The sequence below is a fragment of the Burkholderia paludis genome, from assembly GCF_000732615.1.
Lineage (GTDB): Bacteria > Pseudomonadota > Gammaproteobacteria > Burkholderiales > Burkholderiaceae > Burkholderia > Burkholderia paludis.
The window spans coordinates 229,010-276,380 of the sequence record NZ_JPGL01000006.1 but is presented as its reverse complement, the minus strand read 5'-3'; the positions used below and the strand labels follow the sequence as shown (position 1 = coordinate 276,380).

Below are 47,371 nucleotides of genomic sequence, written 5' to 3'. Positions count from 1 at the left end.
CGTTCTTGGCGATCGTCAGGTTCACGTTGTCGACGGCCGTGCTGTCGCCGAATTTCTTCACGACGTTCTCGATGCGCACGAAGGCGTCGTTCGGTTGAAGCATGTCCGTCGCGATGCGACGCGTCGCGTCAGGTGTACTGAATGAATCCCGTTTCATGATGGTCCGTTTCAGGCAGGTAAGCGAATCTCGGGCGTCACGCGCAACCGGCCGGGCGGTCGCGCGATGCGGACGGCGCGGGACGCATGGCGCGACGAAACAGGCACGACGGGAAGCACGGCGGCCGGCGCGAACCGATCGCGGCCGGCAGCGGCGGCCGCGCCGGCTGTCATGAACATTTCATCGGTTTTCATCGGGCTTTCCGCACGTTTCCGTCGTCTCCAGTGCGAATTTTTAAACCCGTCAAAAACTTTTTGGATCGCGGATTTCCGTTCCGGACATTGAACGGGATCGATGTTTGGAAGGCGGGAGAACGGGGTACGACACGGTCGTACCCCGCGGCGCGGGCGCCCAGCGGCATGGATGCGCTCCGGGCGTCGCGAATGGCAGGGAAAACGCGCAGCCGGGGCGGCTGCAACGCGCGGCCGGTGCGCCGCGCGGATTACTTCATCGTGCGACCGGCGCCAGCCGGCGCCAACCGCGCCGGCCAACGCCGCGCCCGCATCAGAACGGCCTGGTCGGCAGATACTTGCCGTCGAGCGTGATCACCGCGCGCGAACCGCCTTCGGGATCGTCGACCTTCTTCACGTCGAGCCGGAAATTGATCGCGCTGATGATGCCGTCGCCGAACTTCTCGTGCACGAGCGCCTTCAGCGTCGTGCCGTACACCTGCAGCATCTCGTAGAAACGGTAGATGGTCGGATCGGTCGGCACGCGATCGTCGATGCTGCCGCGCAGCGGGATCGTCTGCAGCAGCAGCACCGCGTCGTCGTCGAGGCCGAGCTTGTCGGCGACGATGCGTGCCGCATCGGCGGGCAGCGCATGCTGGCCGAGCAGCGCGGCCGTCACGAACGCCTCGCTCAGGCCGGTGCCTTCGGTGAGTTGCGCGAACGACAGCTGCTTGCGCGCCTTCGCGAGCACGACGGTTTCGGCAAGCGCGTGGCGGGCGGTCTGACTGTGCTGGGACTGGATCATGGCAATTCCTCGTGGTGGGGTGGGAGCGATTCAGGCCGCGACGACGGGCGTCGCGGGCGTGGCGCGGACCTCGGGATGGCCCGCGAGCGATACGAACCGGCCGGCCGCGCCGTCGTAGGCGTCGATGCAGCCCGATTCGATGTCGTACACCCAGCCGTGCAGCGCGAGACGCCCCTCGTCGAGCGCGAGCCGCACGGCAGGGTGCGTCTTCAGGTTCGCCAGTTGCGCGACGACGTTCTCGCGCACCATCGAGTCGATCCGGTCGCGTTCGCTGCGATGCGCACGCGCCTCGTTCACGACGCGCGCCGAATCGGCGTAGCGCAGCCAGTGGCCGACGGCCGGCATGTGGTCCATGCACTGGCAGGTCGCGATCGCGGTCATCGCGCCGCAATCGGAATGCCCGCAGATCACGACGTCGGTCACGCGCAACGCGGCCACCGCGTATTCGACCGACGCCGATACGCCGCCCGGCTCGGGGCCGTACGACGGCACGATGTTGCCGGCGTTGCGGATCACGAACAGGTCGCCCGGCTCGCGCTGCGTGACAAGTTCGGGCACGAGCCGGCTGTCCGAGCACGAGATGAACAGCGCGCGCGGGTTCTGGCTGCGGGCGAGATCCCGGAACAGCGCTGCGCGTTCCGGGTAGGCGTCGCGCTGGAACTTCAGGAAGCCTTCGATGATGTCCTTCATCACGTGTTCTCCGGTGCGGGTGGAATCGATGAAGGGCAGGTTACGCCGGACTTCCCATAAGGTAAAAGACTGATTTATGATCGACCGGATAAGCACGACTTATGAGAACCGCGATGCTCCTGCGCCATATCCACTACTTCCTGGCGGTCGCCGAACACCGCAGCTTCACGCGCGCGGCCGCCGCGCTGCACGTTTCTCAGCCCGCGCTGTCGCAGCAGATCCGCCAGCTCGAGGAGACGCTCGGCGCGCAGCTGTTCGACCGCACCGGGCGCGTCACGCGGCTCACGGACGCCGGCGACGTGTATTTCCGCTATGCGCGGCAGGCGCTGCACGATCTCGCGGAAGGCCGGCGCGCGCTGCACGACGTGCAGGATCTCAGCCGCGGCTCGCTGCGGATCGCACTCACGCCGACCTTCACGAGCTATCTCGTCGGGCCGCTCGTCGAGGCGTTTCACGGCCGCTACCCGGGTGTGTCGCTGTCGGTGCAGGAGATGTCGCAGGAACGCATCGAGGCGCTGCTCGTCGACGACGCGCTCGATGTCGGCATCGCGTTCGACGAGGTGCAGACGGCGGATATCGACGCACGAACGCTGCTGGTCGAGACGCTCGCGCTCGTCGTGAACCGCCGGCATGCGCTGGCCGGAAAACGCAAGGCGGGCCTGCGCGCGCTGCACGACGCCCCGCTCGTGCTGCTGACCGCCGAATTCGCGACGCGCGTGCAGATCGATCGTTATTTCCGCGAGCACGGCGTGCAGCCGCGGGTGGCCATGGAAGCGAATTCGCTGGGGGCGGTCATCGAGATCGTGCGCCGCACGAACCTCGCGACGCTACTGCCCGCGACGATCGCGACCGGGCACGACGATCTCGTCGCCGTCGCACTCGATCCGGCCGTGCTGCGGCGCACGGCCGTGCTGCTGCAGCGCAAGGGGGCGTACCGGAGCGCGGCCGCGCGGGCGTTCGTCGAGCTGGCGCTTGCGCTGGGGAAGGAAAAAGGGAAGCCGGAAGGCGAATCGCGCCCGGCGCGCCGGCACGCGGCTGGCCGATGAACGCCTGCGCCGGATCGGGCCGGCGCGGCGGAACGCGTCAGTTGTAGCCGAGAATCGCGACCGCCGCGACGTCCGGCCGGTCGATCGTATTGCCCACGAGCGAAGTCGTCGGCTCCTGCAGCACGGCCTGATACGACGTCACGCGCGCCGCCTCCGGCACGCCCGCTTCGTCCGCCGCCGATACGTCGAACGCATCGGAACCGCCACGCAACGCTGCTTGCTTCCGCGAAAAAGTCATCTCCACTCCTGATCTCGACCGTGTTATCGATGTCCTAACCGACCTGCTTCAATGCAGCCGCATGCGCCGCTGCCGGCGCCGCGTCCTGCAAGGCCTCCGCGTGCGCGAGCTGCGCGCGCGTGCGCCGCGTGATGTGAATCACCGCGAACACCACCGGCGCGATCAGCAGGCCTTCCGCCAGCTCCGGATCGACCGGCAGGCTCATCACGTGCAGCGCCTTGAACGCCGCGGCCGCGAGCGACAGCACGTAGTACGAAATGGCCGCCACCGACAGCCCCTCGACCGCATGCTGCAGATGCAGCTGATTGCGCGCGGTGCGCTCCATGCCCGCCAGCAGGCGCGTGACGTCCTTTTCCTGCGCGAGATTCACGCGCGTGCGCAGCAGGTCGACCGCACGCGCGATCCGCGCGGCGATCTGCTCGTGACGCGCCCAGACGCTGCGGCAGGTTTCCATCGCCGGCGCGAAGCGCCGCTCCATGAATTCGGCGATCGTCGGCATCCCTTCGATACGCTCCTCGCGCAGCTCGTGAATGCGCGCCAGCACGAGCTTTTCGTACGCACGCGACGCGCTGAAGCGCGCCCCGGATTCCGACAGCGACTCGACCCGCACCGCGAGATGCGTGAGCTTGACGAGCAGCGCCGCGTCGTCGCCGCCGGCGCCGTTCGTGTCCATCCGCTGCATCAGCGCATGCAGCGCCGCGTGGATTTCGTCGAGCTCGCGGCTCATCCGGCGCGCGACCGGCAGCGCGAGCAGCGCCATCATCCGGTACGTCTCGATCTCGTACAGCCGTTGCAGCAGGCGCCCGCCCTGCTCCTCGCGGAAATCCTCGTCGACGACGAGAAACCGCATGAAGCCGTCGTCGCGCACATGCCAGTCGCAGAACACCTTGCCGCCGCCGAGCACGTTGCTGCCGACGAGCGCGGGCCCGTCGATCCAGCGGCGCAGGTCGCCGCAGACGAGCCGCGCGGCGTCGCCCGACAGCAGCTCCATCCGCACCGCGACGAAGCGGATGCCGGCGAGGCGCGCGAACCACGCGGCCGGAATGCCTTCGATCGCGAGGTCGTCGAAATAGCCGGTGTCGCGACGCGGCGCGACGAACGTGAAGGTCGAGAATTCGGTGTGGCGTTCCCACTTCAGGTACCAGCCGCACGGCGACTGCACCGCGTAATGCGTTGCGCCCTCGTGCGGCGCGGCGATGCCGGTGTCGCGGCACAGCGCGTGCAGCAGCGTTTCGTGGATGTCGGGCTGGCCGTCCGCGTAGATCGCGTAATGCGTGAGCGACACGGCTTCGGCGATCCGCAGGAACGGCCGCGCATGCAATTCCGCGGCCAGTACGGCGCGCAACGGATGGTCGATCATCGAAACACCACTTTCCCTGTTCCAGCCTGCGTGCCGGGCGACGTGCCGGCGTGATCGCACTATGGCAGACACACAGCAACAATAAAAACGCATAATGCTGATCGTTACGTTCAGTTTTCCTGATACCCATGAAGATGCTCGATCACGACGTGCTGGCCACCGTCGTCGCCGTCGCGGAAACCGGCAACATGACCCGCGCCGCCGAGGCCGTGAACCGCTCGCAGTCGGCCGTGAGCATGCAGATCAAGAGCCTGGAAGACGCGATCGGGCGGCCGCTGTTCGTGCGCAAGCCGCGCAGCATCGTGCTGACGCGCGAGGGCGAGGTGCTGCTGGGATTCGCCAGACGAATGCTGGCGCTGCGCGACGAGGCATGGGCGGCCGTGGTACGGCCGGAGGTGACCGGCAAGGTCGTGATCGGCGTGCCGGACGACTATGCGTCGTCGCTGCTGCCGTCGGTCCTGAAGAAATTCTCCGCGACCTACCCCAAGGTCGAGATCCAGGTGATCGGGCTGCCGAGCAGCGCGCTCGCGCCGCTGATCAAGGACGGCACCGTCGATCTCGTCTGCGGCACGCGCATCAAGGGGCTGTCCGGCGACTTCATCCGCCACGAGCCGATGGCGTGGGCCGCGATGACGAACGGCCCGCGCGTATGGGAAGAGCGGCCGCTGCCGATCGCCGTGTTCATGCCGGGCAGCGTCGCGCGCGAGAACGCGATTCGCAGCCTCGAACGGGCGAAGGTGCCGTACCGCACCTCCTATGAAAGCCCGAGCCTGCTCGGGCTGCTCAGCATGGTCGAGGCCGGCCTCGCGGTCGCGCCGCTCGCGCGCTGCGCGATTCCCGCGCAACTGTCGATGCTCGGCCGCACGCACGGCCTGCCCGACCTGCCGCCGCTCGAGCTGATCCTCGCGCGCAGCACCAAATCGAAGCGGCCGCCGTGCGACTTCCTCGCGGAACAGTTGATGACGGACCTGCAGCGCCAGACCGGGCAGACCGGCGACGCGTGATCAGCGCGGTGCGTCGAACCCGGCCGCGCCCAGCGCCGTGTTGACGTGCGCGGCCACCGCGTCGACGAGCGCCTCGAGCGTGTCGGCGTACACGTGCATGTGTTCCGGCGCGACGTGCTCGGTGCGTTGCCAGCCCCACTGCGCGCCCGACGCGACCGACAGCGTCGCGCCGTAGCGGTTGCCGTGGCAGCGGCCGAAGGTGCTCACGCGCCGTTCGGCCACATAGTCCTGCTCGGGCAGGCAGAGCCGGATGTCGACCGCGACCTGGTCGCGATCGTTGACGCGCGCGGCCGGGCTGACCGCCGGCGCGAACACCTTGCCGATCCGCAACGTCACGCAGGTTTCCCAGGCCTCGAGCGGCCCGCCGGCGGCGTCGACCCGCTCGGTGTCGACCGACCACTGATGCCCGTCGGGCACGGCGATCGCCTGGTGCAGCAGTACTTCGGCCACGCGCACCGTCGTCACGAGCTGACGCGCGAGCTGCTGGCCCGACGGCAGCGACGCCGTCCGGACGCGACGGCCGGCGGGCCGCGCGACATGCACTGCTTCGGTGAGGTACATGGACACTCCGTATTCAGGATCGGCGCCGCGCACGACGCGGCGCACGCATGGCCGCCGCCGGCAGGCGGACGGCGAACCGGCCTCGCACCGGACGCAAACCGGCCGCGCAAGCCGCGCACGGGCGGCGGCGCGGCTCCGCGTCAGCGGGCTGTCGGCCCGATGTGCAACCGGCGCGCGACCGGCCCGATCACCGCGTCGGCCTGCTGCGCGATCAGCATGTGCAGCGTGAAATCGAGGTCTTCCTGCGCGATGTCGAACTGCACGTGGACGACGTCGCGCACGGCGCGCGCGCTGACGACGTATACACCGAGCGGGGAATGCAGCAGCGCGGCGAGCCGGGCGTGCGCGCGTTCGCCGGAGTCGGCCGTCAGCGTGACGGGCAACGCCAGGCGCGGGCGCGGCGGCGGAAACGGAATGACGTTGGAGCGTACGCCGGCGCGCAACCGGCGGCCGGCGACATCGAAGGCGGGAACGGGACGAATGAAGGTCATGGAGCGGACGGAAGCCGTCACGGCTGTTCGACACAGCCCCAGCTTAGAAGAGACCGCATAAACGTCGTGCAAAAAAACGCAGCGGCGGTGCAAAAAACGGCTTGCCGCGCTTGCTGCCCGCGATGCGGCCCGGCCGCCGCGGGTTGCGACCGGCGGGCATGCCGCAACGCCGCAGCCGCCCGGCGCCCGGTTCCAGGCGTGCGCCGGCCTCCCGTAGCGGCGCGCGCTCCGCTACGCGAACGCCTCGAGCGACGCCCGCCGCCGTTCGTCGACCATCGATTCGATCAGCGACACCAGATCGTCGGTCAGCGGATCGCAGATGCCCGGCGAGCGATGCAGCTCGAGATCCGCCGCCGGCAGCGGCGGCAGCCCGTCCGTCTCGTCGAGCACGCGCCAGTTCTCGGGCAGCGTGCAGCGATCGATCATCGTCACGGCCGCGCCGTGGTTCACCGCGATCTTGATGCCGGTCGGGCTCTGGCTCGTATAGACGACGTGATACGGCCGTTCGGCCGTCGTGAGCGCCTGCAGCCCGCGCTGCCGGTAGCAGCACGTCTCGGGAAACAGCGCGAGCGGCACCGACGCATGCGGGCCGAGCGCGAATTCGCGATGCGCGGCCCATACGACGTCGTGACGGCCGAGCAGCCGCCCGCCCGCGTTCGGCCCGTGCCGCACGACGAGCGCGACGTCGAGCTCGCCGGCCTGCAGCCGTTCGAGCAACTCGAGCGACGTGCGGCAATGCACGTGCAGACGCGCGCCCGGCCGCATCGCATAGAACGATTTCAGCAGGTCGGGCAGCCACAGCTCCGCGTAGTCCTCGGGCAGGCCGAAGCGCACGACGCCACGGTCGCTGCTGGTCTGCTTCAGCGCGATGATCGCGTCGTTCTGCACCTGGATGATCCGCCGCGCGTGGATCAGGAAATTCTCGCCGTCGCGCGACAGTTCGAGCCGCCGGCTGTTGCGCATGAACAGGTGCGTGTCGAGCCGCTCCTCGAGCGTGCGGATCCGCAGGCTGATCGTCGACTGCGTGCGGTGCAGTTGCCGGGCCGCCGCGGTGAAGCCGCCGCTTTCGACGACCGCGACGAAGGCCCGGATCAGCTCCGGATCGAGCGAGGTCAGCTTCGACCAGTCGGGCTTCGAGAAACCGCCGGGCCGCGCCGCCTGCGGCGCCCCGCAGGAAGTCCCCGTGGAGGCGTGCTCCGCCCGGGGGGGCTGTCGCGAAGCGACAGGTTTCTCAATGGCAGCCATCGGAATTACTCGCTTTCGAAAATGGAAGGGAAGACGAAAGATAGGGTTCGGAGTACGCCGATTGTTGTCCAGATGCGCCCGGCCCTCCAACCCCTGCCCGGGTATGACAAACCCGGAGCCGGTGCAGGCAAGTTCACCCGCCGGTCCCGCCCCGCCCGTCGTCGCGACGGCGGCCGAGGCCCGCCCGGCGGGCGTTTGCGCGTCGCGCCAGGGTTTTCACGGAGACGACGAAAACTCATGGCCCGATCAGAAAACATCGATTCACCGGCCGCTCCGCGGCCCACCACAATCGCCTCACACCCAACCTCATCGACGAGACACCGCAATGACCGCATCCCAACCCAGGCAGCTCTACATCGGCGAAGGCTTCGAAGGCCCCGGCGTCAATCTCGCGCACATCAACGTGCTGGTCGGCCCGCGCAACGGCCCGGCGGGCCAGGCGTTCGCCACCGCGCTCGCGACGCCGTCGGCCGGCCACGCGCCGTTCGTCGTGATCGCGCAGCCGGGCGTGCCGACCAAGCCGCTTACGCTGTACGTGAACAAGGCCCAGATCGCGGGCGATTTCCACGGCAATGCCACGTGGGGCGCGTCGCAGGCCGGCATCGCGAAAGCCGTGGCCGAAGCGCTCGAGAACGGCACGCTGCCGCCGGAAGCGGAAAACGACTGGGTCGTCGTGTCCGCGAACTGGGTGAACCCGCAGACCGACGACCTCGACGCCGTGTTCGAGAACAACTACCGCGCGTGCCGCAACGCGATCGTCGCCGCGATGGAAGGGCTGCCGCATCGCGACGCGGTGTTCGCCGCCGCGCGCGACGTGTCGAACCCGTTCTACACGCCGAAAAAGAACTGACAGACAACACGCGGCCGGCCAGGCCGCACCAGGAGGAAGCATGGAATACGTCCGCCTCGGCCAGTCCGGCCTGAAGGTGTCCCGCCTGTGTCTCGGCACGATGAACATGGGCACCCCCGACTGGAAGCCGTGGATCTTCGACGAAGCGCGGAGCGAGCCGATCGTTCGCCGCGCGCTCGACGCCGGCGTCAACTTCATCGATCTTGCCGATTTCTATTCGACGGGCGTCGGCGAGGAAGTGGTCGGCCGCATCCTGAAGCGCAACGCGCGCCGCGAGGAACTCGTCGTGACGACCAAGGTCGGCTACGACATGGGCAGCTACCCGAACGCGGGCGGCCATTCGCGCAAGCACGTGCTCGACGGCATCGACGGCTCGCTGACGCGCCTCGGGATGGATTACGTCGACATCTTCATGCTGCATTTCTTCGACGTGAACACGCCTGTCGAGGAAACCATGAGCACGCTGCACGACATCGTGCGCGCTGGCAAGGCGCGCTATATCGGCGTCTCGACGATGTACACGTGGCAGTTCGCGAAGATCATGCAGGCATGCGAACGAAATGGCTGGGACAAGCCGATCAACATGCAGCTGCAGCTCAACCTCGCGTATCGCGAGGAAGAACGCGAGATGGTGCCGTACTGCATCGACCAGGGCGTCGGCGTGTCGGTGTTCAGCCCGCTCGCGCGCGGCCTGCTCACCTGCGAGCCGCAATCCACGCGCAACCAGACCGATTTCTTCACCGCGCAGATGTACGGCGACGCGTCGTCGCTCGCGATCGCCGCATCGGTCGCGAAGGTCGCGCAGCGGCGCGGCGTGCCGCCCGCGCAGATCGCGCAGGCCTGGGTGCTAAGCCGGCCCGGCATCGCCAGCATGCTGGTCGGCGCGGATTCCGTCGCGCAGTTCGACAGCGCGCTGGGCGCGCTCGAAACGCGGCTCACCGACGAGGAACTGCACGAGCTCGAACGCAACTACACGCCCTGCGACCTGATCAACGACTACACGGCGGGCAAGCGCATCGCGCGCGAGGCGCGCCCGGCGCAGGGCAGCTTCGCGGCGGACTGACGCACGGAAGGAACCACACACGATGAACGAATTTCTGAGAACCGGCCATTACATCGGCGGCGAGTGGCACGAGCCGCACGGCGCGAGCGATGCGACCTATCCAGTTTTGAACCCGGCCACCGGCGAGACGATCGCGAAGGTCGCGCAAGGCGGCGCCGACGACACGCAGCGCGCGATCGACGCGGCCGCGCACGCGTTTCCCGCATGGCGCGCGCTGACCGCGAAGGAGCGCGGCGCGCGCGTGAAGCGCTGGGGCGAGCTGATGCTCGAGCACCGCGACGCGCTCGCCGAGCTGCTGACGCGCGAACAGGGCAAGCCGCTCGCGGAAGCGCGCGGCGAAGTGGCCTACGCGGCCAGCTTTCTCGAGTGGTTCGCGGAAGAAGCGAAGCGCATGTACGGCGACGTGATCCCGAGCCCGAAGCCGAACGCGCAGATCGTCGTCACGCGCGAGCCGGTCGGCGTCGTCGCGGCGATCACGCCGTGGAATTTCCCGCTCGCGATGATCACGCGCAAGGCCGGCCCCGCGCTCGCCGCCGGCTGCACGATGGTGCTCAAGCCGTCCGAGGAAACGCCGTTGTCGGCGTTCGCGCTCGCGGTGCTGGCCGAGCGCGCGGGCGTGCCGGCCGGCGTGTTCAACGTGGTATCGGGCGACGCGGTCGCGATCGGCGAGACGCTGACGAGCTCGTCCGTCGTGCGCAAGCTGTCGTTCACGGGCTCGACGCGGGTCGGCAAGCTGCTCGCGAAGCAGTCGGCCGACACGCTGAAGAAGCTCTCGCTCGAACTCGGCGGCAATGCGCCGTTCATCGTGTTCGACGATGCCGATCTCGATGCGGCGGTCGAGGGCGCGATCGCGTCCAAGTTCCGCAACACGGGGCAGACCTGCGTGTGCGTGAACCGCTTCCTCGTGCAGGACGGCGTGTACGACGCGTTCACGCGCAAGCTCGCTGACGCCGTGCGCAAGCTGCGCGTCGGCAACGCGCTCGCGGGCGAGGTCGACCAGGGGCCGCTGATCAACGCAGCGGCGCTCGCCAAGGTCGAGCGGCACGTGGCCGATGCCGCCGCCAGGGGCGCGAGCGTGCTGACCGGCGGCAAGCGTCACGCGCTCGGCGGCACGTTCTACGAGCCGACCGTGCTGACCGGCATGACGGCCGGCATGCTGATCGCCGAGGAGGAAACCTTCGGCCCCGTCGCCGGCTGCTTCCGCTTCACGACCGAGGAAGAGGCCGTCGCCGCGGCCAACGACACGCCGTTCGGGTTGTCCGCGTACTTCTACACCCGCGACCTCGGTCGCGCATGGCGGGTGTCGGGTGCGCTGGAAAGCGGGATGGTCGGCGTCAACGACGGGATCATCTCGACCGAGGTCGCGCCGTTCGGCGGCGTCAAGCAATCGGGGCTCGGCCGCGAAGGCTCGAAGTACGGCCTCGACGAATACGTGGAACTCAAGTACACGCTGATGGCCGGCCTCGGCCGCTGACCTCTGACCGCCGGCCGCCGTGCGGCCGATCCGCGCCGCGCACCCCGCGGCGCCTCGCACGGCGGCGCGGCGGCGCCTTGCCTCCGCGCGCCGCCTGCGCCACGCACAACAATCCAGGAGGCAGCTTGACCCAAGCCAACGTTCAATCCGGCGCCGCCCGCGCGCTGCCGCCGTCGCGCGGCGCCGACACGCCGCACCGCCCCGTCGCGCTCGACGACGTACCGCTCAACCGCTTCCACGTGAAGATCGCCGGCCTCACGTTCGGCGCGCATTTCACCGAGGGCTACACGCTCGGCACGATCGGCTATGCGCTCGCCGCGCTCGGCAGGCAGATGCCGATCGATGCGTTCTGGATGGGGATGATCGGCAGTTCGGCGCTGATCGGCATCTTCTTCGGCAGCCTCGTGTTCGGCTGGCTGTCCGACCGGATGGGCCGGCAGAAGATCTTCCTGACGAGCTTCGTGATCATCACGGCCGCCGCGTTCGCGCAGTTCTTCGTCACGTCGCCGCTCGAACTGTGCATCCTGCGCGTGCTGATCGGCTTCGGGATGGGCGGCGACTTCACCGTCGGCCACGCGATCCTCGCCGAATTCTCGCCGCGCAAGCATCGCGGCGCGCTGCTCGGCTCGTTCAGCGTGATCTGGACCATCGGCTACGTCGCCGCGAACGTGCTCGGCCTCGCATACGGCGACGCCGCGCCCGATGCGTGGCGTTGGCTGCTCGCGTCGGCCGCGTTGCCCGCGCTGATCGTGCTGGTGCTGCGGATCGGCACGCCCGAATCGCCGCGCTGGCTGCTCGGCCGGGGCCGCGTGCAGGAAGCGCGCGCGATCGTCGCGAAGCATTTCGGGCCGCACGTGCTGCTCGACGGCGCCACCGAGCCGGCCGGGCACGCGGGCTTCGGCCGGCTGTTCCGGCCCGACCTGATCCGCCGCACGATCTTCAACTGCGCGTTCTTCGTGTGCCTCGTGATTCCGTATTTCGCGATCTACACGTTCCTGCCGACGATCCTGAAGACGATCGGCCTCGCCGAAGGCTTCGGCGCGGACCTGCTGCTGAACGGCTTCCTCGTGCTGGGCGCGCTGATCGGCATCTGGCTGACGATCCGGCTGTCGCGGCGCGGCTTCCTGATCGGCTCGTTCGCGGTGACCTGCGCGTCGCTCGTCGCGCTGGCGGTGCTGCCGTCGACGGCGGCCGTCGCGATGATCGTCGCCTTCGCGATCTTCACGCTGACGATGTCGGCGTTCAGCAACCTCGTCGGCGTGTTCCCGCCCGAATGCTTCCCGACCGAAGTGCGCGCCCGCGGCGTCGGCCTGGCGATCGCGTGCAGCCGGCTCGGCTCGGCGATCGGCACGTTCCTGCTGCCGGCCGGCATCGCGACGCTCGGCTTTCACGCGACGATGTTCGCGCTGGCCGGCGTGCTGCTGGCGGGGATGATCGTGTCGATCGCATGGGCGCCGGAAACGAAGCACCTGACGCTGGAGGAGGCGGCCGGGCATTGACGATGAAGGCGGGCGGCTCGCACGGCCCGGGCCGACAGCGATCGCGCCCACGCCGTTCCGTGTCACGATCGTTGACAGATACCGGCGCCGGGCGCGCGGCAGGACACACATGGACCGGGCCGATGCTCGCCACGGCGAAGTCAGCCGCGTCCCATCGCCACGCCCCTCGCCCTACCCCCGCCTCGCCGCCTGCTCCCGCAACCACGCGGCAAACGCGACCACGTGCCCGAGCGCGACGCTCTCCGGCTCGATATCGAGCCAGTAGCCGAACGGCCCGATCGGCTGCACCGGAGACAACCGCACGAGGCTGCCTTCGCCGATCTCCTCCTCGATCATGTTCAGGTCGACAACCGCGAGCCCCGCGCCCTTGCGCGCCGCGCGGATCGCCTGTTCGAGCGTCGAGAACTCGATGCCGTCGCCGATCCGCGCCACCGGCACGCCGGCCTGCTCGCACCAGTCGGCCCACAGCGACAGACGTTTGCCCTCGTGCAGCACATGCAGCGACGGCAAGCGGCCGAGCAGCACGTCGAGCGCATCGCCGCGATAACGCGGCGCGCCGACGAGCGCGTGCCGCTCCATCATCAGCAGCTCCGATTGCATCCCGGCCCGCGCCGCGCGCCCGAAGCGGATGTGGCAATGGCAATCGTCGGCCGGCTCCGTGCGGATCGACAGCTCGACTTCCGGCAGCGCCTCCGCGAGCGTGCCGAGCCGCGGCGAAAACCACTGCGTCGCGAACGTCGGCGGCAGCGATACCGTGAGGCGCCGCTTCGCGCCCGGCCTCTCGGCGGCGACTTCGCCGACGCCGCGCTCGATCGTGTCGAACGCCTGCCCGATGTACGGCAGCAATCGCCGGCCGGCGTCGGTCAGGCGCACGCCCGTATGGTCGCGCTCGAACAGGCGTGCGCCGAGCGCGTCCTCGAGCAGCCGGATCTGCCGGCTGACCGCGCCTTGCGTCACGCACAGCGAAACCGCCGCGCGGTTGAAGCTCAGGTGACGCGCGGTCTCCTCGAAAAATCGCAGTGCGATCAGCGATGGCAGGCGTCGCATGATGTGTGTCCCTTCCGTTCGTATCGTTCATTTCGTTGCCGGCCGGCGCCGCCGGCCACCGGCAGGCAGCCGGGTCGCAACCGGACGCGCCAAGCGCCGCGCCGCGACAACCCGTCGCGCCCGCGCGTCCGGTTGCAGGCATTCATCGTTCCCGCGCCCTCCGCCACCCGCCTACAATAAGCATCCCGCACCAAACACGACACCGCCCCGTGAGACGCAAGATGCCGGCGCTGAATGCGCTGAAAGCCTTCGAGATGGCCGGCCGCACCGGCAGCTTCACGCGCGCGGCCGAACTGCTCAACGTAACGCAGAGCGCGGTGAGCCGCCAGGTCCGCCAGCTCGAGGGCCAGCTCGGCGAAACCCTGCTCGAGCGCCGCCATCACCAGCTCGAACTGACGGCGGCCGGCCGCGTGCTGCTGCGCGCGCTGCAGCAATCGTTCGACAAGATCGAGCTGACCGTGCGCAGCCTGCAGGAAAAAACCCACCTGAACCGCCTGCGCGCGAACGTGCCGCCCACCTTCGCCGCGCGCTGGCTGATGCCGCGTCTCGGCCGGCTGCGCGACGCGCATCCGGAATTCGAGCTGAGCCTCACGACCCGCATCCACGACAGCCTCGGCGAATCGCGCGTGCTCGACTGCGCGATCCGGTTCGGCGACGGCGAATGGGACGGCTTCGACAATGCGCTGCTGATGCAGGAACAGCATATCGCCGTCTGCGCGCCCGCGCTGTATGCGCGGCTGCGACAGGACGGCGCGCCGATCGACCTGAACCGCTTCACGCTGCTGCACGTGCTCGCCACCGACGACCAGCGCTACCTGACCTGGCAGCACTGGCTGAAGGCCGCCGGCATCGCCGACGTCGACACGCGCGGCGGCTACGAGTTCGACCTGCTCGACCACGCGATCCGCGCGGCCATCGACGGCCTCGGCATCACGATCGCCGACCGCCACATGGTCGCCCGCGAGCTCGCGACCGGGCAACTGATGCAGGTGCTCAACGTGCACGTCGACGGCCACCAGTCGTACTGGTTCGTCACGCGCCCCGAGCAGACGAACCTGCCGCACATCGTGCAGTTCCGCGACTGGCTGCAGCAGGAAGTATGGCTCGCGAAACGCCACCTCGAACCGTCGTCGCCGCTGCCGCAAGTGCCGCTGGCCTAGCGCATCCGTCCCCGGCGGCCCCCGGCCGGCCGCCACGGGCGGCATCGCGGCGGTTGCCGCCCCCTTGCGCATGCGGCCCCGCCGGAAACCACGACCCGGCCGCCGCCCGTTCCGCTCCCGCTCCCGCTCCCGGCCCGTGCCAACGCAGCCTTACCCGACGGGCAACTCCCGCCGGTGCGTCGAGTAACGTGCATTTTTCTCATGCTCGACGCGAAAATAAGTCGTTTGCCGTGCGCTAAACGCATGAACAGAATGGCCTTTATCCCGTGCAGCGGTGTCGCCACCCGAAGCGATCCGCGCGCACCCAACGGAGGAGCCACTTCATGCGTACCGAACGCAACTACGTGAACGGCCGTTTCGTCGCCCCGGAAAGCGACGCGTTCATCGTCGTCCACAACCCCGCCACCGAAGCGCCGTTCGCGCGCGTGCCCGCCGCGACGCCGGCCGCCGCGCGCGCCGCCGTCGACGCCGCGGCCGCCGCGCAGAAGTCGTGGCGCACGCTGCCGAGCGCCGAGCGCGCCGCCTGCCTGCACCGCTTCGCCGACGCGCTGACCGCCCGCGCGCCGGACATCGGCGCGGCGCTCGCCCAGGAATCCGGCAAGAGCGTCGAGGACGCGTCGAACGAAGCCGTCTACGCGGGCCAGATCACGCGCTACCACGCCGAGTGGGCGCGCCGGATCGAGGGCGAGATCATCCCGAGCGACACGCCCGACGAGAACCTGTTCCTGCAGCGCGAGCCGATCGGCGTCGTCGCATGCCTGATCCCGTTCAACTACCCCGTCTACACGCTGCTGCGCAAGGTCGCGCCCGCGCTGATCGCGGGCAACACCGTGGTCGTGCGGCCGAGCAACCATACGCCGGTGTCCGCGTTCGAGATCGCGAAGGCCGCCGACGAGGCGGGCTTCCCGCCGGGCGTGGTCAACATCCTGACGATGGACCACGCGACGGCCGAGGCGCTGTGCACGCATCCGGCAGTCGGCATGATCACGCTGACGGGCAGCGTGAACGCGGGCCGCAAGGTGCTCGACTACTGCAAGGAAAACATCGCGAAGCCGTCGCTCGAACTCGGCGGCAAGACGCCCGCGATCATCGAGCCCGACGCCGATCTCGAACGCGCGGCCGCCGCCCTCGTCGCGTCGAAGACGACCCATTGCGGCCAGCTCTGCACGGCCATCGAGCGCGTGTACGTGCACGACAGCGTGCACGACCGCTTCGTCGCGCTGCTCAAGGAGAAGATGGCCGCCGTCCGCAGCGGCGACCGCGCGGCCGATCCGTCGAACATGGGCCCGCTCGTCAGCGCGTCGGCGCGCGCGCACATCCACGGGATGGTCGAGCGCGCGGTCGCGGCCGGCGCGACGCTCGAGACCGGCGGCGCGATCCCCGCCGGCCCCGGCTTCTTCTACCCGGCCACGTTGCTGACGCACTGCCGGCAGGACATGGAAATCGTGCAGGAGGAAACCTTCGGCCCGGTCCTGCCCGTGCTGCGCTACCGGACGATCGACGAGGCCGTCGGCTTCGCGAACGACCACCAGTTCGGCCTGTCGTCGGTGCTCTACACCGAGCACTACCGCACTGCGATGAAGGTCGCGAACGCGATCGAGGCGGGCGAGCTGTACGTGAACCGCACGCCGGCCGATCCGTACCAGGGCTTCCATGCCGGCTGGAAACGCTCGGGCCTCGGCGGCGACGACGGCAAGCACGGAATGCTCGAATTCACGCAGACGCGCCTCGTCGTCATGAAGTACTGACGCCGCGGCGCCGACGCGCCCGTTCCGGCGCGCGCCGACACCCGATCGCGCGCGCCGGCCCCGACCCGAACTCATCAAAACAAATCTGCAGACTTCCGCGTGAAGGAAGTCTGATGGAGGAAGACATCATGCCGACCCAACCGTCGACGCCCGCGGCGTCGCTCGCGTTGCAGGACACGACGCCCGACGCCGGCGTGTCGCAGCACACGCGTGCGCAGCGCTACCTGCAACTGCTGCTGCTCGTGATCGCCGCGGGCGCCATCTATCCGATGCTGTACCTGCGGCAGGTGTACCAGCCGACCATGCTGCAGTTCTTCCGCATCGACGACGTGCAGCTCGGCTACCTGTATTCGTCGCTCGGCACGATCTTCCTGATCAGCTACCTGCCGAGCGGCTGGCTCGCCGACCGCCTGTCGCCGCGCTGGCTGATCTGCTTCTCGCTGGTCGCGACGGGCGCGCTCGGGCTCGTCTATGCCACCGGGCCGTCGTTCGACATGCTCGTGCTGATCTTCGGCGGCTGGGGGCTGACCACCGGCCTCACGTTCTGGGCGGCCGTGATCAAGCGCGTGAACATGATCGCCGGGCCCGACGAGCAAGGCCGCTTCTTCGGGCTGCTCGACGGCGGCCGCGGGCTCGTCGAGGCGCTGCTCGCGACGATCGCGATCACGCTGTTCGCGTACGTCACGCAGGCGCACGGCGGCACCGACGCGGCCGGCTTCAGGCTGGTCGTGCATCTCTACGCATTCTTCTGCATCGCGCTCGGCGTGCTGCTGGCACTCGTGAAGGATCCGTCGCGCACCGGCGAACGCCCGGCGGCCACGCGGCGCGGCGCCGACGGCGACCGCCGGGGCAACGTGCTGACCGACCTGAAGACGCTCGCGACCATTCCCGAGCTGTGGCTCGTCGCGGCGATCGTGTTCTGCGGCTACCAGGTGTTCTGGGCGACCTACAGCTTCTCCGCGTACCTGCACGAAGGCAATTTCGGGCTGAGCGCGACGGCGGCCGGCTTCATCACGACGCTCAAGCTGTGGATGCGCCCGGTCGGCGGCATCGGCGGCGGGTTTCTCGGCGACCGCGTGTCGAAGGTGTCGGTGCTGTTCTGGGCGCTCGTGCTCGCCGCGCTGTCGCTCGTCGGGCTGATCGCCGCGCCGCCGCACAGCCCGCAGGCGATGCTCGTCGTGCTGGTGCTGTTCATCGGCATCCTCACCTACACGATCCGCGGCCTGTACTGGTCGCTGCTCGACGACTGCAAGGTGCCGACGCATTGCGCGGGCCTCGCGATCGGCCTGATCTCGGTGCTCGGCTATTCGCCCGACGTGTTCGTGCCGCTGATCAACGGCTACGTGACGCAGACCTGGCCGGGCGCGCACGGCTACCAGCTCTATTTCGGCTATATCGCGGCCATCGCGCTCTGCGGCGCGGGCGCCGCCGCCTTCCTCAAATACCGCCTCAACCGCCTCCAGGAGTCCGCATGAAGATCGTTTCGCTCGAAACCCATATCGTCGCCGTGCCGCCGCCGCATGTCGGCGGGATGTACTGGATCTTCGTGAAGCTGAAGACCGACGACGGCATCGAAGGCGTCGGCGAGATCTATTCGGCGACGTTCGGCCCGAAGGCGATGGCCCCGATCATCGACGACGTATTCGAACGCCATCTGCTGAACCGCGACCCGCATCACGTCGAGCGGCTGTTCCGCCAGGCGTATTCGAGCGGCTTCACGCAGCGGCCCGACCTGACGATGATGGGCGTCGTCAGCGGCCTCGAAATGGCCTGCTGGGACATCGTCGGCAAGGCCGCCGGCAAGCCCGTGTACGAGCTGCTCGGCGGCAAGATCCACGAGCGGCTGCGTTCGTACACCTACCTGTACCCGAAGAACGCGCGCGGCGAATACGACTACGACGATCCCGATCTCGCCGCCGAATGCGCGGCCGAGAACGTGAAGCTCGGCTTCACGGCCGTCAAGTTCGACCCGGCCGGCCCGTACACGGCCTACTCCGGCCACCAGCTGTCGCTCGAGGTGCTCGACCGCTGCGAGACGTTCTGCCGCAAGGTGCGCGAGGCGGTCGGCAACAAGGCCGACCTGCTGTTCGGCACGCACGGGCAGATGGTGCCGTCGTCGGCGATCCGGCTCGCGAAGCGGCTCGAGAAGTACGACCCGCTGTGGTTCGAGGAACCCGTGCCGCCGGGCCAGGAAGACGCCATGGCGCAGGTCGCACGGCACACGTCGATTCCGATCGCGGCCGGCGAGCGCCTGACGACCAAGTACGAATTCCACAAGCTGCTGCAGGCGGGCGGCGCGTCGATCCTGCAACTGAACGTCGCGCGCGTGGGCGGGCTGCTCGAGGCGAAGAAGATCGCGACGCTCGCCGAAGTGCACTACGCGCAAATCGCGCCGCACCTGTACAACGGGCCGGTGGGCGCGGCGGCGAGCATCCAGCTCGCCACCTGCACGCCGAACTTCCTGATCCAGGAAAGCATCATGACGTGGGGCGGCTTCCATGCGGAAGTCGTGAAGACGCCGATCCGCTGGGAGGACGGCTACATCGTCCCGTCGAACGAGCCCGGCCTCGGCATCGAGCTCGACATGGACGTCGTGAAGCGCCACACGCCGTACACCGGCGAGCGGCTGCACCTGCAGATGGGCGAACGCCCCGTCGACGTGAAGGACCTGGCCCCCGCGAAGGGCTGAGCGCGAAGGAAGCGACATGACTTACGACTACATCATCGTCGGCGCGGGTTCGGCCGGCTGCATCCTCGCGAACCGGCTGAGCGAATCGGGCCGGCACTCGGTGCTGCTGCTCGAAGCGGGCGAGCGCGACGCGTCGTTCTGGTTCAGGGTGCCGGTGGGCTTCACGAAGACCTACTACAACCGCCGCTACAACTGGATGTACTACAGCGAGCCCGAAGCGCAGCTCGGCGACCGTCAGTTGTACTGCCCGCGCGGCAAGGTGGTCGGCGGGTCGGGGTCGATCAACGCGATGGTCTACGTGCGCGGCCAGCGCAGCGACTACGACGACTGGGCGGCCGCCGGCAACCCGGGCTGGGGATACGACGACGTGCTGCCGTATTTCCGCAAGCTCGAGACGCATGCGGCCGGTGCGACCGACCCGCGACATCACGGCACGACGGGGCCGATCCACATCACGTCGATGAAGGCCGACGTGCATCCCATCGTCCATGAATTCCTGAAGGGCTGCGAGCAACTGAACCTGCCGCGCACCGACGATTTCAACGGCGCGCGGTTCGAAGGCGCGGGCATCTACGACCTGAACACGAAGAACGGCGAGCGCTGTTCGAGCAGCGTCGCGTATCTGCGGCCCGCGCTGGGGCGCGCCAACCTCACGCTGCGCCCGGGCGTGCTGGTGCGGCGCGTGACGTTCGACGGCACGCGCGCGACCGGTGTGGTCGTCGCGGGCGCGCACGGCGACGAAACGCTCGTCGCCGCGCGCGAGGTGATCCTCGCGGCCGGCGCGGTCGATACGCCGAAGCTGCTGCAACTGTCGGGCGTCGGCGATCCGGCGCTGCTCGCGCAGCGCCGCGTGCCGCTCGTGCATGCGCTGCCGGCCGTCGGCCGCAACCTGCAGGATCACCTGTGCGTGAGCTTCTACTTCAAGGCGAACCGGCCGACGCTGAACGACGAGATGGGTACGCTCGTCGGCAAGCTGAAGATCGGGCTGCGCTATCTGCTGACCCGGCGCGGGCCGCTCGCGATGAGCGTGAACCAGGCCGGCGGCTTCTTCCGCGGCACGGACGATGCGCAGGAGCCGAATATCCAGCTCTACTTCAACCCGCTGTCGTACCGGATTCCGAAAAGCGACCGCGCGAGCATCAAGCCCGAGCCATATTCGGGTTTCCTGATCGCGTTCAACCCGTGCCGGCCGACGAGCCGCGGCACGATCGAGATCGCGTCGGACCGCGCGGAGGATGCCGCGAAGATTCACGTCAACGCGCTCACCACGCAGAAGGATCTCGACGAGGCCGTGCAGGGCAGCAAGGTGATCCGTGCGCTGATGCGCGCGCCGGCGCTGAAGTCGATGACGGTCGAGGAAATCTCGCCGGGGCCGCAGGTCGACTCGGACGAGGCGATGCTGCAGTACTTCCGCGAGCAGTCGGGATCGATCTACCACCTGTGCGGCTCGTGCGCGATGGGGCCCGACGCGGCGACGTCGGTAGTCGACGCGTCGTTGCGCGTGCACGGTCTGCAGGCGCTGCGCATCGTCGATGCGTCGGTGTTCCCGAACATCACGTCGGGCAACATCAACGCGCCGACGATGATGGTCGCGGAGAAAGGCGCGGATCTGATCCTGGCGGATGCGATGCGGGCGCAGCAGGCCGGCGTGCCGTCGACGCAACGGGAGGCGGTCGCCCAGTGACGCGGCGCCGGCAGGATCGACGGCCGCCGCCGGGCCTCAGCCGTTCCCGGCGTCCACGATCTGCCGGCAAACCTTCACGATCAGGTCCCGCAGCCCGGCATGCACCGCGTCCCGGTCGAAGCGGGGATGCCACATGATCGAGATCGCCAGCCCGGGCGTGGCGACCGGCAGCTCGAACGTCACGACGTCTCGCCGGGCCTCGGCGGTGTGCTTCTCGGGCACCTGCACGATCCAGTCCGAACGCTGGGCCAGCTCGATGCCCGACTTGAAGTTCGGCACCACCGCGATGACGTTCCGCTCACGCCCCTGCTCGCCGAGCGCATCGTCGATCGGCCCGTGGAAACGCCCTTTGCGCGACACGCTGATGTGCGGCACGGACAGGTAGGCATCCAGCGTCATCCGGCGCCGCGCCAGCCGATGGCCTTTGCGCAGCACACCGACCATCCGGTCGTCGAACAGCTTGCGGATCATGATCTCCGGCCCCGTCTCGCCGATCACGCCGATTTCGATATCGACTTCGCCGCTGCGCAGGCGCGCCACCGTCTTCTCGTGCTTGGGCAGGAACCGCAGCCTGGCATGCGGCCATGCCTCGTGCGCCTGCGCAATGATGGGCACCGCGAACGAATCGATGAACCCGTCGTTGGCGCTGATGTTGAACACGCGTTGCGCGTCGATCGACCGGTGCTGCGCACCGAGCAGCAGTTCCACATCCTGAAGGATGCGGTCGAGCGGCGCCTTCAGCCGCCGCGCCGTTTCGGTCGCCACCATGCCCTTGCCCGCGCGCACCAGCACCTTGTCGCCGATCGCGTCCTGAACCCGGGCAAGGGTCCGGCTCATCGCGGACGGGCTCAAATCGAGGCTGTGCGCCGCACGCGACACGCTTTCCTCGTCGATCAGCGCCTTCAGCGCCAGCAGCAGGTTCAGGTCGATCCGGTTCAACGCCGCGCTCCTCGCAGATTTGCATCGGATGCATCATATATCTGACAAACCTGCACTGTACACACACCATCCCCGCTCCTACCATTCGTGCAACCGAACGGAGGAACACATGGAAACGATGCAGGTACACGACGCGCAATTGCGCGAATCGCTGATAAAGGACTGGCAGGAGCATACGAAGCAGCCGATGGCGGTCGCGACCCGCCTGCGGGAACGGCTGGCGCTCCCGATGGGCGCGCAGGATCTCGTCGAATTGGCGGCGCTCGTGGCGCACGTATTCGGCGAGCATCTCGGCGACTGGGAAGCGGGAATGGACGCGCTCGAACGGCTCGTGAACGCGCACGACGATGCACCGGCCGATGCGCGCCGGCGGATCGACCGCCAGCATGCGGTGCTCGAGAAATCGCGGGACGTGCATGCGCCGCTCGACCGGTTCGACGCCGACGATCGCCTCTACATCACGGCGCTCGCGCTCCCGGCGATCACGCTTCAACAATCCGCGGCGGAAGCGGAAGCGGCATTCGCCGAAGCGATGCAGCTGCTCGCGTCCAGCGACCGCCACGAGCACCGCCGGCTGTTCGGCGTGGTCACGGCCAATCTCGTCTGCGACCTGCTGGAGCGTTCGGCCCTGTCGGCTGCCAGGCGGCGCCTGCTGATCCTGCTCGCGGAGAAAAGCCACGCGCTCTGGCTGCAGGACGGCGACGAGACGGACCGGGAGAAGGCCGCGTTCCGGCTGACGCAGAGTTACCAGAAATGCAGGACGCCTGACAACTACGGCAGCGGGCGCTATCCGCGCTATCTGTCGATCGAGCCGTAACGGCAGGCGATACACGACCCGAAACGCAACTCGGCGCGGCGCGTTGCACCGCTCCGATCGGCGCGGACAGCGCGCAGCCCGTTGCAACCTGCCGTCCTTCCGGCTCGCGTCACACGTGCCCGCCATCCCCCCACGCACCGCCCGACGCCGGCACGGCGTCGAACACCCGCACGATGTGATCGATCATCGCGCTCATCCGCGCGGTATGCCGCAAATCCTTGTGCGTCACCATCCAGACTTCATAGGGACGCGCCGACGTGCGCGCCGGCCACACGCGCACGAGCCCGTCGCGCGCCGCGATCGGCACCGGGAGTTCGGCGAGCCCGAGCCCGGCGCGCGCCGCCGCGCGCAGCATGAGATTCGAATTCAGTCCCGACACGATCCGCCCGGCGCGAACCGGCTCGCCGACCACGGTGAGCGGGCCGCGCGCATTCAGGTGCGGCAGGAAGCACACGAGATCGTGGCCGTCGAAGCCGGTGCCCGGCACCGGTTCGCCATGCCGGTCCAGATAGTCCGCCGACGCGTACAACCCGGTCGGCCACGCAGCGAGCCGGCGCATGAGCAGATCGGGATTGTCGGGCTTGATCGTGCGGATCGCGATGTCCGCCTCGCGCTTGGCCAGGTTCTCCACCTGCGTCGACGTGTTGAGCAGCACGCGCACGTCCGGATGCTCGTCGTGCAGGTTGCGCATCGCGTGCATCACGAATTCGAGCCCGATCGTATCGGTCGTCGTCACGCGCACGTCGCCCGCCAGGCGCCGGTCGACGCCCTGGGTCTGCCGCATCAGATCGATCGCCGACTGTTCCATCTTCTCCACGTTGCGCAGCGCGACCTCGCCCACCGCGGTCGGCACGTAACCGGCCGACGTGCGCAGGAACAGCGTCGCGCCGAGCGCGCGCTCGAGTGCCGCGAGCCGCCTGCCGACCGTCGCCTGGTCGAGCCCGACCACCCGCGCGGCGCCGCGCAGGCTGCGTTCCCGGTGGATGGCGAGAAAAATCCGCGCGTCGTCCCAGTTCAAGCGCCTTCTCCTGATGTGATGCAAATTTGCATCTGTGGTCGTGAAAATCGCTGCGCGAATTCATCAAGGCCCAAGCCTATACTTTTTTCACCGACCACTCATCTGTCTTGTCGAGGCAAACATGTCCGATTCGCTCTCCCCCGTTCCCGCCGACATGGCGGCAGTCGAAATCACCCGCCCCGGCGGCCCCGACGTCCTGGCGACGGCACGTCGCCCCGTGCCGCGGCCGAAGGCCGACGAAGTGCTGATCCGGGTTCACGCCGCCGGCGTGAACGGCCCGGACGTGCTGCAACGCAAGGGGTTCTACAACCCGCCGCCGGGCGCATCCGACCTCCCGGGCCTGGAAATCGCGGGCGAAGTCGTCGCGACCGGCGAAGCCGTGCACGGCTTCGCGCCGGGCGACCGGGTCAGCGCGCTGGTGACGGGCGGCGGCTATGCGGAATACGCGGTCGCCCATCACCTCACGACGATGAAGCTGCCGCCCGGCCTCGACATGATCGAAGCCGCGGCGATGCCGGAAACGTTCCTGACGGTCTGGCTGAACCTGATCCAGCGCGGGCGGCTGCAGGCGGGCGAATCGGTGCTGATCCACGGCGGCGCGTCGGGCATCGGCACCACCGCGACGATGATCGCGAAGGCGATGGGCGCATCGACCGTCATCACGACAGTCGGCTCGGAAGCGCATCGCGCCGCGAGCCTGCGGCTCGGCGCGGATCACGCGGTGCATTACCGCGAGCAGGATTTCGTCGCCGAAGTCGAAACGATCACGGGCGGCAAGGGCGTGGACGTGATCCTCGACATCATCGCGGGCGACTACGTCGCGCGCAATTACCGGGCCGCGGCGATGAACGGGCGGATTCTGCAGGTGAGCGCGCTCAACGGGCCGGCGAAGGAGCTCGACGTTTGGCCCATGATGACCAAGCGCCTGACGCACATCGGTTCGACGCTGCGCTCGCGCACGCCGGAGGAAAAAGGCGCGCTCATCGCCGAACTCGAACGGCACCTGTGGCCGCACGTCGCGGCCGGTACGGTCAGGCCGCAGGTGTTCTGCACCTTCCCGCTCGACGACGCGCGCGACGCGCACGTGCTGATCGACTCGGGCGTGCACATCGGCAAGATCGTGCTGACGACGGCCGCGCACCGCGCGGCCTGACCGGATGCCGCGCGTCAGTTCACGCTCGAGCGCTTCTCCACGAACCGGCGCACGTAGTCGTCCGCCGGGCGCGACAGGATGTCGTCCGGCGTGCCGACCTGCACGAGCGTGCCGTCACGCAGGATCGCGATCCGGTCGCCAATGCGCAGCGCCTCGTCGAGATCGTGCGTGATGAACACGATCGTCTTCGCGAGCGTCGCCTGCAGTTCGAGCAGTTGATCCTGCATCTCGGTGCGGATCAGCGGATCGAGCGCGGAGAACGCCTCGTCCATCAGCAGCACGTCGGTATCGGCCGCCAGCGCGCGCGCGAGGCCGACACGCTGCCGCATCCCGCCCGACAGTTCGTCCGGGTAATGATCGCCATACCCGTCGAGCCCGACCTTCGTCAGCCAGTTGCGCGCGGCCTCGGCCGCGTCGTGCCGCTTCTCGCCGCGCGTGCGCAACGCGTACGCGGCGTTGTCGAGCACGGTCTGGTGCGGCAGCAGTCCGAAATTCTGGAACACCATGCTGACCTTGAAGCGGCGCAGCTCGCGCAGCCCGTGCGCATCGAGCTTGATCACATCGCTGCCGTCGATCACGATCTCGCCGGCCGTCGGCTCGATCAGCCGGTTGAAGTGCCGCACGAGCGTCGATTTCCCGGAGCCCGACAGCCCCATGATCACGAAGATCTCGCCCGACTCGATACTGAGGCTCACGTCGTTCAGCCCGACGTTGCAGCCCGTTTCGGCCAGCACCTCGGCCTTGCGCCTGCCCGAGCGCAGCAGGTCGAGCACGCGCGCATGCGCGGCCTGCGGCCCGAACAGCTTGTACACGTGTTTGACGTCGATGGTCGCCATGTTCGCCTCCGTTCCTATGCGCGCGACGATTGCGTCGCCTGATTCGAATCGACGCCCGCCGACTGCGCCTTGCGCGGCAGCCGGTACGGCACGCGCGACGCGCCCTTCTGGCGGCGCTGCTGCGCGAGCCGCCGGCGCGCCCGCCGTTCCTGGCCGAAGCCCTGGCTGATCCGGTCGATCACGATCGCGAGGATCACGATCGCGAGGCCGGCCTGCGTGCCCTTGCCGACGTCGAGCGTCTGGATGCCCGCGAGCACGTCCTCGCCGAGCCCGCGCGAGCCGATCATCGACGCGATCACGACCATCGACAGCGCCATCATCGTGGTCTGGTTGATGCCGGCCATGATGCTCGGCCGCGCGAGCGGCAACTGCACGTTGACGAGCAGTTGCCAGCGCGTCGTGCCGAACGCGCGCGCGGCCTCCGTCACGTCCGGATCGACCTGGCGGATGCCGAGATCGGTCAGGCGGATCAGCGGCGGCAGCGCATAGATGATCGTCGCGAGGATCGCGGGCACCTTGCCGAGCCCGAACAGCATCAGCACCGGGATCAGGTACACGAAGCTCGGCAGCGTCTGCATCACGTCGAGCACCGGCAGCAGCATCCGGCGCAGCCATGCGCTGCGCGACGCGAGAATGCCGGCGGGCACGCCGATCGCGACCGACAGCACGGTCGCCACGAGCATCAGCGCGAGCGTCTGCATCAGCTTGTCCCACAGGCCGAAGCAGCCGATCGCATAGAGCAGCAGCATGAAGAGCGCGCCGAGGCCGATGCGGCGCGTCGCATTCCACGCGATCGCGCCGACCGTGAGCAGCACGAGCCACGGCGGCGCCGCGCGCAGCGCGCCTTCGAGCGGCACGAGCAGGTAGCGCAACACGAGCACGCTGAAGTGATGGAAGCTGTCGCCGTATTGCGCGACGAAAGTCTCGAGCGCGCTGTTGACCCAGTCGGCGATCGACAGGTGCAGGAAGAAGCCGTTCATGTTGATTCTCCGTCGCGCCGTGCAGGCGCGTGACGGCGGCGGCGGGCGCGGGCCCGCCGCCGCGCGCAGGTTACGCGCCCTTCAGGCTGCCGGCGATCTTCTGCGCGACGTCGGCCGGCACCCACTGCTTCCACAGGTCCGGGCGGGTCTTCAGGAACTGCGTGGCCATCGCCGCGCCGTCGATCTTCTTCGTCGTCATCTCGAGGATCGTCTGGTTCAGGAACTCCATCGGGAAGCGCACCTTGCCGAACACGCCGACCAGATCGGGGTTCGCATCGGCGAACGGCTTCGACACGCCGACCGTCAGCCGCGACACCATGTAAGACGACGCGCACTGGTGCGTGCTGCTCTCGTCGCGCAGCGTCTTCCAGCATGCTTCGTTATAGGCCGGCATCTTCAGCGCCGTGAACTTGTATTTCGCCATCAGCGCGGCCGGGCCCCAGTAATAGAACACGATCGGCGCGCCGCGCTGGTACGCGGACGCGATCGCCGCGTCGAGCGCCGCCCCCGTGCCCGGGTGGAAATTCGTGTACGACTGGTCGAGCTTCAGCACCTTCAGCAGGCGCGTGTTCACGCGCTCGCAGTCCCAGCCGGTCGGGCAGTTCAGGAAGCGGCCCTTGTCCGGCTCCTCCTCGTCGGCGAACACCTGCTTGTACTTCGGCAGATCGTCGACCGACACGAGCCCGGCGGCGACCGGCTTGATGTTGCGCGCCGGATCGCCCTTCACCACGTAGTCGGGCACGAACCAGCCTTCCGTCGTGCCGCCCGGCAGCGTGTCGCCGATCAGCTTCACCGCGCCGGACGCGACGGCCTTCGCGGTGATCTCGCTGCGGCCCGTCCATTGCTCGGCCCAGATCTGCAGGTCGTTGCGCGCGAGCGCCGTTTCGGTGGCGGCCGTGCTGCCCGGCACGACGTCCGTCTTGCAGCCGTAGCCCTTCTCCATGATCTGCCGCAGCACTTCGGTCGCGAACGAGCCGCTCTCCCACGTGATGCCCGCGAAATGGACCGTCTTGCCGTCGGCGCACGCGCCGCCGGCCGCATGCGCCGCGGGCGCGGACAGGATCGCCGCGGCGGCGAGAAGGACCGTTTTCAGTCGTCGAATCTGCATGGTGGGTCGTCTCCAAATCGAATCTGTAGTTTGTGCGTCGCGGCATGCGCGGCGGCCGGCGAATCGTGAGCGCATCCTCGTCCGGTCAGCCTGCATGTTTGAGCCGCCAATTTATTTAGGGAAACGAGTAATTCCGATCATTGCAATCGGCAGCGCCAATCGATCTCCGCACGCCTCGTCAGCCCCGCCGGACGGGCTTCCCGGCCGATTTCCCGGGCCCGCGCGGGAGACCGCGCGCGCGGCGTCGCACCCCCGCGCGGCGCGGGCCCGGCCCGCCGCGGCCCCCGGGCGCCGCGCAAGGCGTTTCGCCTGTCGAAACCGCGCGTCGCCCCCCATTGGCGAACCCGATTCCATCCATCGAAATTACTCGCTTTCGATTCCTTTTCGGCTTGGGAAGAATGCGGGGTGTCATCGGAGGAGACACGACCCGACCCGGCCTGTCGCCGCGCCGCCGCGCACCGCGCGTTTCCGGCGCCGCACGCGCTGCGCCGGATCGCCCCGGATGACGGAGCGCGCCTCGCCGGACGCGCTCACGACAACCGATACAAGAAGCTGGATATCCCGGAGATCTCTCAATGAAAAAGACCCTGACGGCGCTGGCCGTAACGACCGCCTTCGCGTCCCCCGCATTCGCGCAAAGCAGCGTCACGCTGTACGGCGTGATCGACGAAGGCCTGAACTACACGAACAACGTCGGCACCGGCCACGTCTACGAGATGGCGAGCGGCTACGCGCAGGGCAGCCGCTGGGGCCTGAAGGGCAGCGAAGATCTCGGCGGCGGCATGAAGGCGATCTTCCAGCTCGAAAACGGCTTCGACGTGAACACCGGCCGGCTCAACCAGGGCGGCCGCATGTTCGGCCGCCAGGCGTACGTCGGCCTGAGCCAGACGCAGTACGGCACGCTGACGTTCGGCCGCCAGTACGACTCCGTCGTCGACTATCTCGCGCCGACCACGGCCAACGGCAACTGGGGCGGCTACCTGCTCGCGCACCCGTTCGACAACGACAACACCGACAACTCGTTCCGCCTCGACAACACCGTGAAGTACGCAAGCCCGAACTTCGGCGGCTTCCAGTTCGGCGGCGCGTACAGCTTCAGCAACAGCACGAACTTCTCCGACAACCGCGCGTACAGCTTCGGCGCGCAGTACCAGAACAACGGCCTGCTGGTCGGCGCCGCGTACCTGCAGGCGAACCATCCGGGCGACGGCTCGGCCGGCGCGATCACCGCGAACGACGCGAGCTACATCGCCGAGCGCATGCGCGTGTTCGGCGCGGGCATCAACTACACGTTCGGTCCCGCGACGCTCGGCTTCGTGTACACCAACTCGAACTACACGAACCCCACCGGCAACGGCTACCTCGGCACGCCGGGCGCGATCATCGCGCCGGGGGCGACGGTCAGCGCGATCAAGTACCAGAACTTCGAAATCAACGGCGCCTACCAGATCACGCCGGCGTTCATGGTCGGCGCGCAGTACGTGCTGTCGCTCGAGAAGTACGACGCATCGACCGGCGACGCGAAGCCGAAGATCCACTCGGCCGGGCTGATGGCCGACTACAACCTGTCGAAGCGCACCGACGTGTACGTGCAGGCCGCGTACCAGCACATCGCCGGCGACAAGACGAACTCGATCCTCGACAACGCGTTCATCCCCGGCACCGACGCACCATCGTCGACGTCGAACCAGGTGGCCGTGCGCATCGCGCTGCGCCACAAGTTCTGACGCGCCCCGGTTCTCCGTTCTTCACGCGGCACCCGCGCCGGTCGGCCCGAGGTGTCTTCGCCCGCCCGCAGGCCCTCGCCTGCCGGCGGGTTTTTTCATGGGCGCCGCGGCGCGTGACCGGCCGCCGCCGCCGAAACGGGCCAATGGGCATGCAACGGCCCCGTCAACCGTGACAGGACAACGGACCACGATCCGTCGATACACTGTGGGCCTGCGCGACGGCCGCCCTCCCCATCTTTCCCGATGCCGGCCGTCGCCTTCATTACGCACGGCCTGCCGCCTTCCGCCCGCACCGTGCGCCTGCCACAGATCCCCAAGGAGTGTCACTTGAAGCACTGGCGCCGCGCGCTGTTCACCTTCGCCGCCGGCCTTCTGGCCGCCGCGACTTCCCATGCCCGCCCGCTCTGCACCGTCGTCGCCGACGCCGCCACCGGCCAGGTGCTCGTGCAGCAAGGCGATTGCGCGACCCGCGTGACGCCGGCGTCGACGTTCAAGGTTGCCCTCAGCCTGATGGGCTTCGATGCGGGCATCCTGAAGGACGAGCACACGCCGACACTCGACTTCCACGACGGCTACCCCGACTGGGGCGGCGCGCCGTGGCGCGAGCCGACCGATCCGGCGCGCTGGATGAAGCTGTCGGTTTTCTGGTATTCGCAGCAGGTCGCGCAGGCGCTCGGGCAGGCGCGCTTCCAGCAGTACACCAACGCGTTCGGCTATGGCAACGCGGACGCGACCAGCCCGCAGGGCGAACTGAACGGCGTGATGGGCGCATGGGTCAATTCGTCGCTGCGCATCTCGCCGCTCGAACAGATCGGCTTCATGCGCAAGATCGCGAACCGGACGCTGCCCGTCAGCGCGCACGCGTACGACATGACCGAGCGCATCACGCTGATCGACGCGCAGCCCGGCGGCTGGATCGTGCACGGCAAGACGGGCACCGGGTCGCCGGGGCCCAGGTACGATGCGTCGCACGCATACGGCTGGTTCGTCGGCTGGGCGGCCAAAGGGCCGCGCACGCTCGTGTTCGCGTACCTGATGCAGGACGACCAGCGGCAGACGCCGAACGCCGGCCTGCGCGCACGCGATACGTTCCTGGCGGCGCTGCCGGCCCTCGCCGAACCGGTCGGGAGGCCGCAATGAGCGCCGGCCCGCGCAACGCGCGGATCGACCTGCTGCGCGGCGTGTCGATCCTGCTGGTCCTGCTGCATCACTTCGACATCCCGTATTCGCTGAGCAACGCGTCGCTCACGCGTGCGTTGGGCTGGGACGCGGTGGATGCGGTCGTGCGCAACGGCAACTACGGCGTGACGATGTTCTTCGTGATCTCCGGCTACCTGATCACGTCGAACGCGCGGCGCCGCTGGGGCAACCTCGGCGCGGTCGACGTGCGCGCGTTCTACGTGTCGCGCGTCGCGCGCATCGTCCCGTGCCTGCTGCTGCTGCTCGCGCTCGTCAACGGCCTCGCGGCGGCCGGCGTGCCGATCTTCCAGAACCACGCGCCGCAGGGCATCGCCGTGTCGTTCTGGCTCGTGAACCTCGCATCGCTGACGTTCTGGATGAACGTGCTGATCGGCGCCTACGGCTGGGTCAACTACGCGCTCGGCGTGCTGTGGTCGCTGTCGGTGGAAGAGGTGTTCTACCTGTCGTTTCCGCTGCTGTGCATCGCGCTGCGCCGCGAGGCGCGGCTCGTCGCGTTCTGGGTGGTCATCGCCGCGATCGGGCCCGTGTACCGCTTCACGCACGCCGGCGACGAAGGCGGGTTCCTGTACGCGTACTTCGCGTCCTTCGACGGCATCGCGATCGGCTGCTGCACCGCGTTGCTGGCCGAGCGCGTGAACGGACGCCTGCTGGCCGCGCCGTTCGTGCAGTGGCCCGTCGCGGCGGCGATGGCCGCGCTGTATCTGGCCTGGCCGATCGCGGAAAGCCACGTCGCCGGCGTCACCGCGATGGCGCTCGGCACGGCCGTGCTGCTGATCGGCGCGCACGTCGACGGCGAGCGCGCGCACGGCCGCCTGCTCGCGCCGCTGCGCCGGGCCGGCAAGCTGAGCTACGAGCTGTACCTGTTCCACCTGATCGTGCTCGGCGGGCTGCGCACGTTCTGGCCGCCGTCGACCACGCACGGCGACGTCAAGCTGCCGTTGCTGATCGCTTACCTGGTGTTGTCGGTGGCGCTGAGCGCGGCGATCGCGCGCGGCTATGCCAACCCGCTCGACCGCTTCGTCAAGCGGATCGCGTCGCGGCCCGCGGCGCGCGTGCCGGACGGCGCGCGCTTCTAGCGCGGCGTCGGCGATCGCGGCCGGGCGCGGTGCGAAGCCGACGAGAAAAAACCGGCCAGGGCCCGGCCGTATCGCGTGACGATACGGGCCGGCCCGACCGCAAACCCCGCGTACGCGTCGTTGCTCAGTCCAGATAGTCCGCGTATTCCTTGCGCGTATAGCCGGCGAGCGCCTGCCACGGCAACGTCTCCCGCCGCGCGGCCGCCGCCGGCGTCAACGTCAGCTTGCGCACGACGCTGCCGTCGGCGCTCCGGTACTCGACCGACAGCGGCGCCTGCCACTTCTCGCTCCACAGGATCCGGTTCACGCCGCGCGCGCCGGGCGTGTCGACCGCCTGCTCGTACCAGCGCGTGCCGGGCGCGTCACCGCGCTTCGCGACCGCGAGCCGCTTCAGTTGCGACGGCGGCGTCACGTAATACGCGTTGTCCCACGAGCCGTCGAAGCCCGTGGTTTCGTACTCGGCCGGCGGCACGCTGACCACCGTGCGGTTCGCCGCATCCACATACTCGATGCGCGCCGCCTTGCCGTCGTAAGTCACGTGCCGCGCGGCCGCCTGGAAATTGAAGTGCTTGTGGCCGGCGTGACCGGCGCGGGCGGCGGCCGGCTGCACGCCGGCGCGCGGCGCGTGGTCATGATCGTGCTCGTCGTCGTGACCGCCCGCCGCCGCGACCGGCAGCACGCGCTCGACCCACACATGCCCGTCGCGCCGCACCATCCGTTCGCGATACGTCGTGGTGCGCGTCACGCCGTCGGCCGTCACCGTGCGGCTCTCGTGCAGCAGCACGGCGTCGAGATCCGCCGAGGCGAACGCGGAGGCCGCGGCCAGCCCGCACGCGAGCGCGCAGAGGAAGTGGCGTTTCATCGCAGGTTCCCGTTCATCGTGGCGTCGCCGCGCTCAGAAACCGAACGCCGAGCGCACGAGCCCGAACACCTTCGTGTTGTCGATCGTCCCCTTGAACGCCTTCGCATCCGCCCCGTCGGCGAACAGCATCACGTCGCCGCCGCCGTGCGTCTCCGAGCCCGCGCTGCCCATCCGCACGCCGACTTCCTGCAGATACGCCTCGTGCGTCGCGGTGGCCGAATCGACCGACGTGCGCACGTTCGGCCGGTTCGCGCCGTTGCCGAACACCAGCGTCGTGTAGGTATTGCCGTCGGCATCCTTGCTCGGCTGGCCGTCGCGATAGTTGCGGCTGATGTCGAGAATCGGATTGCCGCGCTTCGAATAGCCGTTGATCGTCATCGTGTGGTCGTGGTCGGCCGTCACGACGATCAGCGTGTTCGACAGATCGACCTTCGACAGCGCGACGCGGATCGCTTCGTCGAACGCCACCGTGTCCTCGAGCGCGCGCTTCGCGTTGGTGCCGTGCAGCGCATGGTCGATCCGGCCGCCTTCGACCATCAGGAAGTAGCCGTTCGAATTCTTCGACAGCACGTCGATCGCCTTCGACGTCATCTCCGCCAGGCTCGGCTGCGACGGCCCTTCGCCCTTGCCCGCCACGCGGTCCAGCTCGTACTCGAGATGGCTCGTCGAGCTGAACAGCCCGATCAGCTTGCCGTTGCCGGCCTGCGCGAGCTGGTCCTTCGTGGCCACCACCGTGTAGCCCTTCGCCTTCATCTCCGCGAGCAGGTTGCGCCCGTCGGCCCGGCCACGCTTGTTGGTTGCCGGATCGAACGGCGTCCAGTGGTTGCGTCCGCCGCCCATCAGCACGTCGACGCCGTCGCCGAGCGCCGCGTTGTAGCCGGCCCCGCCCGGCGCCGCCTGCGCGGCGATGTCGTACTGCGCGTCGCGATGGCAGATGTGCGAATAGGTCGCGGCCGGCGTCGCGTGCGTGAGCTCGGTCGTCGTGATCGCGCCCACCGCCTTGCCGCGCGCCTTCGCCAGCTCCAGCAGCGTCGCGGCCGGCTGGCCGTTGCCGGGCGCGCAGTTGTTGACGGTCTTGTTGCCGTTGGCGTCGCTGCCCGGCGCCACGGCGCGCGTGTCGGACGACATCGACAGCACTTCGTTGTTCATCTTCACGCCGGTCATGTACGCGGCCATCGACGGCGCGCTGTCGGTCGTCTGCGCGTCGTTCGAGAAGGTCTTGACGCGCGCGGTGCGCGCCAGCTTCTCCATCGTCAGCTGCCCGGACTCGCCGGCCTTGTAGATCCGGCTCGCCGTCACGGTCGTCGGCCCCATGCCGTCGCCGAGAAAGAAAATCACGTTCTTCGCCTGGCCGGCGGCCTGCGCCGGGCCGCCCGCGAAACCCGCGACGGCCAGCGCCGCCGCGATGCACTTGATGATCGACATCCTGTATTCCCCTGTACCCGTATGGTCGGCGCTCAAAGCTGCACCGCGTTGCGCACCAGCTCGAAGACCTTGCTGTTCTCGATCACGCCGTGGAACGCATCCGCGCCGCGGCCGATCGCACCGAGGAACACATCGGTGCCGCCGTGCGTCTCGTTGCCCTTGTCCATCCGCACGACCGCCTCCTGGCGATAGTCGTCGGCGCCCGCCACCGCGTCGGTGAGCGCGGTGCCCGCGCGGCTGCCCTGCACGCGGTTCTCGCCGTTGCCGAAGCCGATGATCGTGTACGGCGAGCCGTCCGCATCCTTCGCCACCGCGCCCGTCTGGTAGCTGCGCAACACGCCCAGCACGCCGGGCTTGCCCGCTTCGGTCTTGCCGGTGCGCGCCGCATAGCCGTTCAGCACCAGCGTGTGGTCGTGGTCGGCCGTGACGACGATCAGCGTGTTCTTCAGGTCGGGATCGGTCTTGCGCACCTTGTCGATCGTCGCCTTGATCGCGTTGTCGAACGCGACCGTATCCTGCAGCGCGCGCTTCGCGTTGGTGTCGTGCAGCGCGTGGTCGATCCGGCCGCCTTCGACCATCAGGAAATAGCCGTTCGGGTTCTTCTGCAGCACGTCGAGCGCGCGCGTCGCCATGTCGGTGAGGCTCGGCTCCTTCGTCGCGCCGCGATCGAGGTCGTAGCTCATGTGGCTCGACGAGAACAGGCCGACCAGCTTGCCGCTCTTCGTCGCATCGGCCGCCAGCAGGTCGTCGCGGTTCTGCGCGAACGCGTAACCCTTCGCCTTCAGCTCGTTGACCAGGTTGCGCCCGTCGGTGCGCTTGCCGCCGCCGTCCTTCGGCACGAAGAACTGCGTGCCGCCGCCCAGCACGACGTCGACGCCGTCGCCCAGCGCGCCGTTGTAGCCCGCGCCGCCCGGCACGAGCTGCGCGGCGATGTCGTTCTCGGCGTCGCGATGGCAGACGTGCGCGTAGGTCGCGGCCGGCGTCGCATGGGTGACGCGCGTGGTCGTCACGACGCCCGTCGCCCACCCCTTCGCCTTCGCGATCTCCAGCAGCGTCGTCGCCGATTTGCCGTTGTTCGCGCCGCAGTTGCCGGTGAGGCCGGCGGTCGGCTCGATCGCCTTCGTGTCGGGCGACATCGAGATCACTTCGTTGTTGGTCTTGACGCCGGTCATGTACGCCGACATCGACGGCGCGCTGTCCGTCACCTGCGCGTCGTTGGAATACGTCTTCACGAACGCCGATTCCGGCAGCGTGTCGATCGTGAGCGCGCCGTCTTCCCCGACCGCATAGATGCGCGCGGCCGTCAGCGTCGTGATCCCCATGCCGTCGCCGAGGAAGAAGATCACGTTGCGCGCCGCGGCCTGCACGGGCGGCTGTGCGGGCGACGTGCTGGTCGGGCCGTCGTCGCTGCCGCATCCGGCCAGCGCAAAGGCGCCGGCACACAGCAGCGCCGCCAGTTTGATTCGATTCATGTTGCCGGTTCTCCCCGCCGTTGATGCTTTCGAAATGAAAGGCGATGGTAGGAACCGGATGTGACGCCGATATGAATGGAAACTGGAAGGAAGTGTATTTATTTTGAAAGGATGCGGTGCGCGGCCGCGCTTCCCGCGCGTCCGGCTTCGTCATCGCCCCCCGCGCGGTTGCGCCGCCGGCTTCGGCACGCCGTTTCCCCGGCGGCGCAGGGCCGCGACACGAGGCCCGTGCATGCGCCTGTCGGCCATATCGGCCCGCGACGGAAAGCGCGGCAACCGGATCGATTCCGGAAAACGCGGGCCCGGAGCGACGTAAAAACGCCCCGGTCACGCAACGGGCGCGCCCGTGCCGCGCGCCCGTCGCCGTGCCCGTTCAGCGGTCGATGCGCTGCTGGAAGTGCGCCGGATAACGCTCGCCGACGATCCGAATCTGCCGCAGCGCCGTCTCGATCGCGGCCAGGTCGTCGGCGGTCAGCGCGACGGCGGCCGCCCCCACGTTTTCATCGAGCCGGTGCAGCTTCGTCGTGCCCGGAATCGGCACGATCCACGGCTTGCGGGCCAGCAGCCAGGCCAGCGCGATCTGCGCGCGCGTCGCACCCTTGTCGGCGGCGATGCGGCCCAGCAGATCGACGAGGCCCGCGTTGGCCTTGCGGTTTTCCTCCGAGAAACGCGGCACGACGTTGCGGAAGTCGTTCGCGGCGAACGTCGTGCTCGCGTCGATCGCGCCGGTCAGGAAGCCCTTTCCGAGCGGGCTGAACGGCACGAAGCCGATGCCGAGCTCCTCGAGCGTCGGCAGGATTCGTTCCTCCGGCTCGCGCCACCACAGCGAGTACTCACTCTGCAGCGCGGCCACCGGCTGCACCGCGTGCGCGCGGCGAATCGTCTGCTCGCCGGCTTCCGACAGCCCGAAGTGCGCGACCTTGCCCTCGCGGATCAGGTCCTTGACGGTGCCCGCCACGTCCTCGATCGGCACGTCCGGATCGACGCGATGCTGGTAGAACAGGTCGATGCGATCGATCTTCAGCCGCTTCAGCGCCGCCTCGGCCACATCGCGGATATGCGACGGCCGGCTGTCGACGCCCGTCATCGGCTCGGCATTCTTGAAGCCGAACTTGGTCGCGATCACGACCTGGTCGCGAAACGGCGCCAGCGCTTCGCCGACCAGTTCCTCGTTGACGAACGGGCCGTACGCTTCCGCCGTATCGAAGAACGTCACGCCGCGCTCGAACGCGGCGCGGATCAGCGCGATGCCGCTCGCCTTGTCGGTCGCGGGGCCGTAGCCGTAACTCAATCCCATGCAGCCGAGCCCGATCGCCGAGACTTCGAGGCCGCTGTTTCCAAGCTTGCGTGTTTGCATGAATCTCTCCTGCTGAAGGTGAAAACGATCGACGGAACGCCGATGACCCAGTGTAGGTTGATGTATACCGCTCAACAATCGGCGTACCATTTCATGCGTTATTGAGGAATTTTCACGAATGCAGCGCACCGACATCGGCGAACTGACGAGCTTCATCACGATCGCGGAGCAGCGCAGCTTCAGCGGCGCGGCGCGCATCCTGGGCGTCTCGCCGTCGGCGCTGAGCCATGCGATCCGCCATCTCGAGGCACGGCTCGGCGTGCGCCTGTTCAACCGCACGACGCGCTCGGTCGCGCTGACGGCGGCCGGCGAACAGTTGCTGGTGCGCGTGCGGCCCGCGGTGGCCGATCTCGAGGACGCGCTGAACGACGCCGCGAGCGCTCGCAACCGCCCGTCCGGCCAGATCCGGATCAACGCATCGGAAGCCGCGTCGCGTCCGCTGATCCGGCACGTGTTGCCGGCCTTCGTCGCCCGCTACCCGGACATTCACATCGAATTCGTCGTCGATTCGCGGCTGATCGACATCGTCGAACACGGCTTCGACGCCGGCATCCGCGTGCACGAGGACGTGCCGCGCGACATGATCGCCGTGCGCTTCGGCGGCCCGATGCGCTTCGTCGCGATCGCATCGCCCGGCTATCTGTCGCGGCACGCGCCGCCGGACAGCCCGCAGGACCTCGCCCGTCACGCGTGCATCCGCTACCGCTTCGAGAGCGGCGCGCTCTATCGCTGGGACCTGATGCGCGACGGCAGGCGCGTGAGCGTCGACGTCGACGGGCCGCTGACGCTCGGCAACCAGACGCTGATGATCGACGCGGCGCTGGCCGGCATCGGGATCGCGTGGGTCACGGAATCGCGCGTGGCCGAGCATCTGGCGTCGGGGCGACTGGTGCAGGTGCTGCCCGGGTGGAGCCAGACGTTCGACAGCCTGTGCCTCTACTATCCGGCGAACCGGCATCCGCCGGCGGCGCTGCGGCTGTTCGTCGAGGCCGTGCGCGAGTGGGCGGCCACCGGGTGCGACGCGACGCCGGCCTGAACGCACGCGCAAGCGCACCGGAACCTCATCGCGGCCGATGCCGTGCCGTGCGGCGCACGCCTGCGCCATGTCCTTGGGGTGTTCGATTCGTCATGCGACGCCGAATGCACCCCGGCGCGGGCGTCGATGCGGTACGCCACGGGCGCTGCCCGCAGCAGCGCCGCGCGGCGGGTCTCACCGCAGGTTGGTTCGCGCCAGTTCGACGATCTCGTCGCCGCGCCCGCTGAGGATCGCGCGCAGCATGAACAGGCTGAACCCCTTCGCATGCGCGAGCTCGATCTTCGGCGGCATCGCAAGCTCGTACTTCGACGTGACGACGTCGACCACCGCCGGCCCGTCATGCGCGAACGCGGTGCGCAACGCTTCCTCGACGTTCTCCGAATGCTCGACGCGCACGCTGAAGATGCCCGCGCCCTTCGCGATCGCCGCGAAGTCGGTCGGGCTCAGGTCGACGTTGGTGTCGAGATAGCCGGCCGCCTTCAGTTCCATCGACACGAAGCCGAGCAGGCTGTTGTTGTACACGACGATCTTGACCGGCAGCTTGAGCTGGCGCGCGCTCAGCAGATCGCCGAGCAGCATCGACAGCCCGCCGTCGCCCGACAGCGACACCACCTGCCGCCCCGGGTGCGCGCCCTGCGCGCCGAGCGCCTGCGGCATCGCGTTCGCCATCGAGCCGTGGTTGAACGAGCCGTGCAGTTGCCGCTTGCCGTTCATCGTCAGATAGCGCGCGGCCCACAGCGTCGGCGTACCGACGTCGGCCGTGAAGATCGCGTCCTCGGCCGCGACTGTGTCGACGATCTTCGTCAGGTATTGCGGATGAATCGCGCGGCCCGGCGGCTCGGCCACCGCGAGATCGTCGAGGCCCTTGCGCGCGGCCGCGTAATGCTTCAGCGCATTCTCGAGGAAACGCCGCTGCGTCTTGCGCGTGAGACGCGGCAGCAGCGCCGCGAGCGTTTCCTTCACGGTGCCGACGAGGCCGAGCGCGAGCGGCGCGCGATGCCCGAGCTGCGAGCCCTTCCAGTCGATCTGCGCGATCTTCGCGTTCGCCGGATAGAACGGCCGGTACGGGAAATCGGTGCCGAGCATCAGCAGCGTGTCGCACGAGTCCATCGCGTGATAGCCCGAGCTGAAGCCGATCAGCCCGGTCATCCCGACGTCGAACGGGTTGTCCCATTCGACGAACTGCTTGCCGCGCAGCGCATGCACGACCGGCGCGCCGAGCGTGTCGGCCAGCGCGACCACCTCGTCGTGCGCGCCCTGCGTGCCGCTGCCGCACAGCAGCGTGATCGCGTCCGAGCCGTTCAGCAGCGCCGCGAGCCGGTCGAGATCGGCCTCCGCCGGCACGATCGACGGCGGCGACGCCGCGCTCCATGCCGGGGCTTCGTCGGGGCCGTCGCCGAGCGCGATGTCGCCCGGCAGCACGATCACCGCGACGCCGCGTTCGTCGATCGCGGTGCGCATCGCGCGCGCGAGCACGCGCGGGAACTGCGACGCGTTGGTCACGAGTTCCGCGAAATGGCTGCACTCGCGGAACACTTCCTGCGGATGGGTTTCCTGGAAGTAGCCGAGGCCGATCTCGGTCGACGGGATGTGCGCGGCGATCGCGAGCACCGGCTGGTGATTGCGGTGACAGTCGTACAGCCCGTTGATCAGGTGCAGGTTGCCGGGGCCGCAACTGCCCGCGCACACCGCGAGCCGCCCGGTCGACGCGGCATCGGCGCCGGCCGCGAACGCGGCGCTTTCCTCGTGCCGCGTGTGCATCCAGCGAATCGAGCCGATCTGGCTCAGGCTGAACGACAGGCCGTTCAGGCTGTCGCCCGTCACGCCCCAGATGCGCTCGACGCCCGCTGCCGCGAGTGTCTTCGCCAGGTATTCCGCCATCGACTGTCTTGCCATGATGCCCTCGCTGTGGATGGATCGAGACACACAGGAACCGGTCGTGCGTGCGCAACCGGCACCGACCGGCCGAGCATACGCCATCGACCCGCGCGGCGGCGCGACGGCGCAGGCCGACCGACTGCCGTATGAGGCGCCGGCGCGCGATTGGTTCGATCCGGCGCGACGGGCGCGGCGGGTGTCATGGTTCCGTCAACGTCGTGTCGGCGAACGGACAGGCGGACGGTGCGCGCTCAGCTCCAGTCGGACGCGGCTTCGTCCGGATCGACGAGCGTGAGCCCCGCCGCCGGCAGCGGCAGCGCGGTCTTGTAGCGCACCTGTTTCAGCGCGAAGCTCGAACGGATGTTCGACACGCCGGGAATCGTCGTCAGGCGCTCGATGATGAAGCGCTCGAGCGTGCGCATGTCGGGCATCACGACCCGCAGCAGGTAGTCGGCGTCGCCCGACATCAAATAGCACTCCATCACCTCGGGCCGCTGCGAGATCGCCTCCTCGAAGCGCTGCAGCGCGTCCTCGGCCTGCTTTTCGAGGCTCACCTGGATGAACACGTTGATCCGCAGCCCGAGCGGCTCGGGATCGAGCAGCGTGACCTGCTGCCGGATCAGCCCGAGCTTCTCGAGCGCGCGCACGCGGTTGAAGCACGGCGTCGTCGACAGGTTCACCGCGCGCGCCAGTTCCGCGTTCGTGATCCGTGCGTTCTGCTGAAGCTGGTTCAGGATGCCGATGTCGATGCGGTCGAGCCGCTTCGCGGGGGCGTTCATGGTTCGAATATTCCCTGTCTCGTGTCGATTCCGGAATATTTACACTATCCGCCGGCAAATTCCCAATAAAATCAGACGCATATTCTGGCGACTGGCGCGTAGCATGAGTCCCATTGATGCGTGCCGCCGCCGGCGCGCGGGAGACTGGGATGACGGATCTGTCGAACGGTATCGAACACGCGCAGCGCGCGGCCCTCGCGCGCGTCGACGCAGACCCGGAAGAAACCGCCGAATGGCTCGACGCGCTCGACGCGGTGGTCGCGCATGTCGGCCGCGACCGCGCGCAGTACCTGTTCGACCGGCTTGCCGAGCACGCGCGCGCCAGCGGCCTCGCGTCGCCGCGCACGCCCGTCACGCGCTACCTGAACACGATTCCGCTGGCCGAGCAGCCACCCTACCCGGGCGACCTCGACCTGGAGGAACGGCTGTCGGCCGCGCTGCGCTGGAACGCGCTCGCGATGGTCGTGCGCGCCAACCGCGCGTACGGCGAACTCGGCGGCCACATCGCGAGCTACGCGTCGGCGTCCGACCTGTTCGAAACCGGCTTCAACCACTTCTTCCGCGCGGCATCGCCCGCAAACGGCGGCGCCGGCGGCGATCTCGTGTATTTCCAGCCGCACTCGTCGCCGGGCGTCTATGCGCGCGCGTATCTCGAAGGCTTCCTCACCGAGGATCACCTGAAGCACTACCGCCGCGAGATCGCCGGCCCGGGCCTGTGCTCGTATCCGCATCCGTGGCTGATGCCCGACTTCTGGCAGTTCCCGACCGGCTCGATGGGCATCGGCCCGATCAACGCGATCTACCAGGCGCGCTTCATGCGCTACCTGCAGCATCGCGGCCTCGCGAACACCGCGGGCCGCACCGTGTGGGGCTTCTTCGGCGACGGCGAGATGGACGAGCCCGAATCGCTCGGCGCACTGTCGCTCGCCGCCCGCGAGGGGCTCGACAACCTCGTGTTCGTGATCAACTGCAACCTGCAGCGGCTCGACGGCCCGGTGCGCGGCAACGGCCGCGTGATCGACGAACTCGAAGCGCAGTTCGCGGGCGCCGGCTGGAACGTGATCAAGGTGCTGTGGGGGTCCGACTGGGATCCGCTGTTCGCGCGCGATCATGCGGGCGCGCTTGCGCGCGCGTTCGCCGATACCGTCGACGGACAGTTCCAGACCTTCTCCGCGAACGACGGCGCGTACAACCGCGCGCGCTTCTTCAGCCAGGACCCGGCGCTCGAGGCGCTCGCCGCGCAGCTCACCGACGCGGAAATCGACCGCCTGCGCCGCGGCGGCCACGACGCGCGCAAGCTGCACGCCGCGTATGCACACGCGCTCGCGCATCGCGGCCAGCCGACCGTGATCCTCGCGAAGACGATGAAGGGATACGGGATGGGCGCGGCCGGCCAGGGCCGGATGACGACCCATCAGCAGAAGAAGCTCGACATCGACGACCTGAAGGCGTTCCGCGACCGCTTCCGGTTGCCGCTGTCGGACAGCGACGTCGAGCAGCTCACGTTTTACAAGCCAGCGGAAGACAGCCCGGAAATGCGTTACCTGCATGCCCGCCGGGCTGCCCTGGGAGGCTATCTGCCCAGAAGGCGGATGGCGGCATCGAAGGGGCTCACCGTCCCTTCGATGCCGGCCTGGGGTGCGTTCGCGCTCGACGCGGCCGGCCGCGAGATGTCGACGACGATGGCGCTCGTGCGCATGCTCGCCGCGCTGATCAAGGATCGCGACCTCGGCCCGCGCGTCGTGCCGATCGTCGCCGACGAAGCGCGCACGTTCGGCATGGCGAGCCTGTTCCGGCAGGTCGGCATCTACTCGCCGCTCGGCCAGCGCTACGAGCCGGAAGACCTCGGCTCGATGCTCTACTACCGCGAGGACACGCGCGGCCAGATCCTCGAGGAAGGCATTTCGGAGGCGGGCGCGATCTCGTCGTGGATCGCCGCCGCGACGTCGTACAGCGTGCACGACCTGCCGATGTTGCCGTTCTACATCTACTACTCGATGTTCGGCTTCCAGCGCATCGGCGACCTGATCTGGGCCGCCGCCGACCAGCGCTCGCGCGGCTTCCTCGTCGGCGCGACGTCGGGGCGCACGACGCTCGGCGGCGAAGGGTTGCAGCACCAGGACGGCAGCAGCCACCTCGCCGCCTCGACGATTCCGAACTGCCGCGCGTACGATCCCGCGTTCGCGTACGAAGTCGCGACGATCGTCGACGCGGGGATGCGCGAGATGGTCGAGCAGCAGCGCGACGTGTTCTATTACGTGACGGTGACGAACGAGAACTACGCACAGCCTTCGATGCCCGGCGGCGATGCGCAAGCATGGCGCGAAGGAATCCTGAAGGGGATGTATCCGCTGGCGGCGGAATCGCCTGCGACCGCGCAGGTGCAGTTGCTCGGCGCGGGCGCGATCCTCGGCGAAGTCGTCGCCGCGCAGCGCATGCTGAAGGAAGACTGGGGGATCGATGCGGCCGTGTGGAGCGTCACGAGCTTCACCGAACTGCAGCGCGACGGCATGGAAGCCGAACGTCGCGCGCGGCTCGACGACGACGACACGCACGCGATGCCGTATGTCACCGCCACGCTCGCCGCGACGCGCGGGCCCGTGATCGCCGCGACCGACTACGTGCGCGCGGTGCCCGAACTGATCCGCGCGTACGTGCCGCGCCGCTACGTGACGCTGGGCACCGACGGGTTCGGGCGCAGCGACACGCGCGACGCGCTGCGCGCGTTCTTCGAAGTCGACCGCGCGAGCATCGTGCTCGCCGCGTTGAAGGCGCTGGCGGATGACGGAGAACTCGATGCGGCTATCGTGCACGACGCGCGAGCGCGTCTCGGCAAGTCCGCACAGCGATGCGTCGCACCATGGCAGCGCTGAACGGGCGGCGCGACCGCGCAGCAGCAACCGACCGTTCGCCGTTCGAGGTCATGCAACCGGTCAGCCAAAGAGGCGCGGATCCAGCGCGAACGCTTCTTTGCCGATCACTTTCACGCTCGAGGCAAAATCCGCATGCATCGGGTTCAGCAGCAAGTTGAAGTCGGTCGGGCAGACGACTGACGGCACGCGCATCGCCAACGACTCGCCTGCCTCGAGCCAGGCCTGCCCGATCCGGGCGGTCGACTCCGGATCCTGCGACAGTACCGCCCAATCGTCCGGCAGGTCCGGCTGGTACGCGTTGTCATGGACGGTGTCGGGCACTTCCAGCGTCACTAAAAAAAATCCGCTGGCGGGCAGCAAGCCGGACATATGGACCAGTGCCTCGAGCAACGAAGTCGACGCGTGGCAGCAGGTGTACAGCACACGCATGCCGCGAGGATTCCAGCGGCCACCTGCGATCGCCGCTCCGTTGCCACTCAGGTCGTCGGCCAGGTAATGCCCCTTTCTTTCTTTCGCGAGACGATACAGCCTCACGCGACGACCCCGAACTGAGCACGGTTCAGGATGTCGCGCACCCGGTCGTAGCCGGGCTGTACGTCGAGCACGTCGACTGGCTTCAAACCGTCGAGCTCCGCGTTCGCGCGGCTCATCCACATCGCTGCGCGCTCGCTGTCCTCGAACAGATCGGTGGCGAGATTCAGCACAAAGAGCACGCGTGCAACGCGATCGGACTCGCCTTGCGACAGCCGGTCGTGTTTGGCGATTTTTCGCAGAATGGTCGAGCTGGGAAGGCTCAGCGCGCTCAAGAGGGACTGAACCGGCACGCCGAGCAACTCGCGCGCGACGCGCTCGATGATGACTGCATCGAAACCCTCGGCAATCGCACGCCGCTGCGACATTGGCGCCATCCGGCGAAAGGTGTCGAAATCGTCCCTGCCGGCGCCCAAGCCGTTCGAGCTGCCCGCCGGCTCCGCGACGCGGGATGCGGCAGCCCGCTTCGCAGGCTGACGGGACGCAGGTGTGGTTGCTGCCATTGCGACTCCCGAATGGGTTAATTGAAACTCCCATTTTATACATCCAAACGGGAATTTTCAATCTGCCAAACGGCATAGGCCAGACGGCATAGTCGCGACCAACGGGACCAACGGCGCGCCACACTACACCGGCAGCGCGTGCGTCGACAGAATCTCCTTGAGCACCATGAACGAGCGCACCTGCCGCACGCCCGGCAGGTACAGCAGTTGCTCCGCATGCAGCCGGTTGAAGCTCTCGTTGTCGCGCGTGCGCACCAGCATGAAGTAGTCGAACTCGCCGGTCACGACATGGCATTCGACGCATCCCGACACCTTCTGCGCGGCCTTCTCGAACGCGGCGAACGCTTCCGGCGTCGAGCGGTCGAGCACGAAGCCGATCACGACGAGCATGCCGGCCCCGAGCGGCTTCGGGTCGAGCAGCGCGACGATCCCGCGAATCATCCCCGTCTCCTTGAGCCGCTCGACGCGCCGCAGGCACGCCGGCGCGCTCAGCTTCACCTTCGCGGCGAGGCGCACGTTCGAGATCGACGCGTCCTGCTGAAGCTGCCTGAGGATCGCGCGATCGATGCGGTCGAGCACGGGCGCCGCATCGGCCGGCGCGGCCGGATTTCCACTTAATTTCATTGCGTCATCCTCCAGTCTGGCGAACCGGAATTGCCTGCATGGTTTCCGATTCGTCTTCAACGTAGGCCGACGATATTCATTTCGCAAGCTCATTTCGTGCGTGCTTGTCTATCATTTTTGCATCGGGACGCCGCTTGCCGGCATGTCCCGAACAGGCCGCTTCCCGTGCCCCCCGCCCTTCCGGAGACCAGACCCGATGAACCTGCAACGTTTCCCCCGTTATCCGCTGACCTTCGGCCCGACCCCGATCCAGCCGCTCAAGCGCCTGAGCGCGCATCTCGGCGGCAAGGTCGAGCTGTATGCGAAACGCGAGGACTGCAACAGCGGCCTCGCGTTCGGCGGCAACAAGACCCGCAAGCTCGAATACCTGATCCCCGACGCGCTCGCGCAGGGCGCGGACACGCTCGTGTCGATCGGCGGCGTCCAGTCGAACCAGACGCGCCAGGTCGCGGCCGTCGCCGCGCATCTCGGGATGAAGTGCGTGCTCGTGCAGGAACACTGGGTCAACTACGACGATCCCGTGTACGACCGCGTCGGCAACATCCAGCTGTCGCGGATGATGGGCGCGGACGTGCGGCTCGTGGCGGACGGCTTCGACATCGGCATACGCCGCAGTTGGGAAGACGCGATGGAAAGCGTGCGGCAGGCGGGCGGCAAGCCGTATCCGGTGCCGGCCGGCTGCTCCGAGCATCCGCTCGGCGGGCTCGGCTTCGTCGGCTTCGCCGAAGAAGTGCGCGCGCAGGAAGCGCAGCTCGGTTTCACGTTCGACTACATCGTCGTGTGCTCGGTGACGGGCAGCACGCAGGCGGGGATGGTCGTCGGCTTCGCGGCCGACGGGCGCGCGGATCGCGTGATCGGCATCGACGCGTCGGCGACGCCGGAAAAGACGCACGCGCAGATCACGCGCATCGCTCGGCACACGGCTGAAATCGTCGAACTCGGGCGCCGCATCGACGAACAGGACGTCGTGCTCGACACGCGCTATGCGGGCCCGGAATACGGACTGCCGAACGACGGCACGCTCGAAGCGATCCGACTGTGCGCGCGGCTCGAAGGCGTGCTGACCGATCCCGTCTATGAAGGGAAATCGATGCACGGCATGATCGACAAGGTACGGCGCGGCGAATTCGAACCCGGCTCGAAGGTGCTGTATGCGCATCTGGGCGGGGTGCCCGCGTTGAGCGCATACAGCGCCATCTTCCAGGAAGGCTGACGCACGTCGACGCACCGCGCGTCGTGTGCCCGCACACGATGCGCGGCCCGCGTACGCGCATTCGCCGACATCGATCGACACATTCGCCGCGCGCCACCTGCCGCGTCCCCTCAAGCTCGCTCGACGGTGCCGGGACGTGCCCCGCTGTCAGCGTTGCCGCCCGCCACCGGGCTCATCCCCGCTACACGCCACACCTGCCGCCCGGATGCGAATGCGCGCCGGCGCGCGCCAACTGCCGATCGCGATCGGGACACGTCGAAACCAACCATTCGTACGTGTATTAATCCCTGCCCGGCCGATTTAATACGCGTCCCATTTATCTCTTCCCCCCGGTTCCCGAAAATTGATCCCGGTCGAGTGGATCTCGACGTCGCTGGTTGCCACGTCCGCATTTGACAGTTGCTAACGGACCCCGTCGCAGCGACATCCACGTCCGACCGATCAGGCAGGCAGCGTCTCAGCGCCACGCCCGCACGCCAGCGAAACGGACACAGCGGCGATGCGCCAGCCTTCTTCCGGCGCACGCGCCGCTCCGTGCGCGCCGCATCGGACACAACGTCCAACAACACGGAACCAAAGGGATCCATGCATACGACACTCGCGGAACGGCGAATCGAAGCGCCGTCTGCAGCCCGCGGGCTGCTCGCACGTCTCGCAGACGTTGCGTTCATCGCATTCGGCGCCGCACTGGCCGCCTGGATGTTCCCCGGCAACGGCTCGCACCGGTCCGTCGAAATGGCCGCCGTGGCAAGCGCGGCGGCATTCGCGATGATCCTGTTTCCGGCGTTCGGCCTCTATCGCGCACCGTACGGCCGCACGACGCGCCGCATCGCGATCGTTGCGTCGGGCACGTGGCTGCTCGCACAGGCCTGCTCCGTCATCCTGATAGTCTCGCTGCACGGCGCGCTGCTCGTCCCCGTGTCCTGCTTCGCACTCTGGACCGCGACGAGCGGCGTCGCACTCGTCGCGTCGCGGCTCTTCGT

General features: G+C 68.5%; 42 protein-coding genes and 1 pseudogene (1 of these 43 only partly in view). 20 read left to right on the top strand and 23 right to left on the bottom strand.

Annotated features, from left to right (window positions below):
• From GQ56_RS43830 to GQ56_RS0103895, 3 genes and pseudogenes are all read right to left on the bottom strand, one after another.
• Window positions 1-157 (bottom strand): annotated as a pseudogene (locus GQ56_RS43830) (polyamine ABC transporter ATP-binding protein); the annotation flags it as partial.
• A 504-nt stretch (window positions 158-661) separates the two neighbouring features.
• Window positions 662-1,132 (bottom strand): cyanase, encoded by a 471-nt coding sequence (gene cynS, locus GQ56_RS0103900; RefSeq protein WP_031397403.1) that lies wholly within the window; start codon window positions 1,130-1,132, stop codon window positions 662-664.
• Window positions 1,133-1,162: 30 nt separating this feature from the next.
• Window positions 1,163-1,822 (bottom strand): carbonic anhydrase, encoded by a 660-nt coding sequence (locus GQ56_RS0103895; RefSeq protein WP_031397402.1) that lies wholly within the window; start codon window positions 1,820-1,822, stop codon window positions 1,163-1,165.
• A 113-nt stretch (window positions 1,823-1,935) separates the two neighbouring features.
• Between GQ56_RS0103895 and cynR the strand changes: the two genes are divergently transcribed.
• Window positions 1,936-2,868, top strand: a complete 933-nt coding sequence (gene cynR / locus GQ56_RS0103890; protein ID WP_031397401.1) for a transcriptional regulator CynR — start codon at window positions 1,936-1,938, stop codon at window positions 2,866-2,868.
• Between the two features lie 37 nt (window positions 2,869-2,905).
• Here cynR and GQ56_RS0103885 read toward each other — a convergent pair whose 3' ends face one another.
• Both GQ56_RS0103885 and GQ56_RS0103880 read right to left on the bottom strand, forming a co-directional pair.
• Window positions 2,906-3,106, bottom strand: a complete 201-nt coding sequence (locus GQ56_RS0103885) for a hypothetical protein (RefSeq protein WP_031397400.1) — start codon at window positions 3,104-3,106, stop codon at window positions 2,906-2,908.
• A 34-nt stretch (window positions 3,107-3,140) separates the two neighbouring features.
• A complete protein-coding gene (locus GQ56_RS0103880) occupies window positions 3,141-4,466 on the bottom strand; it encodes a DUF3422 family protein (protein WP_031397399.1) in 1,326 nt (441 codons plus the stop codon).
• A gap of 128 nt (window positions 4,467-4,594) precedes the next feature.
• Between GQ56_RS0103880 and GQ56_RS0103875 the strand changes: the two genes are divergently transcribed.
• Entirely contained in the window at window positions 4,595-5,470 is an 876-nt protein-coding gene (locus tag GQ56_RS0103875) for a LysR family transcriptional regulator (RefSeq protein ID WP_031397398.1), read from the top strand.
• Here the strand turns inward: GQ56_RS0103875 and GQ56_RS0103870 are convergent, their stop codons facing one another.
• From GQ56_RS0103870 to GQ56_RS0103860, 3 genes are all read right to left on the bottom strand, one after another.
• Complete coding sequence (locus tag GQ56_RS0103870) at window positions 5,471-6,031, bottom strand: hypothetical protein (RefSeq protein ID WP_031397397.1); 561 nt, start codon at window positions 6,029-6,031, stop codon at window positions 5,471-5,473.
• A gap of 140 nt (window positions 6,032-6,171) precedes the next feature.
• Window positions 6,172-6,522: a hypothetical protein gene (locus GQ56_RS0103865; protein ID WP_031397396.1), complete on the bottom strand. Its 351-nt coding sequence runs from the start codon at window positions 6,520-6,522 to the stop codon at window positions 6,172-6,174.
• A gap of 231 nt (window positions 6,523-6,753) precedes the next feature.
• Window positions 6,754-7,767, bottom strand: a complete 1,014-nt coding sequence (locus GQ56_RS0103860; RefSeq protein ID WP_235212617.1) for a LysR family transcriptional regulator — start codon at window positions 7,765-7,767, stop codon at window positions 6,754-6,756.
• A gap of 325 nt (window positions 7,768-8,092) precedes the next feature.
• On the opposite strand from GQ56_RS0103860, the gene fae reads away from it, so the two are divergent.
• The 4 genes from fae (at window position 8,093) to GQ56_RS0103840 (ending at window position 12,653) form a co-directional block, all read left to right on the top strand.
• Window positions 8,093-8,617 (top strand): formaldehyde-activating enzyme, encoded by a 525-nt coding sequence (fae, locus tag GQ56_RS0103855; RefSeq protein ID WP_031397394.1) that lies wholly within the window; start codon window positions 8,093-8,095, stop codon window positions 8,615-8,617.
• Window positions 8,618-8,657: 40 nt separating this feature from the next.
• Complete coding sequence (locus tag GQ56_RS0103850) at window positions 8,658-9,680, top strand: aldo/keto reductase (RefSeq protein ID WP_031397393.1); 1,023 nt, start codon at window positions 8,658-8,660, stop codon at window positions 9,678-9,680.
• 22 nt (window positions 9,681-9,702) lie between these two features.
• Window positions 9,703-11,154, top strand: a complete 1,452-nt coding sequence (locus tag GQ56_RS0103845; protein WP_031397392.1) for an NAD-dependent succinate-semialdehyde dehydrogenase — start codon at window positions 9,703-9,705, stop codon at window positions 11,152-11,154.
• Window positions 11,155-11,279: 125 nt separating this feature from the next.
• The gene (locus GQ56_RS0103840; RefSeq protein ID WP_031397391.1) at window positions 11,280-12,653 is read left to right on the top strand and encodes an MFS transporter; all 1,374 of its coding nucleotides are present in this window, start codon (window positions 11,280-11,282) and stop codon (window positions 12,651-12,653) included.
• 171 nt (window positions 12,654-12,824) lie between these two features.
• On the opposite strand, the gene GQ56_RS0103835 is transcribed toward GQ56_RS0103840, so the two are convergent.
• Window positions 12,825-13,700: a LysR family transcriptional regulator gene (locus GQ56_RS0103835; RefSeq protein ID WP_031397390.1), complete on the bottom strand. Its 876-nt coding sequence runs from the start codon at window positions 13,698-13,700 to the stop codon at window positions 12,825-12,827.
• 221 nt (window positions 13,701-13,921) lie between these two features.
• Between GQ56_RS0103835 and GQ56_RS0103830 the strand changes: the two genes are divergently transcribed.
• The 5 genes from GQ56_RS0103830 (at window position 13,922) to GQ56_RS0103810 (ending at window position 20,981) form a co-directional block, all read left to right on the top strand.
• Window positions 13,922-14,860, top strand: a complete 939-nt coding sequence (locus GQ56_RS0103830; RefSeq protein ID WP_011356424.1) for a LysR substrate-binding domain-containing protein — start codon at window positions 13,922-13,924, stop codon at window positions 14,858-14,860.
• A gap of 323 nt (window positions 14,861-15,183) precedes the next feature.
• The gene (gene aldA / locus GQ56_RS0103825) at window positions 15,184-16,608 is read left to right on the top strand and encodes an aldehyde dehydrogenase (RefSeq protein ID WP_031397389.1); all 1,425 of its coding nucleotides are present in this window, start codon (window positions 15,184-15,186) and stop codon (window positions 16,606-16,608) included.
• Between the two features lie 128 nt (window positions 16,609-16,736).
• Window positions 16,737-18,083 (top strand): MFS transporter, encoded by a 1,347-nt coding sequence (locus tag GQ56_RS0103820; protein WP_031397388.1) that lies wholly within the window; start codon window positions 16,737-16,739, stop codon window positions 18,081-18,083.
• Window positions 18,080-19,297, top strand: coding sequence for a mandelate racemase/muconate lactonizing enzyme family protein (locus tag GQ56_RS0103815; RefSeq protein ID WP_031397387.1), 1,218 nt, complete (start codon window positions 18,080-18,082; stop codon window positions 19,295-19,297). The genes GQ56_RS0103820 and GQ56_RS0103815 overlap by 4 nt, the downstream gene beginning before the upstream one ends.
• A 16-nt stretch (window positions 19,298-19,313) precedes the next feature.
• On the top strand, window positions 19,314-20,981 hold the full coding sequence (locus GQ56_RS0103810; RefSeq protein WP_031397386.1) for a GMC family oxidoreductase: 1,668 nt from the start codon (window positions 19,314-19,316) through the stop codon (window positions 20,979-20,981).
• Between the two features lie 36 nt (window positions 20,982-21,017).
• On the opposite strand, the gene GQ56_RS0103805 is transcribed toward GQ56_RS0103810, so the two are convergent.
• The gene (locus GQ56_RS0103805) at window positions 21,018-21,920 is read right to left on the bottom strand and encodes a LysR family transcriptional regulator (RefSeq protein WP_031397385.1); all 903 of its coding nucleotides are present in this window, start codon (window positions 21,918-21,920) and stop codon (window positions 21,018-21,020) included.
• 109 nt (window positions 21,921-22,029) lie between these two features.
• Here GQ56_RS0103805 and GQ56_RS0103800 point away from each other — a divergent pair, with 109 nt between their 5' ends.
• The gene (locus tag GQ56_RS0103800; protein ID WP_031397384.1) at window positions 22,030-22,737 is read left to right on the top strand and encodes a hypothetical protein; all 708 of its coding nucleotides are present in this window, start codon (window positions 22,030-22,032) and stop codon (window positions 22,735-22,737) included.
• Window positions 22,738-22,846: 109 nt separating this feature from the next.
• Here the strand turns inward: GQ56_RS0103800 and GQ56_RS0103795 are convergent, their stop codons facing one another.
• Window positions 22,847-23,755, bottom strand: coding sequence for a LysR family transcriptional regulator (locus GQ56_RS0103795; RefSeq protein ID WP_052007141.1), 909 nt, complete (start codon window positions 23,753-23,755; stop codon window positions 22,847-22,849).
• A 121-nt stretch (window positions 23,756-23,876) separates the two neighbouring features.
• Between GQ56_RS0103795 and GQ56_RS0103790 the strand changes: the two genes are divergently transcribed.
• Entirely contained in the window at window positions 23,877-24,908 is a 1,032-nt protein-coding gene (locus GQ56_RS0103790; RefSeq protein WP_031397382.1) for an NAD(P)H-quinone oxidoreductase, read from the top strand.
• Between the two features lie 14 nt (window positions 24,909-24,922).
• Here the strand turns inward: GQ56_RS0103790 and GQ56_RS0103785 are convergent, their stop codons facing one another.
• The 3 genes from GQ56_RS0103785 to GQ56_RS0103775 all read right to left on the bottom strand — a co-directional run bounded on the left by GQ56_RS0103785 (window position 24,923) and on the right by GQ56_RS0103775 (window position 27,832).
• Window positions 24,923-25,744 (bottom strand): quaternary amine ABC transporter ATP-binding protein, encoded by an 822-nt coding sequence (locus tag GQ56_RS0103785; RefSeq protein WP_052007139.1) that lies wholly within the window; start codon window positions 25,742-25,744, stop codon window positions 24,923-24,925.
• A gap of 14 nt (window positions 25,745-25,758) precedes the next feature.
• Window positions 25,759-26,724, bottom strand: coding sequence for an ABC transporter permease (locus GQ56_RS0103780; RefSeq protein ID WP_031397380.1), 966 nt, complete (start codon window positions 26,722-26,724; stop codon window positions 25,759-25,761).
• A gap of 70 nt (window positions 26,725-26,794) precedes the next feature.
• Window positions 26,795-27,832, bottom strand: a complete 1,038-nt coding sequence (locus GQ56_RS0103775; protein ID WP_031397379.1) for an ABC transporter substrate-binding protein — start codon at window positions 27,830-27,832, stop codon at window positions 26,795-26,797.
• 575 nt (window positions 27,833-28,407) lie between these two features.
• On the opposite strand from GQ56_RS0103775, the gene GQ56_RS0103770 reads away from it, so the two are divergent.
• The 3 genes from GQ56_RS0103770 to GQ56_RS0103760 all read left to right on the top strand — a co-directional run bounded on the left by GQ56_RS0103770 (window position 28,408) and on the right by GQ56_RS0103760 (window position 31,835).
• On the top strand, window positions 28,408-29,559 hold the full coding sequence (locus GQ56_RS0103770) for a porin (protein ID WP_031397378.1): 1,152 nt from the start codon (window positions 28,408-28,410) through the stop codon (window positions 29,557-29,559).
• Between the two features lie 327 nt (window positions 29,560-29,886).
• Window positions 29,887-30,699, top strand: coding sequence for an OXA-1043 family class D beta-lactamase (gene blaOXA, locus GQ56_RS0103765; protein WP_031397377.1), 813 nt, complete (start codon window positions 29,887-29,889; stop codon window positions 30,697-30,699).
• Complete coding sequence (locus tag GQ56_RS0103760) at window positions 30,696-31,835, top strand: acyltransferase family protein (RefSeq protein ID WP_031397376.1); 1,140 nt, start codon at window positions 30,696-30,698, stop codon at window positions 31,833-31,835. Before blaOXA ends, GQ56_RS0103760 begins: the two co-directional genes overlap by 4 nt.
• A gap of 124 nt (window positions 31,836-31,959) precedes the next feature.
• On the opposite strand, the gene GQ56_RS0103755 is transcribed toward GQ56_RS0103760, so the two are convergent.
• The 4 genes from GQ56_RS0103755 to GQ56_RS0103740 all read right to left on the bottom strand — a co-directional run bounded on the left by GQ56_RS0103755 (window position 31,960) and on the right by GQ56_RS0103740 (window position 36,951).
• Window positions 31,960-32,697 (bottom strand): hypothetical protein, encoded by a 738-nt coding sequence (locus GQ56_RS0103755; protein ID WP_031397375.1) that lies wholly within the window; start codon window positions 32,695-32,697, stop codon window positions 31,960-31,962.
• A gap of 33 nt (window positions 32,698-32,730) precedes the next feature.
• Window positions 32,731-34,122 (bottom strand): alkaline phosphatase, encoded by a 1,392-nt coding sequence (locus GQ56_RS0103750; RefSeq protein WP_031397374.1) that lies wholly within the window; start codon window positions 34,120-34,122, stop codon window positions 32,731-32,733.
• 32 nt (window positions 34,123-34,154) lie between these two features.
• Window positions 34,155-35,594 carry an alkaline phosphatase gene (locus tag GQ56_RS0103745; protein ID WP_031397373.1) on the bottom strand — a complete coding sequence of 480 codons (1,440 nt, stop codon included), beginning with the start codon at window positions 35,592-35,594 and terminating at the stop codon, window positions 34,155-34,157.
• Window positions 35,595-35,967: 373 nt separating this feature from the next.
• Window positions 35,968-36,951, bottom strand: a complete 984-nt coding sequence (locus tag GQ56_RS0103740) for an aldo/keto reductase (RefSeq protein WP_031397372.1) — start codon at window positions 36,949-36,951, stop codon at window positions 35,968-35,970.
• 118 nt (window positions 36,952-37,069) lie between these two features.
• Here GQ56_RS0103740 and GQ56_RS0103735 point away from each other — a divergent pair, with 118 nt between their 5' ends.
• Window positions 37,070-37,987, top strand: coding sequence for a LysR family transcriptional regulator (locus tag GQ56_RS0103735; protein WP_031397371.1), 918 nt, complete (start codon window positions 37,070-37,072; stop codon window positions 37,985-37,987).
• Window positions 37,988-38,161: 174 nt separating this feature from the next.
• Here GQ56_RS0103735 and poxB read toward each other — a convergent pair whose 3' ends face one another.
• On the bottom strand, window positions 38,162-39,883 hold the full coding sequence (poxB, locus tag GQ56_RS0103730) for a ubiquinone-dependent pyruvate dehydrogenase (RefSeq protein ID WP_031397370.1): 1,722 nt from the start codon (window positions 39,881-39,883) through the stop codon (window positions 38,162-38,164).
• 233 nt (window positions 39,884-40,116) lie between these two features.
• Window positions 40,117-40,644: an Lrp/AsnC family transcriptional regulator gene (locus GQ56_RS0103725; protein ID WP_031397369.1), complete on the bottom strand. Its 528-nt coding sequence runs from the start codon at window positions 40,642-40,644 to the stop codon at window positions 40,117-40,119.
• A gap of 149 nt (window positions 40,645-40,793) precedes the next feature.
• Here GQ56_RS0103725 and mdeB point away from each other — a divergent pair, with 149 nt between their 5' ends.
• Window positions 40,794-43,517 (top strand): alpha-ketoglutarate dehydrogenase, encoded by a 2,724-nt coding sequence (mdeB, locus tag GQ56_RS0103720; RefSeq protein WP_031397368.1) that lies wholly within the window; start codon window positions 40,794-40,796, stop codon window positions 43,515-43,517.
• Window positions 43,518-43,577: 60 nt separating this feature from the next.
• Here mdeB and GQ56_RS0103715 read toward each other — a convergent pair whose 3' ends face one another.
• The 3 genes from GQ56_RS0103715 to GQ56_RS0103705 all read right to left on the bottom strand — a co-directional run bounded on the left by GQ56_RS0103715 (window position 43,578) and on the right by GQ56_RS0103705 (window position 45,175).
• Window positions 43,578-44,051, bottom strand: coding sequence for an RES family NAD+ phosphorylase (locus GQ56_RS0103715; protein WP_031397367.1), 474 nt, complete (start codon window positions 44,049-44,051; stop codon window positions 43,578-43,580).
• The gene (locus GQ56_RS0103710; RefSeq protein ID WP_031397366.1) at window positions 44,048-44,551 is read right to left on the bottom strand and encodes an antitoxin Xre/MbcA/ParS toxin-binding domain-containing protein; all 504 of its coding nucleotides are present in this window, start codon (window positions 44,549-44,551) and stop codon (window positions 44,048-44,050) included. The genes GQ56_RS0103715 and GQ56_RS0103710 overlap by 4 nt, the downstream gene beginning before the upstream one ends.
• 123 nt (window positions 44,552-44,674) lie before the next feature.
• Complete coding sequence (locus GQ56_RS0103705; protein ID WP_031397365.1) at window positions 44,675-45,175, bottom strand: Lrp/AsnC family transcriptional regulator; 501 nt, start codon at window positions 45,173-45,175, stop codon at window positions 44,675-44,677.
• A gap of 196 nt (window positions 45,176-45,371) precedes the next feature.
• Between GQ56_RS0103705 and GQ56_RS0103700 the strand changes: the two genes are divergently transcribed.
• Window positions 45,372-46,388 carry a 1-aminocyclopropane-1-carboxylate deaminase gene (locus tag GQ56_RS0103700; RefSeq protein ID WP_031397364.1) on the top strand — a complete coding sequence of 339 codons (1,017 nt, stop codon included), beginning with the start codon at window positions 45,372-45,374 and terminating at the stop codon, window positions 46,386-46,388.
• A gap of 585 nt (window positions 46,389-46,973) precedes the next feature.
• A protein-coding gene (locus tag GQ56_RS0103695) for an undecaprenyl-phosphate glucose phosphotransferase (protein ID WP_052007136.1) crosses the window boundary here: on the top strand, window positions 46,974-47,371 show its start. It continues 1,024 nt past the right edge of the window; only the first 398 of its 1,422 coding nucleotides appear in the window; the start codon lies at window positions 46,974-46,976; the stop codon falls past the right edge of the window.

Bases quoted from the DNA above. Each gene is read 5' to 3' on its own strand.
- GQ56_RS0103800 (WP_031397384.1), top strand. From the start codon at position 22,030: ATGGAAACGATGCAGGTACACGACGCGCAATTGCGCGAATCGCTGATA.
- GQ56_RS0103770 (WP_031397378.1), top strand. From the start codon at position 28,408: ATGAAAAAGACCCTGACGGCGCTGGCCGTAACGACCGCCTTCGCGTCC.
- GQ56_RS0103865 (WP_031397396.1), bottom strand. From the start codon at position 6,522: ATGACCTTCATTCGTCCCGTTCCCGCCTTCGATGTCGCCGGCCGCCGG.
- GQ56_RS0103790 (WP_031397382.1), top strand. From the start codon at position 23,877: ATGTCCGATTCGCTCTCCCCCGTTCCCGCCGACATGGCGGCAGTCGAA.
- GQ56_RS0103760 (WP_031397376.1), top strand. From the start codon at position 30,696: ATGAGCGCCGGCCCGCGCAACGCGCGGATCGACCTGCTGCGCGGCGTG.
- GQ56_RS0103710 (WP_031397366.1), bottom strand. From the start codon at position 44,551: ATGGCAGCAACCACACCTGCGTCCCGTCAGCCTGCGAAGCGGGCTGCC.
- GQ56_RS0103820 (WP_031397388.1), top strand. From the start codon at position 16,737: ATGCCGACCCAACCGTCGACGCCCGCGGCGTCGCTCGCGTTGCAGGAC.
- GQ56_RS0103835 (WP_031397390.1), bottom strand. From the start codon at position 13,700: ATGCGACGCCTGCCATCGCTGATCGCACTGCGATTTTTCGAGGAGACC.
- GQ56_RS0103875 (WP_031397398.1), top strand. From the start codon at position 4,595: ATGAAGATGCTCGATCACGACGTGCTGGCCACCGTCGTCGCCGTCGCG.
- GQ56_RS0103750 (WP_031397374.1), bottom strand. From the start codon at position 34,122: ATGTCGATCATCAAGTGCATCGCGGCGGCGCTGGCCGTCGCGGGTTTC.
- GQ56_RS0103880 (WP_031397399.1), bottom strand. From the start codon at position 4,466: ATGATCGACCATCCGTTGCGCGCCGTACTGGCCGCGGAATTGCATGCG.
- GQ56_RS0103700 (WP_031397364.1), top strand. From the start codon at position 45,372: ATGAACCTGCAACGTTTCCCCCGTTATCCGCTGACCTTCGGCCCGACC.
- GQ56_RS0103785 (WP_052007139.1), bottom strand. From the start codon at position 25,744: ATGGCGACCATCGACGTCAAACACGTGTACAAGCTGTTCGGGCCGCAG.
- GQ56_RS0103755 (WP_031397375.1), bottom strand. From the start codon at position 32,697: ATGAAACGCCACTTCCTCTGCGCGCTCGCGTGCGGGCTGGCCGCGGCC.
- aldA (WP_031397389.1), top strand. From the start codon at position 15,184: ATGCGTACCGAACGCAACTACGTGAACGGCCGTTTCGTCGCCCCGGAA.
- GQ56_RS0103895 (WP_031397402.1), bottom strand. From the start codon at position 1,822: ATGAAGGACATCATCGAAGGCTTCCTGAAGTTCCAGCGCGACGCCTAC.
- GQ56_RS0103845 (WP_031397392.1), top strand. From the start codon at position 9,703: ATGAACGAATTTCTGAGAACCGGCCATTACATCGGCGGCGAGTGGCAC.
- GQ56_RS0103830 (WP_011356424.1), top strand. From the start codon at position 13,922: ATGCCGGCGCTGAATGCGCTGAAAGCCTTCGAGATGGCCGGCCGCACC.
- GQ56_RS0103860 (WP_235212617.1), bottom strand. From the start codon at position 7,767: ATGGCTGCCATTGAGAAACCTGTCGCTTCGCGACAGCCCCCCCGGGCG.
- GQ56_RS0103775 (WP_031397379.1), bottom strand. From the start codon at position 27,832: ATGCAGATTCGACGACTGAAAACGGTCCTTCTCGCCGCCGCGGCGATC.
- GQ56_RS0103780 (WP_031397380.1), bottom strand. From the start codon at position 26,724: ATGAACGGCTTCTTCCTGCACCTGTCGATCGCCGACTGGGTCAACAGC.
- GQ56_RS0103735 (WP_031397371.1), top strand. From the start codon at position 37,070: ATGCAGCGCACCGACATCGGCGAACTGACGAGCTTCATCACGATCGCG.
- GQ56_RS0103725 (WP_031397369.1), bottom strand. From the start codon at position 40,644: ATGAACGCCCCCGCGAAGCGGCTCGACCGCATCGACATCGGCATCCTG.
- mdeB (WP_031397368.1), top strand. From the start codon at position 40,794: ATGACGGATCTGTCGAACGGTATCGAACACGCGCAGCGCGCGGCCCTC.
- fae (WP_031397394.1), top strand. From the start codon at position 8,093: ATGACCGCATCCCAACCCAGGCAGCTCTACATCGGCGAAGGCTTCGAA.
- GQ56_RS0103740 (WP_031397372.1), bottom strand. From the start codon at position 36,951: ATGCAAACACGCAAGCTTGGAAACAGCGGCCTCGAAGTCTCGGCGATC.
- cynR (WP_031397401.1), top strand. From the start codon at position 1,936: ATGCTCCTGCGCCATATCCACTACTTCCTGGCGGTCGCCGAACACCGC.
- GQ56_RS0103870 (WP_031397397.1), bottom strand. From the start codon at position 6,031: ATGTACCTCACCGAAGCAGTGCATGTCGCGCGGCCCGCCGGCCGTCGC.
- poxB (WP_031397370.1), bottom strand. From the start codon at position 39,883: ATGGCAAGACAGTCGATGGCGGAATACCTGGCGAAGACACTCGCGGCA.
- GQ56_RS0103810 (WP_031397386.1), top strand. From the start codon at position 19,314: ATGACTTACGACTACATCATCGTCGGCGCGGGTTCGGCCGGCTGCATC.
- GQ56_RS0103705 (WP_031397365.1), bottom strand. From the start codon at position 45,175: ATGAAATTAAGTGGAAATCCGGCCGCGCCGGCCGATGCGGCGCCCGTG.
- GQ56_RS0103885 (WP_031397400.1), bottom strand. From the start codon at position 3,106: ATGACTTTTTCGCGGAAGCAAGCAGCGTTGCGTGGCGGTTCCGATGCG.
- GQ56_RS0103850 (WP_031397393.1), top strand. From the start codon at position 8,658: ATGGAATACGTCCGCCTCGGCCAGTCCGGCCTGAAGGTGTCCCGCCTG.
- GQ56_RS0103745 (WP_031397373.1), bottom strand. From the start codon at position 35,594: ATGAATCGAATCAAACTGGCGGCGCTGCTGTGTGCCGGCGCCTTTGCG.
- GQ56_RS0103815 (WP_031397387.1), top strand. From the start codon at position 18,080: ATGAAGATCGTTTCGCTCGAAACCCATATCGTCGCCGTGCCGCCGCCG.
- cynS (WP_031397403.1), bottom strand. From the start codon at position 1,132: ATGATCCAGTCCCAGCACAGTCAGACCGCCCGCCACGCGCTTGCCGAA.